This window comes from Winslowiella toletana (assembly GCF_017875465.1).
Taxonomy (GTDB): Bacteria; Pseudomonadota; Gammaproteobacteria; order Enterobacterales; family Enterobacteriaceae; genus Erwinia; species Erwinia toletana.
The window spans coordinates 173,014-227,401 of the sequence record NZ_JAGGMQ010000001.1 but is presented as its reverse complement, the minus strand read 5'-3'; the positions used below and the strand labels follow the sequence as shown (position 1 = coordinate 227,401).

Below are 54,388 nucleotides of genomic sequence, written 5' to 3'. Positions count from 1 at the left end.
GCATCAGCAGCAGCGCATTCGCTGCATCGCAAATCATTACCGTCAGTCGTTTTGAGATTGGTAAAGAGAAGTGGGCATTTGATCGTGAAGAAGTGATGCTGACATGCGGTAAAGATCATGCGCTGTTCGCCATCAATCCCAGCACGCTGGTGCAGTATCCGCTCAATGATAAAGCCAGTGAACTGGTGAAAGCGGGTGAGGCGAAAGGGCAACCCATCAGTGTGATTCAGATTGATGACCCGAAAAATCCGGGGCAGAAAATGAGTCTGGCGCCCTATATTGAGCGCGCGGATAAACTCTGCAACTGATTGATTTAAAATAACCGGCAGCGCCTGCGCCAGCATGAGCGCTGCCGGTTAACGCACTGTTCTGCTAGTCGAAACTTTTCCTACGCGAAAGGCCGCATTCGGATTTCTGCCATCACGATCACAGAGTTAACTTCTTTCTTGCAAGCCATTTACAACCTGGTGGAAATTCCATCGGTTTTGTCTACGCTTTAAAGGGCAAGGCGACATCGCCTGCATTAATGCCAACTTTTAGCGCACGGCTCCACAAGAGCCATTTCCCTGGACCGAATATAGGAATCGTATTCGGTCTTTTTTTAACTTGTTAATTTTTAACGATTTACTTATGACTATCGAAAATGTCTGAATTATGTCCGAAATTTCAATATCCGGACGTAAAACATTACGTATTCTTGGTGGTGTGAATCCAGGTTTTTTTAGTCATAGTTATGTTTTTATGTTCGAGTAATCTTTGCGCGAATTCTGCATCATTTTCCATTTTATATAGCCTGCTTTCAAGGCTTCTGTTATTATGGAAAGTTGGAAGGTTTGTCGCGAATTCAATACCCCTTAAATCCCTCGCTTCGGCAAATGCGCTCGTCAGCGCATCCGGTTTCACCGCACCGGCTATTCTTCCACCACGACGAACTGCTGAATAAATTAAATTGTCTGAGGGGTTACCACTCCGGCACATTTCAATAATTTGACTAAGTGAAAGTGATGCCACCATCAAACTTAGGTTCAATGGCAGCGCCAGCTCGTGACCCGTTTTACTTTGCGTTATGAAAAGTCTTTCGTCACTAATATCGCTGAATTTCATGAGCGTTATATCTTCGCGCCGCTGACCGGCAATCAGTTCTATATCCATTGAAAACGCCAGTCACCCACCCATATTTACCGCAGCCAGCCAGATCGACATGAACTGCTCAAGCGAAAGTCGTTCCCTCTTAACTTCTGGCGCTGGTGTTCTGGTTGGTTCAACAGTATTCCGCTCCATCCCCCATCAACGACTGTGCCCCTACTCGTTGGTGTCCAACTTTTAGGGTGCAGTTCAGTTACCGGGCGGTTTTAAAAATGAAAAAGTAATTTTAAAGTGATTATGATTAATTTTTAGTGTGATTTTTTATTTCGTGCCAACATTCAATTATAAAACCCTTTAATAATAAGAATAAATTTTCATATTGCAAGTTGCTTAATTTCATTAACACTTCTGAACATACATTGCTAGTTATAATTTTTTTCCTTGATGTTGTGTCAAGTGAAAGGACTAAAGCTAATTTATTGACGGATTTAAGCTGCTTATTAGTATAATTAGTTGTTTTTGACCATTCATCATAATGTCTGAAGTTATTTGCAGAAGATTGAATTAATTCATCAATGTTAATTCCGATTATTTTTACTTTTGTTTCGGTGATGGTTGGTTTCTTGGGGATGGAAATAAGGGTGAAAAGCAAAATAAAAATATTTCCCGCCAGAGCTGCCTCAGCTTCTAGATAAGATTCTAGAGCTTCTGCATTATCAATGCGATCATTTAATGACCAGTTTTTACTGTTGATTTTAATTTTTTGTCTTTCGGAATATTTCTCTTTCCATAAATTAAAAAGACTGATTATAGTTGGTTCTTGAAATCTCCATTTTTGAATGAATCTGTAGAGAGAATCAGTTTCAGTATCAGTTAATAGCAAATCCCCGAAATCATTTATTGCCAGATCGTCATTCTTAATGGCTAAATCAACCTTAAAATCATCTATTTCGAAGTCTTCCAGAGTTTGTTTGTAGTTTTTCATTAATGTCCTCGCAGTTAGAAGATATTATGCAATTTGGAAAGGGGCGTTTTCTGTGACATGTCACAATAGTTATACCACCAGTTTCGTCTCATGCCATCCGAAATTTACCCAACACGCCTCTTCGGTTTTAAAGCTGCATTACTGAACGGGCAGCGGGTCTTTGCATTTACCGCACTTTCGCTTACTAAGTTCCTGGCGTGTCGCCAGCGGCTTGGCGAGGTACTTACGGATCATAAGCGCCACCAGTTCGCCGCGGTCGTAGGGCTGGTGCCCTAGCCGCCGGGCTGAGCAGTCGTGGTCGAGCGTTGCCAGTTCCTACGCATCGAGCATCAGCTCCAGTTTCTTTTCACCAGCAGCGGCTTGACGGGTGCGCTGCGAGGCTTTGCGTTCGGCGGCAGTAGTTTTAGCCATTGCATGACTCCTTCAGAAATAAAATTCAGTATGTCTTGTCATCTTTGCCGGTATGCTGCCAGACCGTAGGTTTCTGATCGGTGAGTGCGATTACCTGACGGACCGGAATCTGTGTTTCGTTCCATTTGAATAAAAGGGGGCCGTGTGGCCGCAGTACTCTAAACGCCTCGCTGAAACCAGCGCGGGTATCATAGCGCCATGTTACTTGTCGAGCGCACCGTATTTCTTACGCATCTAGCCTTGTTCGCCTGACCGAACCGCAGAAGGCCGGTATCGCTTCTTTCTGCCCCTATAATATCGGGCACTGATAAGTGCTTCCTGTCCACGTTTTATAAGCGCCTGAATGCTGGCGACCGAAAAGGCGCGTGTGAGGCGACTCGCTGGTGGATGCATGACCGTAGCCGCGATTGTCGGCTGACAAAAGGGCAGGTGGAGCGGCGCGATCATGAGTCAGAGCTTACATGCTGGGGCCGGATAAATGATATGGCTAGCAAATAACTGGCGAAGCCTGATGTGGTTCCTGCGTGGTGCTGTTTGGTTATGCTGTCGATTACTACTATGACAAGGTGAGCACTGCAGAACACAGCCTTAATCTGGCGCTTGAAACCATCACTGATATGTAGACACGCCCGCGCGATGTTGCTGCGCTGGATGCTAAATACACCAGAGGACAGGCAGATGCCAAAGCTAAGCTTGATGCTCTTCAATTGTGCGTTAGTTCTGGTAAATGTGGGCTGCGCATCAACGCCACCAGTTCAAAGAATGGCCCCGTCAGTGCCAGCCCCCGACTTAATGACGCCGCTGAATGGGATTATTTCATCCTCAGAAAGCGAATTGAAATTGCAGGCAAGCAAATAGCTGGCCTTCAGCAGTACATACGGGAACAATGTGTGAAGTCATTATTACAAAAGCCGCTCACTGAGCAGCTATTAATAATAGTTACATCCTTCTACCGATTTTGCGCAAGGCTTCGTCACACATGCGCATTTTGAGCATCGAATAAATCATTATAAGTTTAAGCCTGTTTGGAGTGCCTTTACTTGTGAACAATTGATGTTCGCCACCATTAACCTGAACACCAAAATCTGAAATAGCTAAAAGGTTAGACGGATAGTTAACACCAATTAATGAAGTCAGTGAGTCTATCTCTGCGTCGGTTATTGCAAAGTTGTCAACTTGATGAGCCCTAACATTCCTAATTTTATTAAATCGCTTTATTACTTTGTAAAGATCTTCACTTAGGTCGAAATTATATGCGAGCTGGTTTTTAGCTGAGAATTCTAGAGAAAGATTCTCACCAAACCCGGCGAAGATTTTCCCATTCTCAGACGAGCATGCGCACCAAACTTCCAAATCCTTTTCCAATAGCAAATGTAACCTCAGCACAGCACCTATATCATCTTCAGTCTGGCAGGCAGCTAAAAAATTAGAGTATTGTCCTGTATGCATAGTCAAAAACTCAAAATGCGAGAAATTTACCTGCATTGACTCGTCATGATTTTCCATAAATATGATTCTCTTTAGTAAGGTGAAATATATCACTCACCGACAAAAAATAGATTATTTTTACAGAAGCCACTCATTGAACGGCTCCGATAATGATCAGTTACTGGAAGCTGTGAAGCCGCCTTCTTCGATAAAGTCTATACCGTAAGAAGTGATAATAGTGAAAGGCAGATTCACATAAAAAATTATTTTCCCTGAGGATTCTTCATCTTCAGTAATCGACGTGTCGATATATCCTCTTTCTTGGAGGTATTTAAACTGCGCTGCAACTTTCTTTAATTCAGTTTCGCCTTCTGTCGCTTTTTCCCAGGATGAGGCGGACATGTGTGAGGGGTAGTCTTCCAAAAGGCTTTTAAGAATTTTATTGCACAACGGCTTATCGATTATCATTTAATACTCCTTTTCAAAGGTTATAAAATGGCACTCGCCAACAAACAAGAAATGTTTTGTCGCGAGTACCTCATTATGTTGAATGCCACGCAAGGGGCTATCAGAGCGGGGTACAGCGATAATACCGCAAATCGCACCGTATCTGAGAACCTGTCAAAACTTGTTATCCAAAACAGAATCGCTGAACTCAAAGTACAACGCAATGAGCATGTAAACATTGATGCTGCTTATGTTCTACGCCGCTTGGTAGAGATTGATCAGATGGATGTGCTGGATATCGTGCGCGATGGCCTGTCACTCAAGTCGGTTAACGCCAACGTTAGACAGGGTCTTATACCAGCCGGTGTCGTTGTCAATTCTGGCGCGCAGGCCCAGCGCCCGCGCCGTGGCGTAAGCGGTTTCGGAGGCGTTCGCCGTAGTGTTCCAGGCAATAAAATCGGGCCAGATCACCAGCGCGGTTGCCACTTCGAGCGAGTCCAGCCCCGGCACGCCGAGAATGCGCGGTTTCACGCCGAGGTCGCTTTGCGCGCTCAGCAGCGCTTTCATGCCGGTGTAACGTCCGTTCTCGTCGGTTTTACCAATGATATTGGAGGTGGTTTCCGCTTCGCTGTTGCCTTCCGCCACGCGCACCACAACGGTAACCGGCTTTGACTGGTCAGCGATAGCCTGCAGCGAAACCGCCAGCGTGCCCATTTTACCGGCCTTGCCGATGGCGGACTGCACGTTAGTCAGCAGCACCGGCGTATCGAGCGGGAAGGTCAGCGCATCGGCATCATCCGCGGTGCAGACCATGCCGACGATAGCGGTTGAAACGGTGGAAATGGTGCGCGTGCCGTCGTTAATTTCGACGACGCGGACACCATGATGATAATCAGACATCTGATGCACTCCGTATTGAGGGTGCGCTCAGATTGTCAGCTCAGGCGGGGGCGTGCATGCGATCAGGGTTTGCTGGTCGCTGACAGGACAAAAGAACATGACTCTGTCGATAAGGCTTATTTCTTAGCCCTCTAATTACCTGAAGGAAATAATAGTCGGCCCGTTAAAGTTACTGCGCGAAATAATAATTATTCCTTATTATTTATCTACGGTTTCTTTAATGTAAATCAAATTAAAGCTGGGCTGGTATCTTCCAAATATTTAATTATTAATTTAGCCTGTGGTCTCCATGGAAAAATAAAAGGAGAAAATAATGAGGCAATTAAGCGGCGCGCCTTGGGTGCAGCAGTTTCAGGGAAGCACGTCATCGCAGACATTAAGTTACCCATTCAGAACATACGTTGAGCAATTTCTAAGCGCTTTAAAACAGGCAGGTGCAAAAGTAACAATTTCTGCAACTTTGCGACCGCCAGAAAGAGCTTACCTGATGCACTGGAGCTGGAAAATTAGCCGCCGATTGGTGCGACCGTCAGAGGTTCCAGTTATGGCCGGTGTAAATATTGAGTGGGATCACAAAAATGATGCAAAAAGTTTGCAAGCAGCTAACGCTATGGTTGCTGCATATGGCATGACTGGGCTACATGTGGCTCCAGCTTTACGCAGCCGCCATACTGAAGGAAAAGCTATCGATATGAATATTTCCTGGTCTGGCGATCTTAATATTATCGACAAAAGCAATAATTCCGTCATTATCAAATCATCGCCCAGAGATGGAATGAATACAGATCTCCATCAGGTAGGGCGAAGTTATGGAGTGATTAAATTTCACGCCGGTGCGAAGGATAAGCCGCACTGGTCGTCAGATGGAAGATAAGATGAAAAAAACGATTACCGCCCTGGCAGTTTTACTGCTAACCGCAAGTTGCTCCGCTGCGCAGCCTGAACCGACACAATCTGATGTTAAAGCCTTTCAGGATAATGCCGAGGATTGTCAGCACTTCGCTGGTGAGTGGGACAGCACTCTTCCCAAAAGTCGGCAAAAAGAGATTGAAGCATCAGTGGATAAATATTGCGGTGCTGCCCGTAAGCAACAAGAGCAGTTAAAAAAGAAATATCAGGGTAATAAGCAAGTAGAAGAGATACTGGCAGAGTATGACCTTTGAGTTTTCTTTTACCTGAATGACCGCAGGCCGCTGCAATACAATGACAGCGGTCTGCTACAGATTTCTGGACAAAATTACGCCGCCCGATACCACGCCATCAGTCTGATATAGCTGTTTACCACGCTGATTTCTTTCCCTTCGCCAAGCTGTTCAGTCTTTGCCGTCACGGTATGTTTATGCGCCGGGATTTTCATCGCGTGCTTATGGGCCGCTGCCGCCGCTGTTCTGGCTTTCTTATTTCCGAACCAGACGTCATCAAGTGAGAACCTGGACGCCGTGCCGCCTGTACCCCACTGGTCATACTCGTGATCGTGCGCGCCGCCATCCTCAGTATTGAGGGTGCCGAAATCATGGCTGGACGTGTCACCCGTCACGTTAATCTGTTCGGCAGGCAGGTTGTTTCTGGCAAGCCGGATGCTGTCGCTGCCGCCAGTTGCCATCACATCAGAGCCGTCCTGTTTGCCGAGCCGGATGGTTTTATCTTCGCCGAGATACTTCCATTCCGACCACGGCCAGCGCGCGTTAGGGTCGACATTATCCTTAAACAGCCGCACCTCGCCGACCGGGTTATCATCTTCCCAGGCGTCGCGCAGCGCACCCTTAACCGCGTCGGCAATGGCGCTTTTCATCGCGTCATCAAGGTTACCGGCAATCTCGTCGGTGTAGTCCTGCGCCTCGCTCTTAATCCGGTTTACTTCATCAATGGTCGCCAGCACCACCGCCGGATTATCAATAAACTGCACGTCTGCCGTGCTGCTGACCGCCAGCCAGATGCGGATCGCCTGATGGCGTCCGGCTCCCTGCGCCAGCTGCGGCTTGTAGGACTCCGGCATATTGGCGACGGCCAGACAGACGTCATCCTCACTGAACAGCGCCACCTCGCGCAGCCAGAAGCCGCCGACCTGTGGCGGCATAATCAGCTCCGCCTCGATAATGCTGGCACCCTGGTCTGCCACCGACAGACGATTCAGCGGCGCGCGGTAACGCTCGTTAATCAGCCCGGTCTGCTGCGGGTCGGGCACCGGCAGCACGCCGTTCGCATCGCCAACCGCCATCTGTGAAAACCCTACCGGCACGCCGGACAGGGCCGCCGCCGTCAGCCGGGCGGCTCCTGCGGCGGTCAGCACCGCGCTGAATTTTTTACCTGTCACTTTTTCACCTCAGTTCCTGCCTGTCATCAGGGTTAAACGCTGATACCGCGCTCAAGGGCGTCAACCCGCACGCTTTCATATACGGCGGCGACCTGCCGCGCGACCAGCGCCACGTCATCAAAGAATCCGACTTCACTCACCCCCCCTGAAGAGGTCAGGCCGGTAAATGACACCGTGGAGTTGATGCCGACCTGGAACGGGCGGCTCAGGTCGCGCTTCGCGATATCGGTGGCAGCGGAGACGATATCTTCCGTCAGCGTGCCGCCCTTGCCGGTATACAGCCGGTACTGGTAATTCGTGGCGTCAAACACCGCCATCCTGAAGACAAAATCACCCCGCGCCGGTCGCGCCAGCTCCGGGTCAGCGGTACTCGCCAGCGTGCCCTGGCCGCCAGCGTCGTTGGTGTAACGAAGCGCGCCATACTCCTCCGGCGAACTTGCGCGCGGCGTGCGTTCGGTGATGGCTTCACCCATCGGGCCGGGCGTGGCATACGCAGAAAAGTTATGCAGCGGGTAAAACTCGGTGGCACCGCTGACAATCATGCGAAACACGCTGTAAAACGAGTGCGTCGCCGCCGGCAGCTTGTCGAGGTTAATCCCGGCCAGCCGGTTGACCTGTACGCCGTCCGGCAGCCAGATAACGCCGGTGCCGCTGGTCTCGCCGGTCATGCCGCTGGCGGAAACGTCCGAAATGCTGGCAGGCGAGTCGCGAAAAATCATGCGCCCGTTAAAGGCGGGCAGGCTGTCAGGCCGGATAAAAATCGTCACCGCGTCAGGATTGGTAATACGTGCTTTGGTTGCGCCGAGAATAAGAGCCATTATTTCACCCACAGTGTTGACAGTTTATTGCAGTCGCCGCCCATCCACGTATCCACGTAGTGGTCGGCAGTTTCCGGCATTCTTCCGGCCACGACGTCAGGGAAGCGCCGCACGTAAAACGGCATGCCGCCCCAGCCGTGACCCATTTCTGAAATGTCCTGAGTGCCCGCGCCGCTGAGGGTACGAAACCATGCCGGATCGTTAATGCCGTGGATCACCGTTTCGGCCAGCAGGTGAATTTTGCCGCCGTCCAGCGCATACCAGTCTTCGCCGTGCAGCTGCGCTATCTCACACATCATCACCAGCGGGCCAAAGGTGAAATGGTGATAGTGCAGCGCCTTGCTGCCGCGCAGCAGCTCAACGTTAATCGTGCCGTTGACGTTGATATGGCCGAGGTCGGTCAGGAACTGCGCGGCGGCCTTGTCGTAAAATTCCTGCCTGCCGGTGGCGTTCCACAGGGACAGCAGCGCGCAGGCCGCCCACGTTTTATGATTGTTGTTGCCGTACAGTTCCATGCGTTCAGATACCGCATCGCCCAGCAGATTCAGCCAGCGCAGCAGCGCCGGACGCCAGCCAAGCGGCGTCACCTTATCCAGCTTCCAGTAGGTCAGCCCGATATTGACCGCCCGCCAGTGACGGTCGTAATCCGCAATACCCACGGCTGCGTTAGAGCCGGTCAGGGCATTAAAGCGCGCCCAGCGCAGCATCCAGTCGGCAGCCGCCCGGCCGCGCGCATAGTCGCCGTCGAACAGGAACGCGCCTGACCATGCTGCAATCTGGTCGTTAAAGTCGTTGACCGGCTTCAGCGTCTTCTCACGGATAGCCAGGTTAACCGGGTCAAACGCATTGCCGGTCGAGCCATACGGCCCGACGGTGGTCAGGTTGCGCACGGCCACCGGCGGTAACGGGTTTTCCAGCCACAGCGGATCAACCCAGCCGTCAGCGTAGAACTTCAGCCAGGGCGTGGCTTCCGGGGTGTCATCAGCCAGCGCCCATAACAGCCCGGCCTCGGCGGCGACGCGTTCATTTCCCATGCGCGCGCCACCGGCATAAACCGCGCCGTTTTCGGCCATGTACAGGGTCGACCTGCCGTTTTCATCGGTCAGGCCGCCAATGACTTTTTCACCCCTTGCTGTCTGCTGCGCTTCACCCTCCGTTACGTTGCTTCTGACGTCCGTCACGTTCTGCGAAATCTGCTGAATGGCCGCCATCCCGGCGGGGTTCGCTATCGGCTTTGCCGCGCCGCTGTCATTCAGATACAGCGTGAATGAGGTGATGCTGTCCACCCCCTGCGCCACCTGAAACACCTGCCCGGCAGGAGTTGCCGCCAGCCCGGCAATCGTGCCGTCCGGGTCTGCGCTGGTTTTAAAAAAGGTGCGCGCGCGGATGTACTCGACCGACTCCAGCATGGTTTTCAGCCACTGCGTGCGGTTGCCAAGCTGCTGCGCCTGCAGGTTGGCAATGCCGGTGCGGCCGCCCTCGATTTTGTCCATCCGGGCCACCTGATAAACCTCGTGTTCCCACTGGGTTTGCTCGTTAATTTTTCCCATCTCTTTCCCCGGAATAGTGATAGTTGTTGTCATAGTGGGTCGAACCGTCATACCGGTTGCTGCCGTCAGGCTGATAGCCCTGCGGATAGACCGTGATAATGCTGCCGTCGCACAGCGAGGCGGCGTGATAAACCGCCCCCGTCATGCCCGCCGAAAGCGTCAGCTGCGCGATATGGCGGCTCGCCGGTCTGGCATCGCCAATCAGCCGCTCAAGCTCGCTGACCATTTCCTCCGTAATGCCGACGTCCATCAGGTCGATGGTCAGGCGGAACGTTCCGGCGGGGTCGGCAACCTGCCACCACTCCGCCAGCGTCATGGTGTAGCCCATGTTTTCAATCACGCGGCGGATGGCGGCAACGGTACCTTTGCGCCGGTGGATATAAAACGCATCCTTAACTGTCCTGCGCTTCTCCGCCTCAGACCATTTCTCATCCCAGCGGTCAACGGAAAACGCCCAGGCGAGATAGGGCAGAAACTTCACCGGGCATGCGTCCGGGTTCCACAAATCACGCAGGGGCACGCTTAAATCACTGATACCGGCGCAGGCTGCAGCCGCGCGCCGCTCCAGCTGTGTAGAACCTGGCGGCAGCAGGCTAGTCATCCGAACCGCCGATGCTGATGTGCCAGGCGGTGCAGTTGGCCGCCTGGGTTTTATCCAGCACCACATCGTCAGGTGGTGATGCCAGCTCAACGCGCTGAACCCCCTCGGCATGCAGCGCCGCATAGATGGCCGACCGGCGGATATCGCGACCAAGGCGGCGCTGTTCGTTGATATAACTGGTCAGGCGCAGTTCAGCGGCGGCGCGGATTGGCTCGACCGCCGGGCCGGGATAGACATAGAGCACGGCATCAATCTGATAATCGACAATTTGCGCCGACTGCACCGTGACGCGGTCGGCCACCGGCCTTACGGTTTCATCGTTCAGGGCTGCGCTGACGGCGGCCAGCAGCTCAGCTGATGCGGTGCCGTCGCCGGTGCGTGACAGCACGCTGACGGTCACCTCTGCCGGGGCAGGACTGATAACCGAGGCGTCGGCCACGTTGCCGTCGGCACTGAGGGCGTGAAACTCATAGGCGCCGGCTGGCCCGGCCACGCTCATCCCTTCGAAGGCGGCAGGAATACGCTGGCGCAGGTCGGCGTTGCTTTCCATCACGGCGGCGACCGGCGGTACGGCCTCATCATCGGCAGGGGTGATCACCAGCCGTTGCACATTGTTATTCGCCGCCAGCTGATCCAGATCGCCGTTCATCGCATAGGCCACCATCACCGCCTGCGCCGCTTCGTTAACACGCTGGCGCAGAATGACCTCACGATAGGCGTTTTCTTCCAGCAGCTTAACGATGGGTTCAGATTCCAGCGTCAGAGTGCGGGCGATGGCGTCCTGCTGCGACGCAGGGTAAAGCGATATCAGCGTGGCTTTGCGTTCGGCCAGCAGGGTTTCATAGTCCAGCGCTTCAACCACGCTCGGCGCGGGTAGCTGGCTCAGGTCGATGGTTGCCATAGTGTCAGCTCACGGGAATGGTCAGGGAAAAGCCTGCGCCTGAGTCAGCGCGGTTGCCGGTGATTTCGACAACCATGCTGCCGTCAGCGGCAGATTCATAAGCGATAGCCGTCAGCTGTACGCGCGGCTCCCACTGCAGGATCGCCATATAGCAGGCCGACATAATCTGCAGCTGCAGGGCGGCGTTCTGCGGCTGGTCAATCAGGGCGGACAGCAGCGAGCCATAGGTGCGGCGCATAACGCGCGTGCCTACCGGCGTCATCAGAATGTCGCTGACCGACTGGCGGATATGGTCGATATCCGCAATCTGCCTGCCGCTGTCGCGGTTCATGCCGAGGAATTTTTCATTGCTCATTGAGGGCCATCCGATTGACTGTCGCCGCGTTCAATACCGCCGTGCTGATGGGTATGAGCGACAACGCCGTTTGAGGTAAAGCTGCCGCCGCTGTGGCTGATATCACCGCGCATGCTCCCGCCGCCGGTCAGCTCAAAGCTGGCCGCTTTCAGTTTCTGCGTGCATTCAACCAGCGGCGTATCGAGGGTGATTTTTTCGCTGGCATTCACCAGCACCACTTTAGTTGTAACGCTGACGGAATCTGTCGCCTCGATAGTGGCGGTTTTTATGCCGGTAGCGGTTAGCGCGCCGGTTGCCGGTTCGTACTCGATCACCGCACCATCGGGAAAGGTAAAGTGAACCGCATCGGCAGAGGCTGACGGGGCCGGGAAGTCATCAGAGAAAATGCCGGTCAGCACAAAGGCGGAATCAAGCTCACCGCCGAGCGACAGGATAAGCACCTGTTCATCAATGGAAGGCGCGCGCCATGAGCGCACATTGCCCGCGCTGCCGGTAAGCCAGTGCAGCCAGTCGGTGGTGTTAGCGCCGGTCAGTACGCGGCAAAGCCCGTTATCCAGATCGAGGTCTGTCACGGTTCCGATGCGGATTAGGTTGCGCAGCAGGCGCTGGGTTTCGCTGAGGTTTTCTGATGTTTTCATATTTGAATGATGCTATGTTGAACTACCTCTTAACAACTAAGCTCTGCTTTGTGGCTGTCGACACAACAACTTAAAATTTTAATATGTAGAAGGCTTAAAATCCTTGGGTGGTTATTGCTGACGTAAAAAATCAATATTAAAATGAATCAGGAGTAATAATGGATATGCTCACGTTTAAACAAGCCTTGGAAAAATCATCTGGACATGCGAGGCGTGCTTTATTAGGCAACGGGTTTAGTATAGCTTGTAGGCCGCAAATCTTTCTCTATGGAAAACTTTTTGAACAAGCCGATTTTTCAAAGCTATCACCATCTGCAAAAAAAGTTTTCGAAAATTTGAAAACTGAAGACTTTGAAAAAGTAATTAGTACATTGCAAGACTCATGCTTGGCGTTAACGGCTTACACTGGAGATAATGATGAGTTAATCCGCTCCATGGATAGTGATGCATTAGCCTTGAGGGAGCTATTAGTGCAAACCTTAGCTTTGAGCCACCCAGCCCATCCGGGAGAACTAGATGAGTCTGAGTACCAGCACTGCAAATCTTTTTTGGAAAACTTTGACCGCATATATACATTAAATTATGACCTCTTGCTTTATTGGGTTTGTATGCATTGTGCTGAAGGGGAAGAACCATCATGTGATGATGGGTTTAGAAAAGCATATCAAAATTATGATGCGCCTTATGTAACGTGGGAACCAACTAATGCTCATAAGCAAAGTATGTTTTTCCTGCACGGAGCATTGCATCTTTTTGATGCAGGATATGAGTTGAGAAAATATACTTGGGTTAACACAAATGTAAAATTAATAGACCAAATAAGAACAGCTATAAGCAACAATCTCTTTCCAGTTTTTGTGTCAGAGGGTAAGAGTAAAGAAAAAATTGAAAGAATTCGACATAATGACTACTTGGCAAAAGCTTATCGTAGTTTTGTTGAAATAGGTGGCGCCCTTTTTATATATGGCCATTCATTGGCGGAAAATGATGAGCATTTTTTAAAGAAAATAGAACAAGGAAAAATAAGGCAGCTTTATGTTGGTATTTATGGTGATGCAGATTCGGAATTAAATGCAAAAATAATAACTAGAGCTAATCTAATGGCTATTAATAGGAAGAAAGGCACTTTGGAAGTATTCTTCTATGATGCTAAAAGTGCAAATGTCTGGTCCTCATAAGCTTTTGGCCAGCTCTTAATTAGAGCTGGCTAATTTCTGAATAATTATTTCCTGTACTTTTTGAATATCATTTTCATTAAAGCCCAGCAACGGCCTCGCCTCATACTGCACATCCTCCGCACCACGCACCGGACGATCACGCAGTCCATAATGATGCACCCGCGCCATACGCTGCACCCTCCCTGCAAATTCCACAGTGGCATCGTTCGCGGTGCCTTTGGCTTTCATATATTTCGCCGTGCGCAGTTTGGCGAACATTTCACGCCTGATACGGCCTTTCTTTTTACGGATGGGCTGAGTCTTACGCGGCTTAAACGGCGTACCGTCCGGCGCCTGCTGACGTTTAATATTCTGCTGCTGGCTGACGCGTAGTTTACGCGCGACAGCCGTCGCTATCTGCTTGCGTGCCTGCGGTGACAGGTTATTAATCAGTGCCGACAGCCGGTCGATAAAAGGTTGCAGCTCGCTCATAGCTGCAACCCGCTGACCAGTTCACCGCCAGCATACATCTGCGTGGGACGTGCAGCGCCTTCCGGCAGCGGCGGCTCGCCAACATGGTTAACGTGCAGCGCGCCGTCGATATCTTTAACGATCACACGTTCCGTCAGTTGCAGCTCAATACTGATATCACTCAGTGCATCACTAATCACATCAGCCTGAAACACAAAGCCGGTGCGGCGTTTCTCTTCGGTCGCCATAATATCGGGCTGGTTCTCTCGCAGCCAGGCCAGCACCGGCACCATCAGCAAATCGACGTCACCGGCGTAATCGGTGATCACCAGATTCAGCCGGTACTGGTATTCAAACGATAGCGACGGTGCCAGCGTGGAGACAATGCGCCCGTTATCGATAAATACATTCAGGCTGTCAGGGCTGCGCGCCAGCATCGATACGCTGTCTGTTAACGCCCTGCGGAGTTGTGCCGGTTTTAGCATCGTGTTGTTCCTGGCATGTTTTGATGGTTTCAACCTGCAGGCCGCACATCAGCAGCGCGGTTTCGAGCTGGCGATTATCGGCGCGCAGATCAGCCTCGGTTTTCAGGTCGTTGCCCGGTATCGGGCAGCTTGTCACTCTCGGACAGCCAACGTAAATAATCTGCGGCGCTGGCGAAGGCCGGACGCCGGTGCAGCCTGATAACAGCATCAGGCAGAGGAGTACGGCTCCACTTTTGCAGTGCTTCATCGGAATCAGTCACCTTCTGATCGTTAAACTGACGGGTCAGCGTCAGCGCGCTGGCCTTACCCAAATCGGTGCGCAGGGCCAGCTCGTTTTGTTCGCGGTCACCGGCCTCACTCTGCAGGCGGCTGATGGCGTTATCCCGGCTCTCGATACCCGCTGAAAGCGTACCGATAACCCGCCGGGCGGCAGCAAGTTCGCCGTCCAGATGCGACGCGCGCCAGCCGGTAAAGGCCAGCGCCGCAATCAGCAGCCCCGTCAGTGACAGCAGCAGCCGGTTCATGCTGCCGCCTTCAGGCAGTACGCCATCTCGGTGGCGCGCCGGTTAACCAGCCCGGCGATAATCACCCCCTTCACATATACCCAGCGGCTGAGCTGACCACAGGCTTCCGGCCACTGCTGCCGGTTGATAAATGTCGCCAGCGTGGAACTGCAGGCGGCGGTAATGCCGACGTTGAAAGCGAAGGAAACCACCACGTCGTAAACCCCCTGCGGCATCGCGACCGGCATACAGAGATCAATCGCACGCTCGACGCGCATCACGTCATACACCAGGTTAACCGCCGCCGTGCGCTCACCGATCACGCTGGCCGCCGTCACACCTGCGGTATGGCCGATGCCGTTAGTCCAGACGCCCGCGCTGCACTGGTACGGCGACGTGCGACAGCCTTCGAGGTTGGCAATCAGCGCAAGCCCGGCCTCAGAGGTTTTCAGGGGCTTGAACTGCGGCAGCAGCACGGCGATTGCCAGCACTGCCGCCACCGAGCAGCGTTTAGCGAAGGAACTCATCGGCCACCTCGTCAGGCATCTGCTGCTGTTTCAGCAGCCGGTAGGTTTTGCGGCGGTAATGCCAGTTAATAAAAAAGTTCGCCACGTTAATGACCAGCGTCACCAGCGCAACCACGGTGCCGGTCATAAAGGCAATGTCCTGCACCGAATGCCTGCTGGCCCACATCATAAGCAGGCCGATCAGATAGCTGATAATGGAGCTGTTTTTTTCCATGGCTCAGTCCCACAGTTGAAGGGTGTCGCGGGTGGAGGACTCCGGCAGGTCGGGCAGCTCTACCGGGTAGCCGTGGGGCAGTACCGGCCCCTGTGCGGCGAGGCCGGTGTTTGCTGCGTAGACCATTTCGACCACCTGCTGCGTGCGCCCGTAATGGCGAAAACAGATGTCGTCTACCGTGTCGCCCTGCTGCGCATAGACCTGCATCAGAGCAGCCCGATAATGCAGGGGCGCTGACCGGCGATTTTCGCAATCATAAAGCGGGCATCGCGCCAGTATTCGTCGGCGCTGGATTCGATCTCGCTGGCCGTCCGCGTGCCGCTGGCATCATAGCCGCGATAGCGCTCAACGATAGTCGCGGCGGTCAGCGCGCTGACGGCGGCGAAATAGTGCGACAGTTTAATGCTCACGCCGTCGATGGTTTCCGCCGGTACGTCAGCCAGCGTTTTAAACCCGGCCAGCATCTGGCGTTCGCGGTAGTCATACAGCTCGGCGTTGACCTCTGACATTGCCGTTTTGATTGCCAGACGCAGGCGCACGGCGGTCACCGTTCCTTCATAGCGCAGGCTGTCGCGCAGGGTCTGCAGGTCAACGTCCGGCCAGAAAAAGGTGTTAGTGATCGGCGGCTCGGCAGTGTCTGCCGGTCGCGGTGCGGGAATAACAACCGTGCTCATAGTGACCTCTGAATAGGTGGGCGGTGGACGGCGGCATTGATACCGTAAAACGGATCGCAACAGCCGTGCCGCCCGGCGCGGGGCGCGTTCGTTAGCGGCTGGCGAGAGCCTGCTTTTTCATGGCATTCGCCAGCCGTTCAATGTCCTTTTTGACGCCGCAGCGGCCATCGAGCTGCAGCGCACGTTTCAGGTGTTCCATCGCATCCAAAGCCCTGCCCGCATCACGAAGGGTATAACCGGTAATTTTGTGCAGCTTTGCGCGCACCATATCCGGCATATCTTCGGATTTCGTCAGCTCCAGCGTTGCCAGCAGCGGGTCGATAGCGACCGGCTCCTTTGCCGTCCATGCCCGCGTAGCCGCTTCGGCAACGTCTTCGGCGAGCAGATAGGCGGTGCTGTTGCGCTTGTAAGTATCAGGTGGCACCAGGCCGAACTGCAGCGCATAACGGGCAATTTCCAGCGCGCCAGGAATATCACCGGCATCAAGACGCCAGATCATTACCGTCATCAGGATGGCATCCTGTGCGCCTTTGCCGCTTTCCAGCACGCCCGACACCCACGGCAGATAAGCGGGCAGCAGCTGGCGTTTCAGCTCAGCTTTACGCTCAATCGAACGCACCTTTTTCAGCTGCCGTTTATCTTCGTTGAGCTTCATCAGCATCAGCTCATAACCGTTGGCATGGCGCAGCGGGTTATCCCGCTGTTGTGCGGCTTCGACCGCCTGCTGGCGCATCATGTGACGTTGGGCAGGGCTTAACATGCGTTACTCTCCGGCTTCCGGTGTGTCACCGGTTACAGTGGTGGCGCCATCTTTCTTTTCTTCCGGCACATCTGACAGTTCGATGTTTTCCACCATGCAACCCGCCGCGTAGTCCTCGATCACATAGTCCTCGTTAATCGATTCGTAGTTCTCGATGCGGTCGCGCTTCGCCACTTCATCCAGCAGGCGGCGATGGGTGCCTTCCTGCCAGTAAATCGACAGGTTATCGAGGCGGGTGATCAGCAGGGCGTTTTTCGGGAAGTAGGGCACGCGTACCGCAGGCAGGTTACCGATGCGCTTCTGGCTGACAATCATGTCGGCGGCCAGCGTCTCAGTGTTCGCCTGGCTCTGGTTAATCAGCGGGAAATACTTGTCGGCCAGTAGCTGGCGACCGCAGATAACTACCAGTTCAGGGTCTTCCTGAAACCACGGCTCAATCATGGTGTTGGTTGCGTCCATTACCAGCGCGTCAAGGTTGGCGTAGTCGCCGCCGGTGCCGATGCGGATGATTTCAGACTCGGTGCTGCCATCCTCGGCCAGCACCTTGCTCATCACGCGGGCCGGTGCATTTTTGCGGTACTTCTGCAGCCAGCCGGTCGCGACATCCTGCAGTAACGGATTAGCGGCACGGTTAGAAGTCTTCGCACGGGCCAGACCGTTAAAGCCGACCATAATCCGATCCAGCGCCTGGCGCTTAACGATGGCGTCACGCAGACGGGCCTGAAAATCTTCATAGCGCGCCCACAGGTCGAGAGTGTTGTAGCGGATATGGAAATCGTAGTTAACCTGCGCACACTCATAGCCTTCAGCATCCAGCGCGGCAAAGTCGGCGGTTTCACGCTCGTCGCCACCGGCGGTGTCGGTGGTGCTGGCAATCGAGCCGGTCACGCCGACGCCGATTTTCTCACCCTTCATTTCCGATACCGGCACGATATTGATGCGGGTCAGAAAGTCCGAAGACTCCTGCACGCGGGTCATCAGCGTCTGGCTGACCGATGGCTCAACGGTGAATTTTTTGTTCATATCGCCGGTATCAACGTTGTTCAGCTCGGCGACGCGGGTCAGGAAAGCATTAAATTTAAAACGGGTGTTCGGGCGCATTGGTGTTCCTGTTATCAGTTTTTTTGGTTTGGTTACGCAGGCAAAGCCCGATCAGCAGTCGGTCTGTACCGCCGTTTTGCTTTCGCCACCGTTCGCCAGCGGGCGGCGGCTGAAACTGCCGTCGGTGGTTTCCAGCTTCTGCGTCAGCGTCTGCACGGTGGTGCGGTCGTTGCCGGTTTCCTGTTCCAGTGCGGCAAGACGGTCATTCAGGGCGTCAAACTTCTGCGCGGTGGTATCAAAGTTGGTCTGTACCTGTTCGGCGACCACGGTCACCGCCGCATTAACGTCGGTAAAACGCTCGTCATCGGTTTTCTTTTTCACGGAGAACAGTTCCTTAACGCGTGCCAGTACCGACGGCGCCGGGTCGGCGATATCGTCAAAGCTCAGTTCGGTTTCGGTAGCGACAGAGAACAGGTTCTCAGGGGCTTTTTTACGGCTGGCCAGCGGGCTGTGTTCAGCCTGGGCGCTGAAGGCCAGCATTTCAGTGCCAAGGCTGGCCGGGTCATCGGTAACGGCCAGACCGACCAGATAGGCTTTGCCGGTGTTGGCAAAGTTGGTGCCGATTTCAACGGAGGTGTAGATTTTCTGTTTTTTGCCGGTCATGGCGATCAGGTCGTCAGTCGGGCTGATTTGCGCAAACAGCGCCAGCTTGCCGCTAAGCGCCGAGTCATCATCAATCTTCTCAGCCTTCAGCGCGGTCACATCGCCGAGGCGGCGGAAATCACCGTCGGGAAACAGGCCGCGAAAGTGTTCAAGATTGACGCGGCAGCCGTAAACGCGCGGGTCAAAGGAGTCAGCCATCTGCTGAATATCGGCGTCGCTGATGTTGCGGCCATCACAGGTATCACCGGCGACAGCGACGCGGAAAAACTTCGATAATTTAGGCATTCGTGATCGGTTCCGTTTGGGGTTGATTCGGTTCAGGGCCAGTTTCGCCACCTTTACAACTCCTCTCAATGAATGCCGGTCTGGTGAATCGCTGCACAACAGAGAGTGCAGGCGCGGCATCAGTGGCACCGGTAGCCTTATCGCCATGAACATGACACCGACAACCATCATCAGCGACCCACGGCGACAGGCGGCACTGCTTTACTGGCAGGGCTGGTCGGTGCGCCAGATTGCGGACTCGCTCAGCATCAAAACGCCGACCGTACAGAGCTGGAAACTGCGCGACGCGTGGGACAGCGTCGCGCCCATCAGTCGTGTGGAATTCAGCATGGAAGCGCGGTTAATTCAGCTGATAACCAAAGAGGTGAAAAGTGGAGGGGATTACAAGGAGATTGACCTGTTAGGCCGCCAGATTGAACGCATCGCCCGCGTCAACCGCTATAAGGACAGCGGCAATGAGGCCGATCTCAATCCCAACGTGCGTAACCGCAATAAGGGCGAGCGCGCGCCGGTGATTAAAAATGTCTTCAGTGATGAGGCCATCGAAAAGCTGACCGGCCTGTTTATGGATAACTGCTTTGAATATCAGCTCGGCTGGCATCGGGCAGGGCTGGCGTACCGCATCCGCAATATCCTCAAGTCGCGCCAGATTGGCGCCACCTTTTACTTTGCCCGTGAGGCGCTCATTGATGCGCTGACCACCGGGCGTAACCAGATTTTCCTGTCGGCCAGTAAGGCGCAGGCGCACGTGTTTAAAAACTACATTATCGACTTTGCCCGCCAGGTGGATGTTGACCTGAAAGGCGATCCGATTGTGCTGCCGAACGGCGCGCGCCTGATATTCCTCGGCACCAACGTCCGCACCGCGCAGAGCTATACCGGCAATCTCTATCTTGATGAATATTTCTGGATACCCAAGTTTCAGGAGCTGCGCAAAGTCGCCAGCGGCATGTCGCTGCACAAGAAATGGCGCACCACCTACTTTTCAACGCCGTCGAGCCTCTCGCACAGCGCGTACCCGTTCTGGTCTGGCGACTTGTTTAACCGCGGACGCCGCAACAAAAATGACCGCATTGAGCTGGATTTAAGTCACAGCCATCTGGCCGACGGTGCGCTGTGTGGTGATGGTCAGTGGCGCCAGATTGTCACCGTGGATGATGCGCTGGCGGGCGGCTGTAACCTGTTCGATATCAATCAGCTGGCGCTTGAATACAGCCCGTCGGAGTACCAGAACCTGCTGATGTGTGAATTCGTTGACGATGAAGCCAGCGTGTTCCCGTTCGCCGAACTGCAGACCTGCATGATCGACAGCCTGGAAGAGTGGGAAGACTTCAACCCGTATGCGCTGCGGCCGTTCGATTATCGCCCGGTATGGATTGGCTATGACCCGTCCCACACCGGCGACAGCGCGGGCTGTGCGGTTATCGCGCCGCCGCTGGTTGCCGGTGGCAAGTTCCGTGTGCTGGAGCGCCATCAGTGGCGCGGCATGGATTTCGCCGCGCAGGCGCAGTCGATTAAAGAGCTGACCGAAAAATATCAGACCGAATATATCGGCGTGGATGCGACCGGCATCGGCCAGGGCGTTTTCCAGCTGGTACGCCAGTTTTTCCCGGCGGCGCGCGAAATCCGTTACTCGCCGGAAGTGAAAACCGCGATGGTGCTGAAGGCAAAAGACACCATCGGCAGCGGGCGCCTCGAATACGACGCCGGTCACACCGATATCACGCAGTCGTTTATGGCGATCCGCAAAACCATGACCGCCAGCGGTAACCGTTCCACCTATGAAGCCAGCCGCAGCGAGGACGCCAGCCACGCCGACGTCGCCTGGGCGATTATGCACGCCTTACTTAACGAACCGCTTACCGCCGCCGCCGGTGGTATGAGTCCAAACTTTGTGGAGTTTTATTAATGAGCAAGCGCAAGGGCCGCAAGGCATTCGCCACTAAATCAGAACCGCTGCAGCAGCCAGCGGCGTCCGCGCAGGCGTTCAGCTTTGGCGATGCGACACCGGTACTTGATAAGCGTGAAATACTGGATTACGCCGAGTGCATACATAACGGGCGCTGGTATGAGCCGCCGGTCAGTTTTGACGGGCTGGCGCGCAGCCTGCGCTCGGCGGTGCATCACAGTTCGCCGATTTACGTTAAGCGCAATATTCTGGCGTCGACTTTCGTCCCGCATCCGCTGCTGAGTCAGCAGGAATTCAGCAAGTTTGCGCTGGATTATCTGGTATTTGGTAATGCGTTTCTGGAGCTGCGCAAGAATGCGTTAGGTGAACCAATGCGGCTGGAGTGCGTGCCGGCGAAATATACCCGGCGCGGTGTAGAGGAGGGCGTTTACTGGTTTGTACAGAACTGGAAAGAGGCGCATCGCTTTGAGCCGGGTAGTGTTTTCCATCTGGTTGAGCCGGATATTAACCAGGAGCTGTATGGCCTGCCGGAATATCTCAGCGCGCTTAACTCCGCTTGGCTGAATGAGGCGGCGACGCTGTTCCGCCGCAAGTATTACCAGAACGGCGCCCATGCCGGTTACATCCTGTATATGACCGATGCGGCGCAGAGCAGTACCGATATCGACCGCATGCGTGAAGCGATGCGCGATACAAAAGGGCTGGGTAACTTCCGCAACCTGTTTATGTATGCGCCGAACGGTAAGCCGGATGGCATCAAGATTGTGCCGCTGAGCGAAGTGGCGACTAAAGATGATTTCTTTAATATCAAGAAGGCGAGCCGGGATGATCTGCTAAGTGCGCATAGGGTGCCGCCGCAGATGATGGGGATTATTCCTGATAATTCGGGCGGGTTTGGTGATGCGGTGAAGGCTTCGCAGGTATTTGTACGTAATGAGTTAACGCCCTTGCAGGAACGAATTAAAGAGATAAACGCTTGGATTAGACATGAAGTAGTTAGATTTGAAACGTACCAATTTGATTCTTAAAATTCCTTACGGACTGGCCACCAGTTCGCACTATGATGGCCTGTTTTATTTAAGAACCATAAAACCCTTTTTTTACTTCTATGAGTTTTTCAACTAAAATATCTACTTTAGTTGAAGGGTTTTCGTTACCATCTTGCTCGGCTAATTTTCTAACTTTAATGCTATTATTGATTGCATCTTGTAGTTTATCATGTAATAAGGCGAACATTCCTTTTTTATTCTTTTGGTAATCATGAATATGGCTTTTAAGCTCCTTCTGCATTTGCATTCCGGCACTATTTTTTTTATCACCCACAAATGATTTTCTTGAATTTGTGAAATGTAAAAAAAACCAATATTCAAAACAAGGAACTGAATTTATTACATGAAACTTCCCAGCAGGTTTCAATTGCCTGACCTGCTCGATGGCTGTGTTATAATCGGCATGTGAATCTTTATCAAAAACACAATATACTAAATCATATGGTGAGCTTTTTTTGCTTTCTTTTCGATCGACTTCTCTTGCATGTTCAACCACACTTTTCGGGCTTGAGCCACAGTCTCCAGTGATAAATACTGAATCTGTAGATGTTAACTTGTAATGAGCGATTATTTCATCAAAATATTCGGGTTCAGTTTTTTCTCCCTCGCATACTATAAGTATTTTTTCCATAGCTTTACGGCTCGCATTTTTCCTTTTTAAATCGGATGCTTTTCGAGCCTTCATCTTATTGAATAGTTTGTCTGATGCCATTACATCTTCTCCAGCTTCTTAATAATGGGTAATGCACCATATCTCCCTTCAAGATAAGCTGTTTCTAAATTTTCTCTTCCTTTTCTTGGGCTAAAGTCCGATAACGGAAAGAGCTTGGTGGTGTTGTCAGTGTCTTTTTCAACAAACCAGACCTGATCTCTTCTGAATACATCTTGACTTAGAATACTAGTCTCATGTGTAGTGAAAATAAGCTGAGCGTTATTTTTGTTAGTTAAAGGGTTGTTAAATAAATTAACAATAAATTCCACTAGTTTAGGATGCAAGTTATCATTTAACTCATCAATGATGATTACATTGCCTTCTTTCAGTGAATGATTTAAAGGCCCTGCGAAATTAAAAATTTTTCTTGTCCCTTCAGATTCTTCATCTAAGTCGAAAGCAACAAGATTGCCATCGGCCCCTTTATGCAATGTTTTAACGATGTAGCTATCTTTGCCCTGCCACTGCTTAGTAATAAGGTCTTTGAACTCCTGAGGCATATCATCAGGAAGACTATTTGGGTTAAATTTTTCTTTTTTAACTTGAATGTCATCAATCCCGACATCAGCAGCCTTTAGAAAACGTAGGATCTCTTCGCTTCCATCTTTAAAGCATTGTCGTGACGTGTAATCATCATTCCATCCGGCAAGTTCAGTATATTTTAATTTATAGTAAAACCAATTATATACTGGAGATAGCTGCTTGCTATTTAATTGCACAGCAGTGGAAAGAAATAATGCATTACTTCTTGTGGCTTTTACCCATGTCTGTTTTTCTCCAACTAAAGAGTTTCCTAATTCCCACTCATATTCATTTTTTTCGTTATCCCACATCCTAGTAAACCAGCGCTGCAATCTGCCTTTAGGAAAAGCGAACAGCCACTCTGCTAAAATTTTCTCATCAGTAGTTGAAAATCCATATTGGTACCTAACCCCTTCAAAAGAAAAGATAATTTCGAACTCTGATGGCGAATTTGTAAATTTAGAGTCTAGCATGAAAGGAGTGACCGGAATTTTATCCGGGGTATTAGTCATTGTTGCAGAATGCACAATGATATCAGCCATAGTTGTAATGGCTCTTACAAGATTTGATTTTCCCGCCGCATTAGGCCCATAAATAGCTGCACTTCTAACAATATCAACCTTGCCTGAGTCATCTAAAGGCATCACATTGTCATTATTATCTCTTGATTTTTGCGCAACCATGCTTAATGTTTGGCGCTCTGAGATCGATCTATAGTTTTCTACTGAGAATTCGATCAACATTTTTATGCTCCTAAGCTCTAAATCTCACCTAAAATTGCTTTTTTAGGATTTAAACGTTTAATTTTGACGATTTTTGTCAAAAAACGCACCTAAACTTCCTTGTGGAGTCAGTTTACACCATAAATCTTGCTTGCATATAGATTTTGATATACTGCTACTAAACAAACTCTTTCTAATCCCCGCGCGCAATGCTTTCCCCGCCACGCCTGCCCGCTTTATGCATCGCTTTTCATGCAGTTGCATGCCTTGCCCCAAGCCGCGCCTGTACTAGCTCTCACCGGGGCAGGGGATCCATTTTGGATCATGCGATCTAATGCGTGAAAATGCGTTTTACAGACAGCAAAAAGCCGCCTGATTTGGCGGCTGGGTTATGTCTCGTTTATGGCAGGTACAACCTTGCAGATTAGCTACTCAGCCTGGTAAAAAATTGCATCCTGCAGTCTGGAGGTATCAATCTCGCGAGCAAGGTCACCAACCAAAGACATAGCCAGCTTCAGTTCATCAGGTTTGCACTGTGCGATAAGCGCTACATCCGCTATGAACTGTATACGTGCGATTGTTTCATTCAATTTATCCAACTCCATCAGTCTCTTATCTCCTGCATAATTCATATTACTGTATGTATAAACAGTATCATGGCGTTAAGGAAGCGTAAAGATTCGTATCAATAAGATTAGTCCGAGTGCCTGTTTTTCATACGGTTAGCTTTATCAGTAACCTTTTTAGCCAGTAGTCGGAAGTTCTTAAGAGGATTTTCTGATGCTCTGGCCGCTTGATACAGATTACCCGCCGGACCGCTAAAATATGGTTGGCCGTTCACCGTCACTTTGCCACCGCCCATCATTCTGGTTATCTCTGATTCAGTCAGCACGATATCGGATATGTCTTTGACCATTTCACGCAGCTTAAGCCTCGCATCGCTGTTACCTGGGTGGGTGAGTGGCGGTTCGCCCGACTTAACTGTGTCTTTACTGCGGATCCGTGCCAGTATTCGGCGCCGTTCTGCCCGGCTCGGCGGTTTATTGAAGTCAATTTCCTGCGGCTCAGTTTGCTGCCCCGTACAGTTATTGACAGAACTCCGAGAGGACGCAGACGCGTCCTTCAGGTCAACGGCCAAATCAACAGCGCGTTTTGCGACAATCTTCCACTGCTTGAGACGGGTCAGAATTGGCGTATCTGCGCCAACGGCTGTTGCATAAACACCCTGAATCTTGAATGTTTCTTCGGTGTACTCATTAAGTTGCGCAGCGGGCTGATACCAGGTGCGTACTGCAAGCTCGTCACGACGCACAAACGGGCCGCCCTGCGCGTTAACATATGCAGCCCAGTCACCGATATCAGCGGCATCATGTGCTGCTGCAAACTCAACGCTAAGCCCCTGAGCGGTTTCGCTGTCAGCCATACGGCGCAGTTCACGATAAACTGTTACCGGCGCACCGCCGACAAACTGAAACTGACGAATGCGCCAGCGTGCCGCCCATGCTGACACTGCGCCCGCAGTTTCTTTAATCGGTTTGTTGGTTTCATCGTCCAGCTCGCCATCAAGTGCATAGCCGTCGATATTTTTGGAAATGTACTTCGCCACATAACCGGTAGCGCTGCCTTTATCCGGGTCAATGGCTTCAGCGTGAAAGCGCGCTTTCTTTGCCTTATCTGATTTCAACTCTGCGGCATCCTCATTGTATGCATAACTGCGGATGATCGCGGTCACGCGCGCGGCATCTTCAGGACGCATAAACATCAGCATATGCCAGTGAGGTGTCCCGTCGTGGTGTGGTTCGGCAACACGAATACCGAAAATGCGCAATTCTTCACGATGCAGTTTGGCGCGTATCTTCTGCCAGACACCGCAAAGATATGCCTGTGTTGCCGCAGGGCTGGCGCCATTCCACTTTCGGTTATGGTAGCCGGATTTGGTCGTCGCATGATATTTCGAGGGAGTGGTGAGGGTATAGAACTGGCCGACGTAACCGAGCTGGTTGCAGATGTTTTCAAAGCCGCGAATACGCGTCATCAGCTCACAGCGGCGGATCGCCGGATTGGCAATGCTGCCATCAAACTTATCAATCAGACTGATGCGGTTGCCGTCCTCATCTTCCAGCTCCATACCTTTCAGAAACTCGCGCGTGCGTCGCTTCTGTTCGCGCCATTCATATACGGCCATGTTGCTGGCATAGGGAGTATGCTTTTTGCTGACGTTAGCCAGAGCAATATGTAAATGCTCACGCCATTCAGCGGCAATACGGCGTAAAAGGTTTTTCCACCAACGTTCGGCTTTCATTTTGTGGATCGCCGGCGCGGCATCGTCTTCACTAAAAAAGCGCGTGGTTACTTTGTCCCAGGCAGGTGCAGCCTGACCTAAGACGCGGGTGATTTTGGCTGCAGTACGATACAGGCACCATAGTGCGCGATACTCCGATACTTCGCCGATCTCGCTGTTAACCTGAATCAATTCACTGGTAATAAAGTTGCTGATATCACCGGCGAGCAAATCAATATCACTGCGCGACATATCAGGCAGGCGGTTAAAGCGGCGCATCAGGATAACTAACTGCACATCATGTATAGCTGATGAGGCGCGGGGAACATCAGGCAGCAGCTCCTCAGTAGAAGGGGATGCTGTAATTTGCAGGCGGTATTTATCTGCCACCAGTTCAAGACGCGGCAATGCCCGCCCGAAGAAAGACTTCGTCAGATAGGCATTGCCTCGCAGAACACCATGACTTTTTTTAAGTTCATTGACGCGACGATTAACATTTTGACGGACAAGTGAAGGCTGGCGCGCAAGATGTGCCTCAGCCGCAATCAGTTGATCGCGGCGATGGATTTCTTTATAGGTGAGGTAAGGGCTGGCAATGGCCGCCCGTGGCTTGTTCCACGGGTAGGCATATTCAATTATCACTGACGCTTACCGAAATGAGCGCTTTTAAGCTCCTGGATGGTTTGGCAGTGAATGCAGGTCATCACACCTGGCAGTGCTTTACGACGCGCTTCAGGGATCGGGGCATCACAGACTTCGCAGAATGTCGCGCTGACACCAACAGAACGGTGGATAGTGTTAGCCAGGCAACGCGCCAGATTCTCAGCCTCGCGCTGCTGGGCGATATCGATTGAGTCAGCCATCAGTGAAACTCCAGCGCTTCATGCTCAAATCGCTGCGCTTCCTGACGTAACAGTTCAGCCGCATCCGCGCCGCTCATTTCGGTACGGGTGATAAAAATGGCCAGCGCTTCCATACGGATTGATACGGCCAGTGCTTTGTTTTTACGCTCGTCGTTGCGGGCGGCATTCAGCAGTGTCTCAGTGTTAAAGTCAGCACCAATTACCATCTGTTTTACTTCTACGTTACGCATAGATATTTCCTTGTTTCAGGCATAAGAATGCCCGGCGAGTTGACGCCATTGTGTTTGGGTTAAGTCAGTTATTCAGACAGAAAACAGTCTGAGATTGAGAATCGACGCGGCAGCAGTTCGCCCCAGCGCGACATTTTGTTCATGGCCTTAATAATCAGTTCGCGGTGATATTTGTCGAAGTATTCGAACGGCTTGCCGATTTCATCCTGCTTAAAAGCGGCAGGCTGTTCGCGGTTAGCCAGTGTCAGTACGCAGAACTTAAAATCATCGCTCTGGCGGTTGAAATAGCGCAGGGCAGGGTTTTCATTGTTCTTACGCATCTGGCGCCAGCGCTGCTGAAACTCTTCAAACGTCATTGATTCAACCTGATCGGTACGGGCATGAATCAAACGAATATGACTGAAAGGCGCTTTGCTGGTAGCCGGTGCTGCTTGTGCGAGGCGGGCCATATTATTCCCCCAACAGAATGCGAAAAGGTTTAAATCGGCTCGGCCTGTTGGTCGACAAGCCACGTAAAAGCGCTTTCTGGTCATTGCATGGGTGCCAGCGTTTACCGTCTTCACCCATGATCCAGCCATGACCGTATGACGGTGACGGACTCTGGCGCTTTAACAGCGGTGCAATTGAAAACGTCATCGTCACCTCAGCTCAAACCAATAGATGCGCCAAGACCGCTGACAGCATTGAGAGTGGAGGACATCGCCGGGTTACTGTGGATCCGCGTATGAACTGCCATTGCTGCCAGCGTCAGGCAGCGAATACCTGAATTGACGCTATCGACGAAAGCGTTTTTACGTGACTGAGTCATACGCTCGGAAGAAACTGCACCGGCAGCGACCTGGCCTACTGCGGCGGTAGCGTTCAACACATAGGAAGCCAGTTTCTCTGAGGCCAGTTCATTAACCGGTACAGAGGGCAGGCAGTTAAGTTGTGCCAGCAGCCCGTCAATCAGCGCAGCATCTTCAGATGCATCGGTTAACAGCAGAATCTCAGTGACCGTTAACTGGTGTGGCTGTTCCGGGTTCAGCTTGTTACGCAGTACCTGCGCTTTCATATCGATGTTGCATGCCAGCTCTTTCAGGTTGTGCTTTTGCGCAAACTGACGGCAGGCATTATCGAGATGAGGGTGTTTAGAAACCTGAAAATCAAACATGATTCGGATCCTCAAAACTTGCAAAATCAAATTAGCGTTTGATATAGCGGCAGTTGATTGCGTGTTGCAGGTTTTTCTCACGCCATGCGGCAACATTGACCAGCGCGTTACCGTGTTTTTCCATCACGTCTGTACGAGTCTGGCCGGTCTTTTTACACTCAATGGTGCGGGTAACTGTGCTGGTTGGGGTAGGGGCGAGAAGGACAACGCCGTTAGCAATCCACTTTTCTAACACCGACTTACTGATACCGTTGGCGGTAGCGAAGTCCTCTTTAGACATGGTTGCAGAGGTGTTGATCGCCAGTGCTTTCTCTACTGCGGCGTTAACAGCAGTGCTGAGCGCGGGCATCAAAACTGATGCGATGTTCGCGATCAGTTCTGGCGTCTGAAGCAGGTCAAATGCATTTTGACTGTTTGCATTTTCAGTATGCATAAAGCAGTATCTCCTTTGGGTCGTTTTGTTCTACGGTGTTTCATGTGGTGTGATGATACTGTAGATCGTAAAAACGATTAGGTAAATAATTATTTATCACCTAATGGTGTTTTTATGATTGAAGATAAGGGCGGAAGCGTCCAGATTCTCGAAAGATTGATGTCATCGTATGGCGTGAATACGCAGAAAGACTTGGCTGCGGCTCTGGATATCCCAGCAAATAACATCAGTGGTTGGACGCAGCGCGACAGTGTTCCAGGCAATGCCATCATCAAATGCGCATTAGATACCGGTGCTGATTTACAGTGGCTGGTAACTGGTGAACTTGCAAAAGCAAGTTTTGAAGGTATGCCTGACTCCCATAAAGGTGAAGTCCTCTATAACGAGATCATTTCAAACGGTGGCAAGCCAGTATTGCGCCGCATCATGGACGCCTACGGATTCACCCTGCAAAAACAACTCTGTGAGCTGCTGGGGATTTCATCCGGCACCGTCAGTACATGGGTACGTAGAAATTACTTTCCAGGTGATGTGGTGGTGACGTGTGCGCTCGATACCGGTGTTCCTCTTCAGTGGCTGGCAACAGGGAAAGGGGCGCAGCAAAGTGACAGTTCGGAAGCAAGTAAGGCAGGGGCAATTCCACGCAAAAATCTGACAGCAGGTGTTTTGCATGATGCTGGCAATTGGGTCACCGATTTAAGCTATATCCCCCATACGCTTATTGAGCCGGTTTTTGTCTTCAGTAACACATGTTCGTGGATTGTAGATACAGGTGTGACTGAAATCAGTAATGGTCGCTGGCTTCTTGGCATCGATAATAAATACGATGTTTATGATATTGCGCTTTTACCGGGGCGAAAAATTAGCGTGACGAGTAAAGCTTCTAACTTCACTTGTGGTGCTGATGAGGTAAATACTGCCGGGAAGGTAGTTTTAACGATGGATTATAATTTTTAAAAGGATTGGGCATGGGAACCATTTTAGCGCTGTTGGGTTTGATTCTGGGCGCATGGGCTGTACGCAGTATTTGTTTAAAGCAACAAAGTTCTGGTAAGAAGGTCGGCAAATCCATTTTCGCAGGTTGGTATTTTCTTACGGCTGGCGGGATGGGAGCAACAGAAGAAGATAAGATTCTTGTCGCAATCGTTATGATGCTGGTTGGGGTTGCTGTCGTACTGTATTCAAATCGTGCTTATAAAGCGCCAAAGAACAGCAACGACGAGATCCTGCGCGAGCATGCTGCAGCTCTAAAGGATTTTGATTTAACGCAGAATAAAGATGAACGAGACACCTATCGCACTGAAAATTTTGCTAAAGGTAAAGATGCCAGCGGTTTAACAAAAGTCGCCTTCTACTATGTAAACGGCAGCGGTGAAAGCAGTTTTCGCGATGTTGACGTTAAGAAATTCGATGGTCATTACATTGAGGGGTATTGTCACCTTTCAAGTAAGTTCAAAACTTTCAGAATTGACCGTGTTGAAGGGGATGTGATCCTGCGCGATACCGGTGAGGCGATGGACGCATATCATTGGGCGGCTGAGATGGAAGTTATTTAATTTAAATTGGAAGAATTTACTCCGATTCTTAAAAGAAGACTTTTATGAAAAATGATAAAAAACCATTTTCTTTTATTGACGGCATATTAAATGATGATAGTGGGGCAGTTTTAGTCAAATATGCCATTGTAATAGCTGTTATATTATGGCTATTATTCGTTGTAAATTTAATTAGCCTTTATTTTGGGTGGGGTGCCAATTTAGGCCCGTTTGGGGATTTTATTGGTGGTGTTGCTAATCCATTACTTACATTCCTGACTTTTATATGCCTCATAAAAAATATCCTCATGCAACGGGATGAATTGTTGCTGACCAGAAAAGAATATGCTGAGACAAAAAGAGTATTGAAGATACAAAGCGTGGAAAGTACATTTTATAATGGTGTCAGTCTTCATCATGAGATTGTAAACAATTTAAAGATTGACTTAAATCTCCTAGGTTCTGAATATGAGTTGATGACAGGGAGGGAAAAGGTTTCCATCGGAGAGCATGAGTTTTTTGGTCGAGACTGTTTTAGGGGGTTAATTAAGCTATTGGCTAGTGATTGTCCGGATCAGGAAACTCTTATTGAAAGATATAAAAAAATAAACAATAACAAAAATGAATGGTTTGGCCATTACTTTAGAAACTTCTATAGAATAATGAAGATAGTAGATGGTCTGCCAGAAAATTATGTATCAGAAGTGGAAAAAAAACAGTATTGTCATACATTAAGAGCCCAGCTCTCATCTAATGAATTAATTATCCTTTTGCTTAATTGTTATCATGGTGTATGCGATTCTGGGGAATTCCGTGATCTTTTAAGTAGGTATCAAATGTTGGAGCATTTACCTATCAAAAGATTAGAAGACAAGTATAAAGCAACTGTGTCTGATTTATTCGAGGTGGATTACTCATTTTTTAGCTATTTTATTGTTTCAGATGAATAAATTGAAAAAAACAGAAAGGCACTTAGTTTAAGGAAGGTTCCTGGTGGTGCATTTGGGAAAAACCATCATGTTTATTTCCCCAAAAGTTTGCGAAAAAAAGGTCTTGCAGGTAGCTCTCATCAAGAGTTGTAGCCATTTTGTCGCCATGCATTAGTTTAACTAACTGATTTTAAAGACCGGAAAACGTATTCGGTCTTTTTTTGTTCTAGAAATTCGCAGACTCGTTTGCAGCTTCTTAAATTGCTCGAAATTTCAATCTTTGGTTTAAGCATTCCGGCTTCTGTTCACTGAAATAAATCCTCGTTATTCCATTCGCGGTCTGATTATATTTGTATTATTGGTAAGTGAGCTAAGTGAAAGATTTTTAACGATAATACTGTTTAAGAAACAGGATTACTCATTGCCCATGCTTAATGTAAACTTCATTCCAGAGAACTTTACTGAGGGAACAGTAATGAGTTTCAGCCTGCCAGGTTTTGACCTGTTTTACCTTTCACGCGATAACCTTGAACCTGAACGCTTTGAGCTTATAGCCCGGCCTTCCGACACCTGGCGTCATATTAGCGAAGAGTATGAATTTGATGATCACTATCGTGATCATTATTACGTTCAGGGGTTAAGGCCGAAACTTAGTTATCAGCCGAGATAGCAGCCTGACAGACGCTGGGGAACGGAAAACGACACAGAACGTAATCTCAGATACCTGGTAGAGTGTGGCAATGTGGTTATGCTTGATCGCAAAAATTTGCCAGGTCAGCTGTTTTACATTGATGATAAAGGCGAACTGATTTGCCGGGATATATTCGCCTTCAGGTTTAGCGGATGGGAAACTATTCTCCGCGAATACCGAAAATCTGTGGCCTGCCGTGATTACCGGCAGCGTGGCGCTAAACCTCGGGCAACAGAGGTAATCCTATTCGGTTTCAGTCAGGTGAAAGCGTCAGACACGTTTGCTCAGGAAGTGAAGAAACCGCAAACCTACGACATGATAAACAGTAAAATGGCGGGGCGACTGCTGGCTGCTGGTGGTATTTATAACCAGAACCCGGAAATGTTTGCGGACACTGCACGTAAGTTGGGTGGTGAAGCTGCACAAGGGTTTGATCAGGTGCTAAATGAGCAGACGTCTGGGACAATTTTCACCGCTTCTGCCATCATTTTCGGTACCAAAGGTGCGGCAGGGTTTGGAAAATACAGGCCTGCAAGGTCACTTCCACGCGATAAATTTGGTAATCCTCAACCTGATACAGATATTCCCCACACGCAGTTAGGAACAAAGTCCGGGCGTCGTGGCGACTACACTCAGGCCAGAGAGTGGGGGTATGATTCGCAGAACAGTCTTGTGCCCAGGCGAGATATTGATTTTACCGATCATGGCAGGCCTGGAAATCATCCGAACCCTCATCAGCATGATTATATTGCCAACCCGATCGGGGGCGCGTTACAACATGGGCCAGCAAAAAAATTGGAAATGCCAAAATGAAAAAAGAAAGTGGATATATGTTCGAAAGTAATGGTGTAAAAGTGACGTTATCTGAATTGCTGAACAGGATTCCATCTAATAGTTGGGATTGGCGGTTATACGAATTCGAAGGGTGCGGGATAGCGCCTTATGATATGTCGATGCCTGATTTTGAAGATCGGGTTGCATCAGAAAAATACGGTTTTGGTTTTACATGGGATGAACTGAGAGAATTTAGCCAATCACTTCACGACGTAAAATCGTGCGTTTTGGCCGCCGTAAAGCAACCTGTTGATTATGATTCACTGGAAGCTGAAAGTAATGACATGATTATGTGTTTAAGCATTTACGATAGTACCGAGTGGGAACTCAAAGAGTTCGATTGAAATCATCTATAGATCCCAATGAATTATCTGATAATAGATAAAATGCACAAAACCATCCCCACATTGATAGTGCTAATGTTAACCCTTAGTTGCAGCTGGTCGCAGGCAAAGGTAATACAACCCGATATCAAAGCCTTCCAGGAAAATGCTGAACTTGTCAGCACCTTAGTGGCGAATGGGATAGCTCACTTTCACTCCGCCGGCAAAAGGAAATAGAAGCTGAGATCGATAAATACTGTAGTGCTGCCCGGCAGCAACAGAAGCGATTAAAGCAAAAGTATCAGGGCAATCAGCAGGTAGAAAAGACAGTTGCTGAGTATGATCTTTGAGCCGCCCGTCGTAAACCTAATCCCTTAAAAAAGCGCACGGAACCCGCTCTTCTCCGTCATGCCATACTGTGGCAGTGAAGCCAATTCAGACGCCAGCTAACAAACCAGTCACCATCATTTCATCCTTACCTCCCAATTTTAGTGCCAGTCACAATCAGACCCAACCCGCGTCTATGGCGATTATCTGAAAATTAGCATCAATTTTAGTTAGTTTGCGAACCATACAATCCTGCTATTAGCGCAACTTACAGAAGCTTTACACTACTTTTCTCAATTTTTCACAATGCCATACCGCCTGAGTATCGATTGCTTTTTGAATCTATATCAATAAGATTCAGCAAAGAGATTTTGAGTTTTATTTTCTTCACTTTTTTTTCATTCACTCTTTTCTGTCTTAAATAATGGTCTTGCCCAGGGCTAAATGAAGTGATTTATATCGCTTTTTAGTCCGGGGTTGTTGTGCTAGTTTCAAAAAATAAAATTTATAATTTATTTATTTCATGGAGCGAAATTATTACTTTTTCTTTTAAAAACAATTCCAATCAAATCTTACAGGTGACATATGAGAGATCTCTGGGTGGACTATGCAAAGGGCATCGGTATTGCTCTGGTGGTGTTTGGTCATGTTAATCGAGGGTTATACAGTTCCGGGGTTTATCTTTCCGAAGGCGCTTACACGTTAGTTGATAGCATTATTTATAGTTTTCATATGCCATTGTTCTTTTTTCTGGCTGGATTGTTTTTTCTGCAATCTATTGAGAGAAAGGGTAAAAAAGAGTTTATTGTCAGTAAAGCAGATACCATCGTCTATCCCTATGTGGTCTGGTCATTAATTCAGGGAGGGATTGAAGTTGTACTGTCAAACTACACCAACAGTAAAACCAGCCTTGGTGAGGTGCTGGCATTTCTGATCTATCCCCGCGCCCAGTTCTGGTTCCTCTATGCGCTGTTTATGATTTTTGCGGTTGCGGCTGTACTCTGGCATCGAAAATATTTTAACCAATACCTGCCTTATCTGCTGATATTGTCGCTGGTGATGAATGTCTGGCAGGAAGAATTGACCAATAATTTCCATCTGGATTTTATCACTAATTATTTGTTCTTCTTTATGCTTGGCATTCTTTTTTATAAAGTATCAGGGAAAATTACCGCCAACGCGAATGAAGTGGTTTTTGGCGGGGTTGCGATACTGTTTATATTATCTCAGTATCTTTTTCACTGGGGGCTGGGATATACCTATACTCATACCGGCATGTTAAGCGTACTGCTGGCAGTTATATCGATAGGTTTTATTGTGATGCTGGCATCAATGCTGTCAAAAATGGATTTAAAACTCTTCCGTATCCTCGGTGAGCTCAGCATGTATATTTATTTAATGCATATTCTGGCAGGGAGTGGCATGAGGATTGTGCTGAATAAAGTGTTGCATACTAACAGCTGGACTGCCCATGTACTGTTCGGCACTCTGGCTGGAATTATTGTACCGGTTATTGCTGTTTATGTGCTGAAACGCTGGAGAGCCGATTTCCTGTTCAGCAGACCGCGGCTAAGTATCAAGAAAAAATCTTATATCTGAGCCGATAACCGTTCCAGTCTGGCTGGTACTGAAAATGCTCCCGGTGTCAGTAGCGCCGGGAGTAAGCCAGTTTTTATTGTGCAGCAGCAACCACGCTATCGCGCAGTTGCAGGAATTGCTGTTCCACCGTATCGACGGTGATATCACCGACATCCTTCGATTCTGCGGCAATCACACGATTTGGCACCTGCCATGGACCCCAGAACCAGGCGTCACTGTTACCAAATAATGCCACCACCGGTTTCCCGACGCCAACGGCGATATGCAATGCTCCGCCATCGCTGGTCACCATCTGATCACATAACGACACTGACGCCATTAATTCACGCAAGGTGCTGGTTATTACCGGTGTCATCGCCAGATCTTTGCAGTGCTCGATTATATACTGTGCTTTTTCGTCATCGCCGGGATGCTGCTGATTATCAGCGCTGCCAGGCGACCAGAACAGCAGAAAGTGACACTTATGCTGACTTGCCAGACGATGCGCCAGCTCAATAAATTTATCTGCCTGCCAGCGCTGCAACGGCTTACGCGCGCTGATTTGTAAACCGTACAACGGCACGCCAGCCGGCGGCGCTACTTTCTGTCTGGCTGCGGCCAGTTCCTGATCGGAAACATAGAGTTCAAGCGGTCCAGGCAGCTGATCAATATTCATCGCCTGTGCAAACCGGTTCAGCCGTTCAACGATGTGGGTTGGTTCGTGAGGGGGCGGAATCAGCTCGGTGATTGCTGGCAGGCCATTCTCGCCGATAGCAAGGATACGTCTGGCCCCGGAGAATTTGGCCCATTGCAGCGATCGCTTATCCCGCGGTCCACCCGCAATAATGACCAGGTCATACGCCTTAGATCGAAGATCAAACATCGTCTTAAAACGCCGAAAAATCACGCTGGCAGCCGACTGACCCGGCTTGCGATGGTGTAACTTGCTGTAAGTATGCACTTTACCCACATGCGGGTTGTGTTCGAGAACTGGCTGGTTATATGTGTTAACCAGCAGATCAATTTTACAGTCCAGCGCTTTGGCCAGCGTGGCGATAAGCGGAGTGGTGAGGATCAGATCACCGATATTGTCGCGGCGGATAAGCAGGATTTTCATTGGACTTAAGGTCTCGAAAACAGATGCCCGTATTTCTAACATATTACGGCGGCAATTAACGCACTATTTTGCTAAAACTTAACGAAACAGGGCCGCTGGATGAGCGGCGCGAGACATGGCGGGAGGGGGAGATTGTGATTTTGTTGATTATCATTTTGTGATTTAAATCACATATACATAATCCATGCGACGGCCACCAGCAGCCAGAAGATGGCGCAACAGATAAACACCAGACTCCATGCGGCTCGTTTTGTAAGCATTACATTCTCCCTAATTTTTAGTCGATATTTTCATCCGCAGCGCAGCGGGCCAACGCTGAGCTAACTGCGGCCTTTCTATGGATAACGGCTGAAAAGCGCCGAACTTAAGGGTTTTCGTAAAAAAACCGCAAAAAAAGATGATGCGGGTCTCACTGGCCTGAGGATAACGACAAAAAATGGGCTGGAATCGGGTCTGATCAATGCTTTAGGTATAAACAATAGTTATTTACAGGTCTGAATAGACTCTTCCCGCTTATCTCTGTTTGTTAAATTATTCTGATAATGAGTATGGCAGGCATCATTCACTGTCGCCATAGGGTGTCATTTCAAATTATTACCTGTCCATTAACACACTGGAGGATTATTATGCTGATTATTCAATCAGTAATCAGGAGATAGCGTAATGTTAAGGGAGATGCAGCCAGCGGATTATGCGGTCTGGCAACAACTTTTCATCGATGAATATGCCGCGGATCTTTGCGCCAATTCAGGCTACAGCGAGCTGTCAGCTCGCCAGCGCGCGCAGCAAACCCTCGATAATTATCTGGCGCAGGGACTGGAAACTGCACAGCAGGTATTGCTGTGTATCGAAGCACAGCAGCAGGTAGTCGGTTATTTGTGGTTTCAGCGTGATGAGCAGAGTGCGTATATTCTGGATTTTCTGGTGCTTGCCGCTTTCCGTGGAGCAGGGTATGGCAGGCAGGCGTTGCGTGATCTTGAGGTGTTGCTGCGACAGCAGGGGGTAGCGGAAATCCGTTTACGTGTAGCGGCGGATAACAGCCGCGCGAAGGCGCTGTATGAAGCCTGTCAGTTCCAGGTAACCGGCTATAATATGAGTCGAATGCTGACTAAATAATTAGCCAACAATAATGAAATGTACCAGGCGGGCTAATACTTCGAGCAACAACAGGCTACCGGTAAATATGAGGACTAATGTCAGAATAAACTGTTTACGATCATCCATTATTACAGAAACCTTCTGCTGTATACCTGCGGTTGCTATACTTTAAGCGTATTCACTTAAACAGAGCATCAATATCGCAGATATTGCTGTATGGGTTGTTGTCATGATGTATCAATATCTTAATGGTGAAGAGTGGCGACATATTTATATAGTTGGTGATCTGCACGGCTGCCGGGCGCTGTTAGATCAACAATTGATCGCTTGCCACTTCGACACCGCGCAGGATTTGCTGATTTCTGTCGGCGATATTATCGATCGCGGTCCGGACAGCCTGGCATGCCTGGCTTTATTAAATGAGCCATGGTTTCGTTGTGTGCTGGGGAATCATGAGGCGATGGCGCTGGCGGCGATTACTGCTGGTGAACGCGACTTATGGGAAATGAACGGTGGTGACTGGTTCTACCGGCTGAGTGGCGCTGCGCTGGTGAGTGCGCGTCATGCCCTGAGCCAGTGTCGCGATTTACCGCTAATCCTGCATCTGACGCTGGAAGAGCGCATTGCGGTGGTGGCCCATGCTGACTACCCCGCAGCGCATTACGCCTGGGGGCAGCAGGTTGATTTCGATAAGGTGGTCTGGTCCCGTGAGCGCATTACTCAGTTGCAGCGCGGCAGAGGGGCGGCGATCAACGGCGCCGACGATTTTTACTTTGGTCATACGCCGCTGAAAAATCCGCTTCACGCCTGGAATCAGCACTTTATTGATACCGGCGCGGTGTTTGGTAATCGTCTGACTTTACTCCAGTTGCAATAGCCCTAGGCCTTAAACAGTTTGCCATCACGTACCAGATCGCGCGGGTAGTTGTTCTTCAGCCGGTTACTGACTTTCTTTGCCAGCCCAATCGGTTGCTGCTGCCAGGTGACAATCACTTCATCGCGCGGTAATTCAGCTTCAGGATAGATATCGCGACCGCGATACCACTCTTCGGCTTCATCCTCGGTCAGCCCGACACTGTTAGCCGGGGTTGCACGCGCCAGCGCGACGGTAGCTTCATGCTGCCAGCGATAGCCTTTTGGGAAAGTTTCCGCCAGCTTCAGCCCGATGCGCGAGAAACGCACGCGGCCCAGCAGCGGCTCAATTTCGGTCGGGAACAGCCACAATTCTTTATCGCGTTGCCACAGCGCCAGCGAGCTGTCCCAGTGCAGTCCGGATTTATTGGCTGCCGCTATCACTTCTTCACTTAGCTTACGGCTGAGTGGCGAGAAGGGCAGTTTACCCACTTTGTAGCCAGGTCTGGCCATTGCCGGCACCGAACCGGTCTTGCGCAGACGGGCAACAAAGAATCCTTCACTGTCGAACAGTTGTGGAAAGACGTGCAGATAACCTTCCGCGGTCAGCGCCTGATCGGCACCCTCAAACAAACCGTTAAGCGGCAGGACTTCAACGGCGTCAGGATAGCGATCCAGCAACCATGCCACTACCTGCTGATTCTCCGTCCGGTTTAGCGTGCAGGTGGAGTAAATCAACGTGCCGCCTGGCTTCAGGGCATGGAAGGCGCTGTCAATCAGGTCGCACTGGGTGGCGGCAATCTGTTGTGTGCTCTCGGGTGACCAGTTACGTAGCGCATCGGCGTCTTTACGGATCACCCCTTCGCCGGAACAGGGGGCATCAAGCAGAATCGCATCGAAACACTCCGGTAACGCCGGGCCAAAGACCCGGCCATCGAAGTGGGTCATCGCGGTATTGCTGACGCCGCAGCGGCTGAGATTAGCATGCAGCACTTTGACGCGGCTGGCGGAATATTCGTTAGCCAGAATCGCGCCCTGATTGCCCATGCGCGCAGCCATCTGGGTAGTCTTGGAACCGGGCGCGGCGGCGACATCCATGACCCGTTGCGGTTGCGGTACGGCGTCGAACAGTGCGCTGACCGGCAGCATCGAACTGGCTTCCTGGATATAAAACAGGCCGCTGAGATGCTCGGCGGTGCTGCCGAGCGGCAGCGTATCGGCATCGTCACGCGTGATCCAGAATCCCTCTTCACACCACGGAATCGGCGTCAGCGCCCAGTTATAGGGCGCCACTTGCCGGAGAAAATCCGCCACGCTGATCTTAAGCGTATTAACCCGCAGGCTGCGGCGCAGCGGCTGCTGGCTGATAGCAATAAAGGCATCGAAGGCAGCGCTGTCTGGCAGGATATCGCGCATGACAGAGAGAAAGGATTCAGGAAAATAGACGCGGGAAGAGTGAGCCACTGAAGGGTTCCGTTACAAAAAGTGAAGGCGGGAGTTTAGCACACGAAAAAGCTGCGGGCGACGCGCGCCGCCCGCAAGCAGGGTTAGCGTGGGATCGCGGTTCCCCATGTACGCCACTCTTTCGGCTCTTCATCCAGCAGCAGGAAGTGCTTGTTGGAGGTCGCCTGTGGCGCCAGCGGCACCGTCGGCGGGGTGGCAAACTGAATACCACCGCGGATAAACTGCTGGAAAGTGCCGGTTTTCACCACGCCACCAATCAGGCCAAACTCGAGGTTGTAGCCGGAAGCCAGCCAGAACACCGAGTTATTACGCACCAGATGCTGATATTTTTTGCTGATACGCAGCGTGACCTGCACGCGGTCCGCCATACTGCCCAGCGAGGTGCCGGTCACGGTGCCGACTTCAATACCGCGGAACAGCACCGGTGTGCCGACGGTCAGCGATCCTCCTTCCGGGGTATCGACCACCACGCTCAGGCCATCAAGGTAGCGCGAATCGGTAATGGTAGATTCCTGCAACTCGAAGCGGCGTCCGGCGCGGCCTTGACCCGGGTCAACATTGATATACGGCTGCAACAGGCTTTCCAGATGATTGACGCCGGTGGCGGAGATTTCCGGTGATACCACCGAGAAACGGCTGTCTGCGCGGGCAAAATCGTTAACATATTCCGGATACAGCACTGCTTTAGCAATCACCTGGTTTTTATCGGCGCTTAGCGCCAGGGATTCAACCTGGCCGACATTAATGCCGAGATAACGAATTGGCATCCCTGCTGACAGTTTGCTGGCGTCAAAAGTATGCAGTGCAATCTGGCTGCCGACCGCACGCGCGGCGGTTTCGGAGGCGTAGAGCACGCGCTTCTGATCGCGGCTGATACCGGCGCTGGCGCCACTCAGGTTATCAAAGCTGATTGCCCCTTTTAAGGCCCGATTTAGCGGCGATGCCTGTACCGTCAGTCCGCTGCCATTCAGCTGCACCCGCGCGCCGCCTTCCGCCCAGAACACGCTATTTTCGCTGAGCAGCTTGCGGTATTCCGGCTTGATATGCACCGCAACATCAAATTCATTGGCTTTGGGGATCACATCGACAATCTCGCCGACCTGGAATTTGCGGTACAGCACCACTGAACCGGCCTGAATATCCGGCAGGCTGTTGGCGGTCAGCATGATGGTCGTCGGTGGTCGATCGCTGGTAATGCCTTCCTCGGCTTTTTCGCTATCGGCGTACAACGGATAGCTGGTTTTCACTGCGCCTTTGTTGCCCGGCTCCAGTCGAATGCCGCCATCCACCCATTCGCGGGCGCTGGCGCCCAGCACCTGCATGCCGTCGATACCGAGCTTCACATTCAGGCGGCTGTTGATAATAAATTTGCTGTCGCCATGCACCAGCTGCCGATATTCCGGTGCGATAGCCACTTCAAAGTTAACCCCTTTAGTGTCCAGCTTGCGGCCGATAACCTGGCCAATTTTCATGCCATGCAGCACCACAGGCTGGCCGCCATCAATACCGTAGCTCTCCGGCGCGCTTAGTTTTACCGTCAGTACATCCGGCTGCTGTAACAGCGACTGATTGCTTTCCAGCACCTGGAAGTGGTCCTGCGGCTCCCCCTCACCCGGAATCAGCTCCAGCGTGTTGCCAGTCAGCAGGCTGCTGAGGCTGGTGTCGGTCAGGCTGACCTTCGGACTGCGCATTTCAATCCGCGTGCCCTGACGCATCAGGCCGACGACGGAAGGATCGACTGTCAGCTCACCGCTGACTTTACCACCCGGTTGCAGGGTCATGGCGGTCAGGGTGCCGACTTCCAGCCCCTGATACATCAGCGGCGTGGTGCCTTGCTTCAGGTTTTTGCCATTCGGTAAATCCAGCGCAATCACCACACCGCGCTGGCTGTGCGCCAGGTCGGGGTAGAGCGTGTAGTTATCTTCGGACGCCGCCTGTTCGGAGCCGCCGGGAGAGTCAAAAGCGATGGCGCCATTGACCAGCGCTGCCAGGCTTTCCAGCTGCACTTTGGCGCCGCTAAGACCCACATCGGCTTTCATTCCGGAGACGTTCCAGAAACGGCTCTGTTTTTTCACCAGATTGGTAAAGCGGCGCTCAATCAGCACATCGACCGTCACACCCTGGTTATTCGGGTTAATACTGTAGTCATAAACGCGACCCACCGGAATTTTGCGGTAATAGACCAGCGAACCGGTATTCAGCGCGCCGAGATCCGGGGTTTGCAGATGGATCAGCATCTCGCCGGTATTAACGCGGTATTTTGGCTGGGTATCCAGCGCGGCGAAGTTCTCACGCGGTTCGCCTTTACCTGGCATCATGCCGATATAGTTACCGCCGACCAGCGCATCCAGGCCGGAGACGCCAGCCAGTGACGCTTTTGGCGTGACCAGCCAGAACTGCGTATCCTGGCGCAGCGCATCTTTCATATCGCTTTTGATGCTGGCCTTGATCTTAATGGTGCGCAGATCGTCAGTCATACTGATGCCCTGCACCAGACCCACCTCGACTCCCTGATAGCGAATCGGCGTTCTGCCCGGCACAATGCCGTCCGCCGAAACGAAATCAATGGTGATGGTGGTACCACGCTCCTGATAGTTAGTCCAGAGCAGCCAGCAGGCAATAAGCAGCGCGATTAATGGCAGAAGCCAGAAGGGCGATATGCGGCGCTTAGTCCTGACCTGGGCTTTAGTCGGTATAATCGGCGTTTCCTGTTGCATGAGCATCCCAAAGTAAACGGCTATCCAGCCACTCAACGGCAAGGATAGTAAGAACAACCGCCGAGCCAAAATAGAAGGCTGCCGGTCCCATAGTAAAAGCTAACAGTTGATCGCGATTAACCAGTGACATGGTTAACGCAATCACAAACAGATCGAGCATTGACCAGCGCCCGACCCAGGTGACGACACGTAATAAGCGGATGCGGGTCTTCAGACCTTGCTGACACTTAAAATGAATGCTGAGCAGCAAGGTCAGCAGCACAATCACTTTGGTAAAAGGCACCAGAATACTGGCGATAAATACCACCGCCGCCACCGGAATATTGCCGGCAGCCAGCGAAAGAATACCGGAAAAGATTGTGTCTTCCTGACGTGAACCATTGAGATAAATAATCGATATCGGCAGCAGATTGGCGGGCAGCAGCAGCACAATCGAGGCAATCAGCGCCGCCCAGGATTTCTGCAGGCTGTGGCGGCGACGTAAACGCAGCGGCGTATGGCAGCGCGGACAGCGGCCGCGTTCATCGGCGGAACCGGTATGATGGCAGTTAAGGCAGACCTGTAAAGCGGGATCGGCGACCAGCGCCTGCGGTTGTGGATAGAAGCGTTGCCACAGCTGCTCGACATTCAGGTGAATCAGCGTCACCAGACTGAGCAGGGTTAACGCCAGATAGGCCACCAGTCCTGCGCCCAGTTGCAAATCGGCATAATCCTGCACCTTAATGCAGGCGACTGCGATCCCCACCAGATAGATATCCAGCATCACCCACTCTTTCAGGCGATCCAGCATCAGCAGCACCGGACGCAGATTCATGCCAAGGCGCTGACCAAAAAACAGATAAATAATTGAGACAACCAGCGTCACCGGCGCGCCAATGGTGCAGAACGCCACCATCGACGCGCTGATGACATTGCCCTGTTCCGCCATTTGCAGGATGCCACCGGCCAGACTGGCGCTGATATTGGTGCCCAGCAGACGGATATCCACCAGCGACTGGCCAAAGGCAAACGGCATCAGCAGGATCATCGTGATGGCCATCGCCGTTAAGCGGGTCATTGACCAGTCACGACCGTTAAGAATTTTTGCATTACAGCGCGGACAGTGTGCCGTCTGAGAGGATTTCACATCTGGTAAGGAAAAAAGGGTATCGCATTGCGGACAACGCTGATAACGTTCTTGGGGCAGAGCATGGCTGATGGCGAGTATTTTCATATTATTATGATGATGCGTTGCCCATGTAATGCAAATAATAAGCAGAAAAGGTTATCAATCACGGCCCGTTTTATGGCGTGGCAATAATAAATTGTTCTGCAAACAGGTCCACAAGATCCTAAGGTTATCTGAACTAACAGCATGATTCATCTTGTTGGCCTGGGCAAATAATGCTTATTTTACGAGTGATGCGCTAAAATGGTGTCGCTCAATAGTTTTTACAATGGTTAATAAATGAACAAACAAGAGTTTTATGCGGACCTGAACCGTGATTTGCGCGCCTTAATTGCCGGTGAAAGCAGTTTTCTTGCTGTCATGGGCAATTGTAGCGCGCTTTTGTATGAACGTCTTGATGGCGTTAACTGGGCAGGGTTTTATTTGCTCACGGAAGAGAACACGCTGGTACTGGGCCCTTTTCAGGGCAAAATCGCCTGCGTGCGCATTCCTGTCGGGAAGGGCGTATGTGGCACGGCCGTCGCGGATAATCAGGTACAGCGTGTTGACGATGTGCATGCATTTCCGGGGCATATCGCCTGCGATGCCGCCAGTAATGCTGAAATTGTGCTGCCGCTGGTGGTAAATGGCGAAGTTATCGGCGTGCTTGATATCGACAGCACGGTTTATAACCGTTTCGATAGCATCGACGAAATTGGCCTGAAAACCCTTACTGACGGGCTGTGCGAGGTCCTTGCGGACACTGATGTGGAAAAATTTATTCACATGAAACGCACCTAAAGCGCTGGATCACGTAGCAATTGCCGACTGGCTCATTATAATGTCGCCTGTTCATGCCTGCGCTGGTTGGCAAACCCGTTGTAATCAGGAAATTTCATGGAAAATCAACCTAAGTTGAATAGCAGTAAAGAAGTCATCGCCTTTTTGGCAGAGCGGTTCCCACAATGCTTTAGCGCCGAAGGCGAAGCACGCCCGCTCAAAATCGGTATCTTTCAGGATTTAGTCGATCGCGTGCAAGGCGAAATGGGTCTGAGCAAAACTCAGCTTCGTTCAGCATTGCGCCTGTACACCTCCAGCTGGCGTTACCTTTACGGTATCAAAGCTGGCGCAGCACGTGTCGATTTGGATGGTAATGCCTGTGGTGTTCTTGATGAACAGCACGTAGAGCATGCGCGTAAACAGCTTGAAGAAGCGAAAGCGCGTGTTCAGGCACAGCGCGAGGCGCAGCAGGCGAAAAGACGTGAAGCCGGTGAAGAGGCCGCACCACGTCGTCCGCGTAAACCTGCGCCACGTAAACCCGCAGCAGAAGGGGAGCAGCCACGTAAGGCGCGCCCGAAGGCGCCACGCCCTGCTCAGGAGCGTGCAGCATCTGCACCAGCAGCTGAAAGCCAACCGCGCACTCAACCCGTTACCGATACCTCAGCACTGCAAGTCGGCCAGAACATTAAAGTCAAAGCAGGTCAAAGTGCTATGGACGCCACTATTTTGGAAATTTCCAAAGATGGCGTTCGTGTGCAACTGGTTTCCGGCCTGGCAATGATCGTACGCGCAGAACATTTGCAGTTCTGAAACGGAGGCCAACCAGGGCATGAACAACATTTTTAGAACGACTATTATTGCGGGCCTGCTTTTTGCAGGCCATGCATTCGCCGCCGAGAACATTACGCGCGCCGATCAGATTCCACAGCTCCATCAGGAACCGCAACACGCCACCGTCAGTGAGCGTGTGACGTCACGGTTCACCCGTTCTCATTATCGTCAGTTCGATCTGGATAAAGACTTTTCCGGCAAAATTTTTGACCGCTATCTGAATATGCTGGACTACAGCCATAACGTGCTGCTGGCCTCAGATGTGACGCAATATGCCGATAAGAAAACCATCCTTGGTGAAGAATTTAAATCCGGCCAGTTGCCGGTGTTTTACGATTTATACAATCTGGCGCAGAAGCGCCGGTTTGAGCGCTATCAGTACGCTCTGACGGTACTGAACCGCCCAATGAACTTTAGCGGTAACGACACTATCGATCTCGATCGTGGCAAAGCGCCATGGCCGAAAAGCGTTGCCGAGCTCAATGCGTTATGGGATGCCAAAGTCAAATATGACGAGCTGAGTCTGAAGCTCACGGGCAAAGATGAGAAAGAGATCCGCGAGATCCTGACCAAACGCTATCAGTTTGCGATTCGCCGTCTGGCGCAGAGCAACAGTGAAGATGTCTTCCAGCTGGCGATGAATGCTTTCGCCCATGAGATTGATCCACACACCAACTATCTCTCGCCGCGCAATACCGAACAGTTTAATACTGAAATGAGCCTGTCTCTGGAAGGTATCGGTGCCGTGTTGCAGATGGATGACGACTATACCGTGATCAATTCGATGGTGGCCGGTGGCCCGGCGGCGAAAAGCAAATCGATTACTGTTGGTGACCGCATTGTCGGTGTTGGCCAGCCCAATAAGCCTATGGTGGATGTGATTGGCTGGCGTCTTGACGACGTGGTCGCGCAGATTAAAGGTCCGAAAGGCAGCAAAGTACGCCTGGAGATCTTACCGGCTGGCAAGGGTACGAAAACCCGCATTATCACCCTGACGCGTGAGAAGATCCGTCTGGAAGATCGCGCGGTGAAAATGTCGGTGAAAGAGGTTGGCAAAGAGAAAGTGGGCGTGCTCGACATTCCCGGTTTCTACGTTGGCCTGACCGATGATGTGAAAGCGCAACTGCAAAAACTGCAGAAGCAGAATGTTAACAGCATTGTTATTGACCTGCGTACCAACGGCGGCGGCGCGCTGACTGAAGCGGTATCGCTTTCCGGCCTGTTTATTCCGAGTGGCCCGGTGGTACAGGTGCGTGATAACAACGGCAAAGTGCGTCAGGACAGCGACAACGACGGCATTGTTTACTACAAAGGTCCGTTAGTGGTGCTGGTCGATCGCTTCAGTGCTTCAGCTTCCGAGATCTTTGCGGCGGCGATGCAGGACTATGGTCGTGCGCTGGTGGTGGGTGAGCCTACCTTCGGTAAAGGCACCGTTCAGCAGTATCGTTCGCTGAACCGCATCTACGACCAGATGCTGCGTCCGGAGTGGCCAGCGCTCGGCTCCGTGCAGTACACCATCCAGAAGTTCTATCGCATTAACGGCGGCAGCACGCAGCGTAAAGGTGTAACGCCGGACTTGCTGATGCCAACCGGTGTGGAAGCGGTGGAAACCGGCGAGAAGTTTGAAGATAACGCCCTGCCGTGGGATAGCATCAATGCGGCCACTTATGTGAAGACCGGCGATATCAAACCGCTGGAACCGCAGCTGCTGAAAGCGCATCAGGCGCGTATCGACAACGATCCTGAGTTCCAGTACATCATCAAAGACATCGCGCGTTTTAACGCGATGAAAGAGAAGCGCAACAACGTGTCGCTCAATCTCGCTCAGCGCGAGAAAGAGAACCACGAAGAAGATGCGCTTCGTCTTGAGCGGGTCAACGCGCGTCTGAAACTGGAAGGTAAAAAGCCGCTGGCGAAGATCGAAGATCTGCCGAAAGACTATAAAGAGCCGGATCCTTATCTCGATGAGACGGTGAAGGTCGCCAACGATTTGGCGAAGCTCGAAAGCGGGCAGCCGGCAGCCAATAGCGCCGTCAGCAAGTAAGTAAAAAGGCACTGCCCAGGCAGTGCCTTTTTCTTGGGGCGGTACTCTCCGCCAGCCGGGCTGAATCCACTTTGCTTATCCCGCCGCGCGCTAAATGCGACAAAATGTAAAGTTATGTCTTTTTAGGCACTTAAACGTTAAGGTCGCTTGAAATGCTGCTGGTTACCCATACGATGTATATCCGAATACCGGTACTTATGTTAACTGAGGAAGATTAAATTCTATGATGCGTATTGCTCTTTTCCTGCTAACCAACCTTGGCGTAATGTTGGTTTTCGGGCTGATTCTCAGCCTGACAGGGATCCAGTCAAGCAGTGTTCAGGGCCTGATGATTATGGCAGGCCTGTTTGGCTTCGGCGGTGCGTTTGTTTCACTGCTGATGTCGAAATGGATGGCGCTGCGCTCGGTGGGTGGAGAAGTGATTGAACAGCCGCGCAATGAGACGGAGCGCTGGCTGATGGAAACTGTGGGCCGTCAGGCTCAGCAGGCGGGCATTGCGATGCCGCAGGTTGCTATCTACCACGCACCGGACATTAACGCCTTTGCCACTGGCGCACGTCGTGACGCCTCGCTGGTTGCGGTTTCCACCGGCCTGTTGCAGAACATGAGCCGCGATGAAGCCGAAGCGGTGCTGGCGCATGAAGTCAGCCATATCGCCAGCGGCGATATGGTGACCATGACGCTGATTCAGGGTGTCGTGAACACCTTCGTTATCTTTATCTCGCGTATTATCGCGCAGGTGGCTTCAGGTTTCCTGTCAGGCAACCGTGATGGCGAAGGCGAGAGCAACGGTAACCCGATGGTTTACTTTGCTCTGTCGATGGTGCTGGAGCTGGTGTTTGGTATTCTTGCCAGCATCATCACCATGTGGTTCTCGCGTCACCGCGAATTCCACGCGGATGCTGGCGCTGCACGGCTGGTGGGTCGTGAGAAGATGATTGCCGCATTGCAGCGTCTGAAGACCAGCTACGAGCCGCAGGAAGCCAGCAGCATGATGGCATTCTGCATCAATGGCAAAAACAAATCGTTCAGCGAGATGTTTATGTCGCATCCGCCGCTGGATAAACGTATTGAAGCACTGCGTAGCGGTGAATATCTGAAGTAATCGCCGGGGGCGATTACTGTTGTAGGGGAGCCGTTTTCGGCTCCCTTTTTTATCGGCTCCCTTTTTTATTGGCGCCGGGCTGGGTCATACGCGTCATACTGACTACCGCGGCCACGCTGGAGAAGCAACCAGCCATAATCAGCGCAGCATGAGTACCGTGGCTGCCGAACAGATTAAACATCAGCGCCACCAGCGCTGCGCCGCTGGTTTGCCCCAGCAGGCGCGCAGTCCCCAGCATACCGCTGGCGCCACCACTGCGATTGCGTGGCGCGGAGGAGATGATGGTGTGATTGTTAGGTGACTGGAACAGGCCAAAACCGGCGCCGCACAACATCATGCGCCAGATAATATCGACGTCGCCCGGCGACGACGGCAGCAACGCCAGCGCAAACAGTCCGGCGGCAAACATCGCCAGTCCGATACCGCCTAACAACCCGGCGTGATAGCGTTCAATCAGCCTGCCGGCAATCGGCGCCATGACCATGGTCGCCAGCGGCCATGGTGTTAATAACAGTCCGGTCGCCACTTCATCACGCCCCAGCACGGTTTGTAAGTAAAACGGCAGCGAAACCATCGCCAGCATCTGCGCGCAGAATGAGCAAACCGAGGTGCAGATCGACAGCGAGAAAATCGGAATGCGCAGCAGATCGACCGGCAATAACGGAAAGGTTAACCGCAGCTGACGGCGAATAAACAGATAACCCACCAGCAGCAGCGCCGCCACTTCCGCCAGAATAATTTCCCAGCGCTGACCCTGCGCCGCGCCACTCAGCGCCGATATCAGCAGGCCAAAGGTCAGGGCGTTCATTATCGCGCTGAGGATGTCGAAACGTTGTCCCTGGGCTTTCTGCTGGTTATCTGGCAGGAAACGCAGTGCCAGGCAGAACGCTGCAATGGCAACCGGCACGTTAATAAAGAATAACCACTGCCACGAAGCCACCGACAGCACCGCGGCAGCCACCGTCGGACCCGCCGCGGTGGAGACGGCGACAATCAATGAGTTGATCCCCATACCGCGTCCCAGATGGCGTTGCGGATAGATAATCCGTATCAGCGCAGTGTTAACGCTCATCAGCGCCGCGCCGCCAAAGCCCTGCAATACTCGGGCAAAGGTCAGCATCTCCAGCGAACCGGAAAGGGCGCAAAACAGCGAAGTGCAACCGAACAGCACTAAACCACACTGATAAACCCGGCGATAGCCAAGGATATCGCCAAGAAACGAGAGCGACAGCAGCGAAATAATAATCGCCAGCTGGTAGGCATTTACAATCCAGATCGATTGCGCCGGACTGGCATGCAGGTCGCGGGCAATGGTCGGCAGCGCGACATTGGCAATTGCGCCATCCAGTACCGCCACGGTGATCCCTAAGGCAATAGCAAGGATTGCCCCGTAGCGTTGCGGAAGCGGTAAGCCATCGGTTTGAGCGGTTGGTGACATAGCAGGCGAGTAATCATAAGTGTGAATATGACCATGCTAATGATTGTTGCGCATTAATGCACTGAATTTAGCCGCTTAATTCTGTGCAAATGTATCAGCAAAAAGTGGTCTGCCGGATTGCGATAATAGTGCTGGCGCACGTATACTGGAAATGGTGTTCCATTTTTTGTAAAACAATTTCAGAAAGGTTGTGATTTATGGCCAATGCAGATCTTGATAAACAGCCCGACTCTGTCTCTTCGGTGCTAAAAGTGTTTGGTATTTTGCAGGCGCTGGGCGAAGATCGCGAGCACGGCATTACCGAATTGTCGCAGCGTGTAATGATGTCCAAAAGTACCGTTTACCGTTTTCTGCAGACCATGAAATCCCTGGGCTACGTTTCCCAGGAAGGTGAGTCAGAAAAATATGCGCTGACGTTGAAATTGTTTGAGCTGGGCGCCAAGGCCCTGCAGAACGTTGATCTGATCCGCAGCGCGGATATTCAGATGCGCGAACTGTCGCGCCTGACTAAAGAGACCATTCACCTTGGCGCGCTGGAAGAAGAGAGCATCGTCTATATCCATAAGATCGATTCGATGTACAACCTGCGTATGTACTCGCGCATTGGCCGCCGCAATCCACTGCACAGTACTGCCATCGGCAAAGTGCTGCTGGCGTGGCGCGAGCCGACGGAAGTGCAGGAGATCCTGCAGCATGTTGAGTTTACACGCAGCACATCGCGTACCGTCGGCAGCGCCGAAGAGCTGTTGCCAGTGCTGGATAAGGTTAAAGCGCAGGGTTTTGGTGAGGACAATGAAGAGCAGGAAGAGGGCTTACGTTGTATTGCCGTACCGGTGTTTGACCGTTTTGGCGTAGTGATTGCCGGACTCAGTATTTCGTTTCCAACCATTCGCTTCTCGGAAGAGAGTAAAGGCGACTACGTTGCTATGCTGCACCGTGCGGCGCGTGAACTGTCATCGCAAATGGGGTTCCACGACTATCCGTTCTGATACCCTTTAAACGGGGGGTGGGATTTTATGCCCGCCACCCGCTGATTTTTGTGTCGCTTAGTTATCGACCACTTCACTGCTTTTCTTCAGAATCGGACAATCCGTTACGCCAACAATGCCACTGTCGGTGTGCAGATACTGCGCCGAAACCACGCCGCGTGCGGTCAGATACTGACACTGTAAACCCAGTCCGGCAGCATTTTTGCTGCTGCCCGTCAGTACGCCATAGCCAGTCAGTAACATTCCAAGCCAGATAATCGCCAGTACGGCAACAATACGTATCACAATTTTCATTTTTGTCTCCTTGTAAGACGACTTCCCCGGTGTGACGTCGTGTCTGAGGATAGCAGAATGCCGATTAGCAAGCTTGTCGTCGATCAGACGATGCCGAAAGGGGCGCTGTTAAGGGATCAATTTGTGTGAGCTATCTATCAATTCACGCCTGAGCAGGTAAAATTGGCAGGTTGCGTCGCGCACTTTGCTGCGACCACTGATAGTAGCGCAAGACTGAGGCATGTATGAATGAGATGGCAAATGGCGCAATGGGTTTAGCGTCAATGGGATTTATTGCTGCGCTGGTGATCGTTGGCCTGATCGCATGGTTTTTTGTCAATCGCGCCAGCGTGCGCGCCAGTGAGCAGATTCGTCTGCTTGAAGCGCTGCTGGACGAACAGAAAAAGCAAAATGCGATGCTGCGTCGTCTGACCGACGCGGTCAGCGGTGGCGAGAAGAGCAAGGCGGCGGCTGAAAATGAAGATGACAAAGATTTTACCCGTCTGATCCCCGAGCGCTAAACCTGGCAGCGGGCAATAAAGGAGATTCACCGATGGTCTGGAAAAACCCCTGGTATGACCCTGCGAAAGCCCACCACACGCCAGAAGGCTTCCGCAACCCGGAAGCCGATTTACGCCAGCAGGGTGATTTAAGACGCTGGCAGAAGGAGCGTAAAGCGCAGGGATTGCCGTTTCCGCCAGCAGGTGGCTATCAGGCGTTTATTGCGCAATGGTGGCAGCCTGCCGATCTCTCCGGCAGTGAGGATGCTATCTGGTGGCTGGGTCATGCCTGTCTGATGCTGCGCATCAATCAGCGCTATACGTTAATCGATCCGGCGCTGTCACAACGTGCGTCGCCGCTGCGTTTTTATGGCCCGGCGCGTAAGACGCCAGCACCTCTGGATATCAATGCTTTACCCGCGCTGGATACAGTGCTGATCTCACATAACCACTATGACCATCTTGATCGCCCGACTATCAGGAAGATTCTCCGTCGTTTCCCGGCGGTGCAGTTTGTGGTGCCGCTTGGCCTGAAGCCGTGGTTCGAAAAGCAGGGCGCCAGACATGTGATTCAGCTTGACTGGTGGGAAGCCGCATCGCTGACGGATATGAAAATCCATGCGGTGCCTGCCCGCCACTGGAGCATGCGTTCGTTAAAAGATCGTAACCGTTCACTTTGGTGTGGCTGGACAATTAGTGCGGGAAATCTGAGTTTTTGGTTTACCGGCGACAGCGGTTATACAGAAAATTTGCTGGATATTCCGCGACGGCTGGGGCCGTTTAATGTAGCCGCGTTGCCGGTGGGCGCCTATGCACCAAAATGGTTCATGCACGGACAACACATGGACCCACAACAGGCGGTTTCTTTGCATCGCGATTTGGGCTGTCCGCTGTCGATTCCGATCCACTGGGGGGTGTTTGAACTGGCGGATGAGTCGCTGGACGCGCCGCCAGCGGAACTGGCGCAATCAATGCAGGCGGCCGGGCTTGAAGCGCGGCGTTTTCAGGCGTGGAGAATAGGCGCCAGAAAGTTAATTAATAATATCGACCAGGAATAATCCTAAAGGAAAAGATAAAAACTGATACGGTTCGCAAAGAATATTTTTTTATAACGATAAGTTCAAATGGATCGAATAAAAACGTAATCTGATGCCCCTGCATTTAATTGGGGCAAGGGCCAATATAGTCTCCTGATTTTGGTGCAATTTAATGATTAATGTGTACCACCCCGCATTTAGTGTACAAGTTAGCACCACAACCATTTAACAATAGTTGTATTGCGCTCAGTCAAAAAAATGACCTTTCTTTTGCAATATTTATGCAATAATTATGCTGATTAGTAATGAGTTAGCCTGACGTCGGGTTAGACGTAGCCTGTTCTTTAGGTTAAAGTAATCCTGATGTTAGAGGGATGCTGAATGGGCCTGTGCTGCCATAGTTGTATGTAACCGTTAGCCGAAAGTCTGCATATATGTGCAAAGTGTGCCATTAGTCGTTTCAATAATGTGCGACACGTCTATCACTGTTTAAAAATGGCTTGCCATTAATTAACGGATATGTGATAACGCTTTCTGGGCAAAACGAGGTACAGTTCTGTTTATGTGTGGCATTTTCAGTAAAGAAGTTCTGAGTAAAAACGTTGACGTTGAATACCGCTTCCTTGCCGAACCTTAAATTAGTGCCTCATTCAGTAATGTCTCTGGTTTCTCAGTAAGTAAGCCTCCGGGCGAATAAAACACTCTAAGGAATTTGCAAAATGGCAAAGATTAAAGGTCAGGTTAAGTGGTTCAACGAGTCTAAAGGTTTTGGTTTCATTACTCCTGCTGATGGCAGCAAAGATGTGTTCGTACACTTCTCTGCAATTCAGGGCAATGGCTTCAAGACTCTGGCTGAAGGCCAGAACGTTGAGTTCGAAATTCAGGACGGCCAGAAAGGCCCAGCTGCAGTTAACGTAACTGCAATCTGATTTTGATCTCAGCCACAGCGTTATGTCGCGATACATAACGCCGCTGAATCTGAATAGTTAAAGCCCCGTCACGCTGTGACGGGGCTTTTTCTTTGTTCGCGGCGGCGGCGTAAGACAAAATTGTTGATGGATTCCTGACGCGTCACGCGCATGAAAGGTGTAAACTGCCGCCCTGAATTTTTGCCGGAGAGCCTGCATGCCGTACCTTTGTCCACTTTGTCAGCAGCCGCTGGCCCTTATCGAGCGCAGCTGGCGCTGCAACAATCAGCATCAGTTTGATTGCGCCAAAGAGGGTTACGTCAATCTGCTGCCGGTACAGCATAAACGCTCTAAACAGCCGGGTGACAGCGCTGAGATGATGCAGGCGCGCCGTCAGTTTCTTGATGCCGGACATTATCAGCCACTGCAACAGCGGGTGGCTGAATTGCTGGATAACGTGCTGCCGCAGCAGCGCATCCGGCTGCTGGATATCGGGTGTGGCGAGGGCTACTATACTGAGGCCGTTAATCAGCGCCTGTCGCGGCGCGCGGAGACGCAAGTGCACGGTCTCGACGTAGCGAAGGTGGCTATCCGCTATGCCGCTAAACGCTACCCGCAAATTGCATTCTGCGTGGCATCCAGCCATCGTTTGCCATTCGCCGATGCGTCGATGGATGCGGTGTTGCGTATCTACGCTCCGTGCAAAGCCGCTGAGCTGGCGCGCGTAATCCGCCAGGGTGGCTATCTGCTCACCGTCGCGCCGGGGCCACGCCATTTACTGCA

At 51.3% G+C, this 54,388-nt stretch carries 61 protein-coding genes and 7 pseudogenes (2 of these 68 running past the window's edge); 27 read left to right on the top strand and 41 right to left on the bottom strand.

The window, feature by feature from the left end; all coding sequences use genetic code 11:
• A protein-coding gene (locus tag J2125_RS01115) for a YebY family protein (RefSeq protein WP_017802858.1) crosses the window boundary here: on the top strand, window positions 1-308 show its 3' portion. Its footprint begins 34 nt before the window's first position; the window shows 308 of its 342 coding nt (coding positions 35-342); its start codon lies beyond the left edge, outside the window; its stop codon occupies window positions 306-308.
• Between the two features lie 379 nt (window positions 309-687).
• Here the strand turns inward: J2125_RS01115 and J2125_RS01110 are convergent, their stop codons facing one another.
• The 4 genes and pseudogenes from J2125_RS01110 to J2125_RS24890 form a co-directional block, all read right to left on the bottom strand.
• Window positions 688-1,152, bottom strand: coding sequence for a tyrosine-type recombinase/integrase (locus J2125_RS01110; RefSeq protein ID WP_017802857.1), 465 nt, complete (start codon window positions 1,150-1,152; stop codon window positions 688-690).
• 235 nt (window positions 1,153-1,387) lie between these two features.
• A complete protein-coding gene (locus J2125_RS01105; protein WP_017802856.1) occupies window positions 1,388-2,071 on the bottom strand; it encodes a hypothetical protein in 684 nt (227 codons plus the stop codon).
• Window positions 2,072-2,140: 69 nt separating this feature from the next.
• Window positions 2,141-2,482 (bottom strand): annotated as a pseudogene (locus J2125_RS01100) (hypothetical protein).
• 25 nt (window positions 2,483-2,507) lie between these two features.
• Window positions 2,508-2,716, bottom strand: a pseudogene (locus tag J2125_RS24890) (SAM-dependent methyltransferase); the annotation flags it as partial.
• 8 nt (window positions 2,717-2,724) lie between these two features.
• Between J2125_RS24890 and J2125_RS01095 the strand changes: the two are divergent.
• Together J2125_RS01095 and J2125_RS01090 are read left to right on the top strand one after the other, a co-directional pair.
• Window positions 2,725-2,980 (top strand): annotated as a pseudogene (locus tag J2125_RS01095) (glycoside hydrolase family protein); the annotation flags it as partial.
• A 149-nt stretch (window positions 2,981-3,129) separates the two neighbouring features.
• Window positions 3,130-3,474, top strand: a complete 345-nt coding sequence (locus tag J2125_RS01090) for a lysis protein (RefSeq protein ID WP_241764038.1) — start codon at window positions 3,130-3,132, stop codon at window positions 3,472-3,474.
• On the opposite strand, the gene J2125_RS01085 is transcribed toward J2125_RS01090, so the two are convergent.
• The gene (locus J2125_RS01085; protein WP_017802855.1) at window positions 3,422-3,988 is read right to left on the bottom strand and encodes a hypothetical protein; all 567 of its coding nucleotides are present in this window, start codon (window positions 3,986-3,988) and stop codon (window positions 3,422-3,424) included. The genes J2125_RS01090 and J2125_RS01085 overlap by 53 nt on opposite strands.
• Window positions 3,989-4,084: 96 nt before the next feature.
• A complete protein-coding gene (locus tag J2125_RS01080; RefSeq protein WP_017802854.1) occupies window positions 4,085-4,378 on the bottom strand; it encodes a hypothetical protein in 294 nt (97 codons plus the stop codon).
• Window positions 4,379-4,405: 27 nt separating this feature from the next.
• Here J2125_RS01080 and J2125_RS24885 point away from each other — a divergent pair.
• Window positions 4,406-4,690 (top strand): annotated as a pseudogene (locus J2125_RS24885) (terminase small subunit); the annotation flags it as partial.
• On the opposite strand, the pseudogene J2125_RS24880 reads toward J2125_RS24885, so the two are convergent.
• A pseudogene (locus J2125_RS24880) lies at window positions 4,685-5,257 on the bottom strand (phage tail sheath protein); the annotation flags it as partial. The pseudogenes J2125_RS24885 and J2125_RS24880 overlap by 6 nt on opposite strands.
• Before the next feature lie 313 nt (window positions 5,258-5,570).
• On the opposite strand from J2125_RS24880, the gene J2125_RS01065 reads away from it, so the two are divergent.
• Together J2125_RS01065 and J2125_RS01060 are read left to right on the top strand one after the other, a co-directional pair.
• Window positions 5,571-6,131 (top strand): hypothetical protein, encoded by a 561-nt coding sequence (locus tag J2125_RS01065; protein ID WP_017802852.1) that lies wholly within the window; start codon window positions 5,571-5,573, stop codon window positions 6,129-6,131.
• A 1-nt stretch (window position 6,132) separates the two neighbouring features.
• Window positions 6,133-6,420: a hypothetical protein gene (locus J2125_RS01060; protein WP_241764035.1), complete on the top strand. Its 288-nt coding sequence runs from the start codon at window positions 6,133-6,135 to the stop codon at window positions 6,418-6,420.
• A gap of 74 nt (window positions 6,421-6,494) precedes the next feature.
• Here the strand turns inward: J2125_RS01060 and J2125_RS01055 are convergent, their stop codons facing one another.
• The 7 genes from J2125_RS01055 to J2125_RS01025 are packed head-to-tail and all read right to left on the bottom strand — an operon-like array spanning window position 6,495 to window position 12,434.
• The gene (locus tag J2125_RS01055) at window positions 6,495-7,571 is read right to left on the bottom strand and encodes a phage tail protein (protein WP_017802850.1); all 1,077 of its coding nucleotides are present in this window, start codon (window positions 7,569-7,571) and stop codon (window positions 6,495-6,497) included.
• Between the two features lie 32 nt (window positions 7,572-7,603).
• Window positions 7,604-8,389 (bottom strand): hypothetical protein, encoded by a 786-nt coding sequence (locus J2125_RS01050; RefSeq protein WP_017802849.1) that lies wholly within the window; start codon window positions 8,387-8,389, stop codon window positions 7,604-7,606.
• Entirely contained in the window at window positions 8,389-9,972 is a 1,584-nt protein-coding gene (locus tag J2125_RS01045) for an alginate lyase family protein (RefSeq protein WP_157819474.1), read from the bottom strand. Before J2125_RS01045 ends, J2125_RS01050 begins: the two co-directional genes overlap by 1 nt.
• Window positions 9,926-10,540, bottom strand: coding sequence for a phage tail protein I (locus J2125_RS01040; protein WP_017802847.1), 615 nt, complete (start codon window positions 10,538-10,540; stop codon window positions 9,926-9,928). Before J2125_RS01040 ends, J2125_RS01045 begins: the two co-directional genes overlap by 47 nt.
• Window positions 10,533-11,441: a baseplate assembly protein gene (locus tag J2125_RS01035; protein WP_017802846.1), complete on the bottom strand. Its 909-nt coding sequence runs from the start codon at window positions 11,439-11,441 to the stop codon at window positions 10,533-10,535. Before J2125_RS01035 ends, J2125_RS01040 begins: the two co-directional genes overlap by 8 nt.
• A 4-nt stretch (window positions 11,442-11,445) precedes the next feature.
• Complete coding sequence (locus J2125_RS01030; RefSeq protein ID WP_017802845.1) at window positions 11,446-11,796, bottom strand: GPW/gp25 family protein; 351 nt, start codon at window positions 11,794-11,796, stop codon at window positions 11,446-11,448.
• Complete coding sequence (locus J2125_RS01025) at window positions 11,793-12,434, bottom strand: phage baseplate assembly protein V (RefSeq protein WP_017802844.1); 642 nt, start codon at window positions 12,432-12,434, stop codon at window positions 11,793-11,795. Before J2125_RS01025 ends, J2125_RS01030 begins: the two co-directional genes overlap by 4 nt.
• A gap of 158 nt (window positions 12,435-12,592) precedes the next feature.
• On the opposite strand from J2125_RS01025, the gene J2125_RS01020 reads away from it, so the two are divergent.
• Window positions 12,593-13,612 carry a DUF4917 family protein gene (locus J2125_RS01020; RefSeq protein ID WP_017802843.1) on the top strand — a complete coding sequence of 340 codons (1,020 nt, stop codon included), beginning with the start codon at window positions 12,593-12,595 and terminating at the stop codon, window positions 13,610-13,612.
• 15 nt (window positions 13,613-13,627) lie between these two features.
• Here the strand turns inward: J2125_RS01020 and J2125_RS01015 are convergent, their stop codons facing one another.
• The 11 genes from J2125_RS01015 to J2125_RS00970 all read right to left on the bottom strand — a co-directional run bounded on the left by J2125_RS01015 (window position 13,628) and on the right by J2125_RS00970 (window position 19,214).
• Window positions 13,628-14,083, bottom strand: a complete 456-nt coding sequence (locus tag J2125_RS01015) for a phage virion morphogenesis protein (protein WP_017802842.1) — start codon at window positions 14,081-14,083, stop codon at window positions 13,628-13,630.
• A complete protein-coding gene (locus J2125_RS01010; protein ID WP_017802841.1) occupies window positions 14,080-14,547 on the bottom strand; it encodes a phage tail protein in 468 nt (155 codons plus the stop codon). The genes J2125_RS01015 and J2125_RS01010 overlap by 4 nt, the downstream gene beginning before the upstream one ends.
• Entirely contained in the window at window positions 14,480-14,755 is a 276-nt protein-coding gene (gene lysC / locus J2125_RS24875) for an Rz1-like lysis system protein LysC (protein WP_241764034.1), read from the bottom strand. Before lysC ends, J2125_RS01010 begins: the two co-directional genes overlap by 68 nt.
• A complete protein-coding gene (lysB, locus tag J2125_RS01005; protein ID WP_026111938.1) occupies window positions 14,637-15,071 on the bottom strand; it encodes an Rz-like lysis system protein LysB in 435 nt (144 codons plus the stop codon). The genes lysC and lysB overlap by 119 nt, the downstream gene beginning before the upstream one ends.
• Window positions 15,068-15,577: a lysozyme gene (locus J2125_RS01000; RefSeq protein WP_209499430.1), complete on the bottom strand. Its 510-nt coding sequence runs from the start codon at window positions 15,575-15,577 to the stop codon at window positions 15,068-15,070. The genes lysB and J2125_RS01000 overlap by 4 nt, the downstream gene beginning before the upstream one ends.
• A complete protein-coding gene (locus J2125_RS00995) occupies window positions 15,561-15,791 on the bottom strand; it encodes a phage holin family protein (RefSeq protein ID WP_017802838.1) in 231 nt (76 codons plus the stop codon). Before J2125_RS00995 ends, J2125_RS01000 begins: the two co-directional genes overlap by 17 nt.
• Before the next feature lie 3 nt (window positions 15,792-15,794).
• Window positions 15,795-15,998: a tail protein X gene (locus J2125_RS00990; protein ID WP_017802837.1), complete on the bottom strand. Its 204-nt coding sequence runs from the start codon at window positions 15,996-15,998 to the stop codon at window positions 15,795-15,797.
• Window positions 15,998-16,465 carry a head completion/stabilization protein gene (locus tag J2125_RS00985; protein ID WP_017802836.1) on the bottom strand — a complete coding sequence of 156 codons (468 nt, stop codon included), beginning with the start codon at window positions 16,463-16,465 and terminating at the stop codon, window positions 15,998-16,000. Before J2125_RS00985 ends, J2125_RS00990 begins: the two co-directional genes overlap by 1 nt.
• A gap of 91 nt (window positions 16,466-16,556) precedes the next feature.
• Window positions 16,557-17,225 (bottom strand): phage terminase small subunit, encoded by a 669-nt coding sequence (locus J2125_RS00980; RefSeq protein WP_017802835.1) that lies wholly within the window; start codon window positions 17,223-17,225, stop codon window positions 16,557-16,559.
• Between the two features lie 3 nt (window positions 17,226-17,228).
• Window positions 17,229-18,326 (bottom strand): phage major capsid protein, P2 family, encoded by a 1,098-nt coding sequence (locus tag J2125_RS00975; protein ID WP_209499429.1) that lies wholly within the window; start codon window positions 18,324-18,326, stop codon window positions 17,229-17,231.
• A gap of 51 nt (window positions 18,327-18,377) precedes the next feature.
• Entirely contained in the window at window positions 18,378-19,214 is an 837-nt protein-coding gene (locus J2125_RS00970; RefSeq protein WP_017802834.1) for a GPO family capsid scaffolding protein, read from the bottom strand.
• Between the two features lie 145 nt (window positions 19,215-19,359).
• Between J2125_RS00970 and J2125_RS00965 the strand changes: the two genes are divergently transcribed.
• Window positions 19,360-21,123: a terminase ATPase subunit family protein gene (locus tag J2125_RS00965; protein ID WP_017802833.1), complete on the top strand. Its 1,764-nt coding sequence runs from the start codon at window positions 19,360-19,362 to the stop codon at window positions 21,121-21,123.
• Window positions 21,123-22,151 (top strand): phage portal protein, encoded by a 1,029-nt coding sequence (locus tag J2125_RS00960; RefSeq protein ID WP_017802832.1) that lies wholly within the window; start codon window positions 21,123-21,125, stop codon window positions 22,149-22,151. Before J2125_RS00965 ends, J2125_RS00960 begins: the two co-directional genes overlap by 1 nt.
• Before the next feature lie 49 nt (window positions 22,152-22,200).
• On the opposite strand, the gene J2125_RS00955 is transcribed toward J2125_RS00960, so the two are convergent.
• The 10 genes from J2125_RS00955 to J2125_RS00910 form a co-directional block, all read right to left on the bottom strand.
• Window positions 22,201-22,884 (bottom strand): RloB family protein, encoded by a 684-nt coding sequence (locus J2125_RS00955; protein WP_017802831.1) that lies wholly within the window; start codon window positions 22,882-22,884, stop codon window positions 22,201-22,203.
• Window positions 22,884-24,149: an AAA family ATPase gene (locus J2125_RS00950; protein WP_017802830.1), complete on the bottom strand. Its 1,266-nt coding sequence runs from the start codon at window positions 24,147-24,149 to the stop codon at window positions 22,884-22,886. Before J2125_RS00950 ends, J2125_RS00955 begins: the two co-directional genes overlap by 1 nt.
• A 407-nt stretch (window positions 24,150-24,556) precedes the next feature.
• Window positions 24,557-24,733, bottom strand: coding sequence for a hypothetical protein (locus J2125_RS00945; protein ID WP_017802829.1), 177 nt, complete (start codon window positions 24,731-24,733; stop codon window positions 24,557-24,559).
• 89 nt (window positions 24,734-24,822) lie between these two features.
• Window positions 24,823-27,051 carry a replication endonuclease gene (locus J2125_RS00940; RefSeq protein WP_017802828.1) on the bottom strand — a complete coding sequence of 743 codons (2,229 nt, stop codon included), beginning with the start codon at window positions 27,049-27,051 and terminating at the stop codon, window positions 24,823-24,825.
• A complete protein-coding gene (locus tag J2125_RS00935; RefSeq protein WP_017802827.1) occupies window positions 27,048-27,272 on the bottom strand; it encodes a TraR/DksA family transcriptional regulator in 225 nt (74 codons plus the stop codon). The genes J2125_RS00940 and J2125_RS00935 overlap by 4 nt, the downstream gene beginning before the upstream one ends.
• Window positions 27,272-27,502, bottom strand: a complete 231-nt coding sequence (locus J2125_RS00930; RefSeq protein WP_017802826.1) for a DUF2732 family protein — start codon at window positions 27,500-27,502, stop codon at window positions 27,272-27,274. The genes J2125_RS00935 and J2125_RS00930 overlap by 1 nt, the downstream gene beginning before the upstream one ends.
• A gap of 68 nt (window positions 27,503-27,570) precedes the next feature.
• Entirely contained in the window at window positions 27,571-27,951 is a 381-nt protein-coding gene (locus J2125_RS00925; RefSeq protein ID WP_017802825.1) for a hypothetical protein, read from the bottom strand.
• Between the two features lies 1 nt (window position 27,952).
• Window positions 27,953-28,138 carry a phage filamentation protein Fil family protein gene (locus J2125_RS00920; RefSeq protein WP_071590545.1) on the bottom strand — a complete coding sequence of 62 codons (186 nt, stop codon included), beginning with the start codon at window positions 28,136-28,138 and terminating at the stop codon, window positions 27,953-27,955.
• 7 nt (window positions 28,139-28,145) lie between these two features.
• A complete protein-coding gene (locus tag J2125_RS00915) occupies window positions 28,146-28,655 on the bottom strand; it encodes a phage regulatory CII family protein (protein WP_017802824.1) in 510 nt (169 codons plus the stop codon).
• A gap of 31 nt (window positions 28,656-28,686) precedes the next feature.
• A complete protein-coding gene (locus tag J2125_RS00910; protein ID WP_017802823.1) occupies window positions 28,687-29,088 on the bottom strand; it encodes a hypothetical protein in 402 nt (133 codons plus the stop codon).
• 114 nt (window positions 29,089-29,202) lie between these two features.
• On the opposite strand from J2125_RS00910, the gene J2125_RS00905 reads away from it, so the two are divergent.
• The 6 genes and pseudogenes from J2125_RS00905 (at window position 29,203) to J2125_RS00875 (ending at window position 35,326) form a co-directional block, all read left to right on the top strand.
• Entirely contained in the window at window positions 29,203-30,045 is an 843-nt protein-coding gene (locus J2125_RS00905) for a phage repressor protein CI (RefSeq protein ID WP_017802822.1), read from the top strand.
• A gap of 11 nt (window positions 30,046-30,056) precedes the next feature.
• Window positions 30,057-30,644 carry a hypothetical protein gene (locus J2125_RS24870; RefSeq protein WP_017802821.1) on the top strand — a complete coding sequence of 196 codons (588 nt, stop codon included), beginning with the start codon at window positions 30,057-30,059 and terminating at the stop codon, window positions 30,642-30,644.
• Between the two features lie 44 nt (window positions 30,645-30,688).
• Window positions 30,689-31,573 carry a putative phage abortive infection protein gene (locus tag J2125_RS00895; protein WP_209499428.1) on the top strand — a complete coding sequence of 295 codons (885 nt, stop codon included), beginning with the start codon at window positions 30,689-30,691 and terminating at the stop codon, window positions 31,571-31,573.
• 406 nt (window positions 31,574-31,979) lie between these two features.
• A pseudogene (locus tag J2125_RS00885) lies at window positions 31,980-33,056 on the top strand (DUF8093 domain-containing protein).
• A complete protein-coding gene (locus tag J2125_RS00880; protein ID WP_017799779.1) occupies window positions 33,053-33,421 on the top strand; it encodes a hypothetical protein in 369 nt (122 codons plus the stop codon). The pseudogene J2125_RS00885 and the gene J2125_RS00880 overlap by 4 nt, the downstream one beginning before the upstream one ends.
• A gap of 891 nt (window positions 33,422-34,312) precedes the next feature.
• Entirely contained in the window at window positions 34,313-35,326 is a 1,014-nt protein-coding gene (locus J2125_RS00875; protein WP_017799781.1) for an acyltransferase family protein, read from the top strand.
• Window positions 35,327-35,399: 73 nt separating this feature from the next.
• On the opposite strand, the gene J2125_RS00870 is transcribed toward J2125_RS00875, so the two are convergent.
• On the bottom strand, window positions 35,400-36,422 hold the full coding sequence (locus tag J2125_RS00870) for a glycosyltransferase family 9 protein (protein ID WP_017799782.1): 1,023 nt from the start codon (window positions 36,420-36,422) through the stop codon (window positions 35,400-35,402).
• A gap of 663 nt (window positions 36,423-37,085) precedes the next feature.
• Here J2125_RS00870 and J2125_RS00865 point away from each other — a divergent pair.
• A complete protein-coding gene (locus J2125_RS00865) occupies window positions 37,086-37,538 on the top strand; it encodes a GNAT family N-acetyltransferase (RefSeq protein ID WP_083865615.1) in 453 nt (150 codons plus the stop codon).
• Between the two features lie 211 nt (window positions 37,539-37,749).
• Window positions 37,750-38,397: a metallophosphoesterase gene (locus tag J2125_RS00860; RefSeq protein ID WP_017799785.1), complete on the top strand. Its 648-nt coding sequence runs from the start codon at window positions 37,750-37,752 to the stop codon at window positions 38,395-38,397.
• A 2-nt stretch (window positions 38,398-38,399) separates the two neighbouring features.
• Here the strand turns inward: J2125_RS00860 and rsmF are convergent, their stop codons facing one another.
• The 3 genes from rsmF to yebS form a co-directional block, all read right to left on the bottom strand.
• Window positions 38,400-39,836 carry a 16S rRNA (cytosine(1407)-C(5))-methyltransferase RsmF gene (gene rsmF / locus J2125_RS00855; protein ID WP_026111523.1) on the bottom strand — a complete coding sequence of 479 codons (1,437 nt, stop codon included), beginning with the start codon at window positions 39,834-39,836 and terminating at the stop codon, window positions 38,400-38,402.
• A gap of 83 nt (window positions 39,837-39,919) precedes the next feature.
• Window positions 39,920-42,553: a PqiB family protein gene (locus J2125_RS00850; RefSeq protein WP_017799787.1), complete on the bottom strand. Its 2,634-nt coding sequence runs from the start codon at window positions 42,551-42,553 to the stop codon at window positions 39,920-39,922.
• Complete coding sequence (gene yebS / locus J2125_RS00845; protein WP_026111524.1) at window positions 42,522-43,766, bottom strand: membrane integrity lipid transport subunit YebS; 1,245 nt, start codon at window positions 43,764-43,766, stop codon at window positions 42,522-42,524. Before yebS ends, J2125_RS00850 begins: the two co-directional genes overlap by 32 nt.
• 234 nt (window positions 43,767-44,000) lie before the next feature.
• Between yebS and J2125_RS00840 the strand changes: the two genes are divergently transcribed.
• From J2125_RS00840 to htpX, 4 genes are all read left to right on the top strand, one after another.
• Window positions 44,001-44,501 carry a GAF domain-containing protein gene (locus J2125_RS00840; protein WP_017799789.1) on the top strand — a complete coding sequence of 167 codons (501 nt, stop codon included), beginning with the start codon at window positions 44,001-44,003 and terminating at the stop codon, window positions 44,499-44,501.
• Window positions 44,502-44,597: 96 nt separating this feature from the next.
• Complete coding sequence (proQ, locus tag J2125_RS00835) at window positions 44,598-45,290, top strand: RNA chaperone ProQ (RefSeq protein ID WP_017799790.1); 693 nt, start codon at window positions 44,598-44,600, stop codon at window positions 45,288-45,290.
• A gap of 19 nt (window positions 45,291-45,309) precedes the next feature.
• Window positions 45,310-47,355, top strand: coding sequence for a carboxy terminal-processing peptidase (gene prc / locus J2125_RS00830; RefSeq protein WP_017799791.1), 2,046 nt, complete (start codon window positions 45,310-45,312; stop codon window positions 47,353-47,355).
• 223 nt (window positions 47,356-47,578) lie between these two features.
• Entirely contained in the window at window positions 47,579-48,460 is an 882-nt protein-coding gene (gene htpX, locus J2125_RS00825; protein ID WP_017799792.1) for a protease HtpX, read from the top strand.
• Window positions 48,461-48,509: 49 nt separating this feature from the next.
• Here htpX and J2125_RS00820 read toward each other — a convergent pair whose 3' ends face one another.
• On the bottom strand, window positions 48,510-49,898 hold the full coding sequence (locus J2125_RS00820; RefSeq protein ID WP_017799793.1) for an MFS transporter: 1,389 nt from the start codon (window positions 49,896-49,898) through the stop codon (window positions 48,510-48,512).
• Window positions 49,899-50,095: 197 nt separating this feature from the next.
• Between J2125_RS00820 and kdgR the strand changes: the two genes are divergently transcribed.
• The gene (kdgR, locus tag J2125_RS00815) at window positions 50,096-50,887 is read left to right on the top strand and encodes a DNA-binding transcriptional regulator KdgR (RefSeq protein ID WP_017799794.1); all 792 of its coding nucleotides are present in this window, start codon (window positions 50,096-50,098) and stop codon (window positions 50,885-50,887) included.
• 57 nt (window positions 50,888-50,944) lie between these two features.
• On the opposite strand, the gene J2125_RS00810 is transcribed toward kdgR, so the two are convergent.
• Window positions 50,945-51,181 (bottom strand): YobH family protein, encoded by a 237-nt coding sequence (locus tag J2125_RS00810; protein WP_017799795.1) that lies wholly within the window; start codon window positions 51,179-51,181, stop codon window positions 50,945-50,947.
• Window positions 51,182-51,405: 224 nt separating this feature from the next.
• Here J2125_RS00810 and J2125_RS00805 point away from each other — a divergent pair, with 224 nt between their 5' ends.
• The 5 genes and pseudogenes from J2125_RS00805 to rlmA form a co-directional block, all read left to right on the top strand.
• Complete coding sequence (locus tag J2125_RS00805) at window positions 51,406-51,681, top strand: YebO family protein (protein WP_017799796.1); 276 nt, start codon at window positions 51,406-51,408, stop codon at window positions 51,679-51,681.
• A gap of 32 nt (window positions 51,682-51,713) precedes the next feature.
• A complete protein-coding gene (locus J2125_RS00800) occupies window positions 51,714-52,718 on the top strand; it encodes an MBL fold metallo-hydrolase (RefSeq protein WP_017799797.1) in 1,005 nt (334 codons plus the stop codon).
• A 541-nt stretch (window positions 52,719-53,259) separates the two neighbouring features.
• Window positions 53,260-53,404: pseudogene (locus J2125_RS24865) on the top strand (DUF2627 domain-containing protein).
• 12 nt (window positions 53,405-53,416) lie between these two features.
• The gene (gene cspE, locus J2125_RS00790) at window positions 53,417-53,626 is read left to right on the top strand and encodes a transcription antiterminator/RNA stability regulator CspE (RefSeq protein WP_001062678.1); all 210 of its coding nucleotides are present in this window, start codon (window positions 53,417-53,419) and stop codon (window positions 53,624-53,626) included.
• 196 nt (window positions 53,627-53,822) lie between these two features.
• A protein-coding gene (gene rlmA, locus J2125_RS00785; protein ID WP_017799798.1) for a 23S rRNA (guanine(745)-N(1))-methyltransferase crosses the window boundary here: on the top strand, window positions 53,823-54,388 show its 5' portion. 250 nt of this gene lie beyond the right edge of the window; 566 of the gene's 816 nt are visible here — the first part of the coding sequence; its start codon is at window positions 53,823-53,825; its stop codon lies off the right edge, out of view.

What these genes read in the sequence shown, in the direction of transcription:
- J2125_RS00930 (WP_017802826.1), bottom strand. Translation starts at nt 27,502, where the DNA reads ATGCGTAACGTAGAAGTAAAACAGATGGTAATTGGTGCTGACTTTAAC.
- J2125_RS00980 (WP_017802835.1), bottom strand. Translation starts at nt 17,225, where the DNA reads ATGTTAAGCCCTGCCCAACGTCACATGATGCGCCAGCAGGCGGTCGAA.
- lysB (WP_026111938.1), bottom strand. Translation starts at nt 15,071, where the DNA reads ATGAACCGGCTGCTGCTGTCACTGACGGGGCTGCTGATTGCGGCGCTG.
- J2125_RS01105 (WP_017802856.1), bottom strand. Translation starts at nt 2,071, where the DNA reads ATGAAAAACTACAAACAAACTCTGGAAGACTTCGAAATAGATGATTTT.
- J2125_RS00950 (WP_017802830.1), bottom strand. Translation starts at nt 24,149, where the DNA reads ATGTTGATCGAATTCTCAGTAGAAAACTATAGATCGATCTCAGAGCGC.
- J2125_RS00895 (WP_209499428.1), top strand. Translation starts at nt 30,689, where the DNA reads ATGAAAAATGATAAAAAACCATTTTCTTTTATTGACGGCATATTAAAT.
- J2125_RS01050 (WP_017802849.1), bottom strand. Translation starts at nt 8,389, where the DNA reads ATGGCTCTTATTCTCGGCGCAACCAAAGCACGTATTACCAATCCTGAC.
- J2125_RS01065 (WP_017802852.1), top strand. Translation starts at nt 5,571, where the DNA reads ATGAGGCAATTAAGCGGCGCGCCTTGGGTGCAGCAGTTTCAGGGAAGC.
- J2125_RS00870 (WP_017799782.1), bottom strand. Translation starts at nt 36,422, where the DNA reads ATGAAAATCCTGCTTATCCGCCGCGACAATATCGGTGATCTGATCCTC.
- J2125_RS00935 (WP_017802827.1), bottom strand. Translation starts at nt 27,272, where the DNA reads ATGGCTGACTCAATCGATATCGCCCAGCAGCGCGAGGCTGAGAATCTG.
- J2125_RS00925 (WP_017802825.1), bottom strand. Translation starts at nt 27,951, where the DNA reads ATGGCCCGCCTCGCACAAGCAGCACCGGCTACCAGCAAAGCGCCTTTC.
- J2125_RS00810 (WP_017799795.1), bottom strand. Translation starts at nt 51,181, where the DNA reads ATGAAAATTGTGATACGTATTGTTGCCGTACTGGCGATTATCTGGCTT.
- J2125_RS00985 (WP_017802836.1), bottom strand. Translation starts at nt 16,465, where the DNA reads ATGAGCACGGTTGTTATTCCCGCACCGCGACCGGCAGACACTGCCGAG.
- J2125_RS24870 (WP_017802821.1), top strand. Translation starts at nt 30,057, where the DNA reads ATGGGAACCATTTTAGCGCTGTTGGGTTTGATTCTGGGCGCATGGGCT.
- J2125_RS00805 (WP_017799796.1), top strand. Translation starts at nt 51,406, where the DNA reads ATGAATGAGATGGCAAATGGCGCAATGGGTTTAGCGTCAATGGGATTT.
- yebS (WP_026111524.1), bottom strand. Translation starts at nt 43,766, where the DNA reads ATGAAAATACTCGCCATCAGCCATGCTCTGCCCCAAGAACGTTATCAG.
- J2125_RS01025 (WP_017802844.1), bottom strand. Translation starts at nt 12,434, where the DNA reads ATGAAAACATCAGAAAACCTCAGCGAAACCCAGCGCCTGCTGCGCAAC.
- prc (WP_017799791.1), top strand. Translation starts at nt 45,310, where the DNA reads ATGAACAACATTTTTAGAACGACTATTATTGCGGGCCTGCTTTTTGCA.
- J2125_RS00975 (WP_209499429.1), bottom strand. Translation starts at nt 18,326, where the DNA reads ATGCGCCCGAACACCCGTTTTAAATTTAATGCTTTCCTGACCCGCGTC.
- J2125_RS01030 (WP_017802845.1), bottom strand. Translation starts at nt 11,796, where the DNA reads ATGAGCAATGAAAAATTCCTCGGCATGAACCGCGACAGCGGCAGGCAG.
- J2125_RS00840 (WP_017799789.1), top strand. Translation starts at nt 44,001, where the DNA reads ATGAACAAACAAGAGTTTTATGCGGACCTGAACCGTGATTTGCGCGCC.
- J2125_RS00865 (WP_083865615.1), top strand. Translation starts at nt 37,086, where the DNA reads ATGTTAAGGGAGATGCAGCCAGCGGATTATGCGGTCTGGCAACAACTT.
- J2125_RS00960 (WP_017802832.1), top strand. Translation starts at nt 21,123, where the DNA reads ATGAGCAAGCGCAAGGGCCGCAAGGCATTCGCCACTAAATCAGAACCG.
- J2125_RS00920 (WP_071590545.1), bottom strand. Translation starts at nt 28,138, where the DNA reads ATGACGTTTTCAATTGCACCGCTGTTAAAGCGCCAGAGTCCGTCACCG.
- J2125_RS00820 (WP_017799793.1), bottom strand. Translation starts at nt 49,898, where the DNA reads ATGTCACCAACCGCTCAAACCGATGGCTTACCGCTTCCGCAACGCTAC.
- cspE (WP_001062678.1), top strand. Translation starts at nt 53,417, where the DNA reads ATGGCAAAGATTAAAGGTCAGGTTAAGTGGTTCAACGAGTCTAAAGGT.
- J2125_RS00995 (WP_017802838.1), bottom strand. Translation starts at nt 15,791, where the DNA reads ATGGAAAAAAACAGCTCCATTATCAGCTATCTGATCGGCCTGCTTATG.
- J2125_RS00970 (WP_017802834.1), bottom strand. Translation starts at nt 19,214, where the DNA reads ATGCCTAAATTATCGAAGTTTTTCCGCGTCGCTGTCGCCGGTGATACC.
- htpX (WP_017799792.1), top strand. Translation starts at nt 47,579, where the DNA reads ATGATGCGTATTGCTCTTTTCCTGCTAACCAACCTTGGCGTAATGTTG.
- J2125_RS00915 (WP_017802824.1), bottom strand. Translation starts at nt 28,655, where the DNA reads ATGTTTGATTTTCAGGTTTCTAAACACCCTCATCTCGATAATGCCTGC.
- J2125_RS01010 (WP_017802841.1), bottom strand. Translation starts at nt 14,547, where the DNA reads ATGCTAAAACCGGCACAACTCCGCAGGGCGTTAACAGACAGCGTATCG.
- J2125_RS01060 (WP_241764035.1), top strand. Translation starts at nt 6,133, where the DNA reads ATGAAAAAAACGATTACCGCCCTGGCAGTTTTACTGCTAACCGCAAGT.
- J2125_RS01085 (WP_017802855.1), bottom strand. Translation starts at nt 3,988, where the DNA reads ATGGAAAATCATGACGAGTCAATGCAGGTAAATTTCTCGCATTTTGAG.
- J2125_RS00800 (WP_017799797.1), top strand. Translation starts at nt 51,714, where the DNA reads ATGGTCTGGAAAAACCCCTGGTATGACCCTGCGAAAGCCCACCACACG.
- J2125_RS00965 (WP_017802833.1), top strand. Translation starts at nt 19,360, where the DNA reads ATGAACATGACACCGACAACCATCATCAGCGACCCACGGCGACAGGCG.
- J2125_RS00910 (WP_017802823.1), bottom strand. Translation starts at nt 29,088, where the DNA reads ATGCATACTGAAAATGCAAACAGTCAAAATGCATTTGACCTGCTTCAG.
- lysC (WP_241764034.1), bottom strand. Translation starts at nt 14,755, where the DNA reads ATGCTGTTATCAGGCTGCACCGGCGTCCGGCCTTCGCCAGCGCCGCAG.
- J2125_RS01040 (WP_017802847.1), bottom strand. Translation starts at nt 10,540, where the DNA reads ATGACTAGCCTGCTGCCGCCAGGTTCTACACAGCTGGAGCGGCGCGCG.
- J2125_RS01000 (WP_209499430.1), bottom strand. Translation starts at nt 15,577, where the DNA reads ATGAGTTCCTTCGCTAAACGCTGCTCGGTGGCGGCAGTGCTGGCAATC.
- J2125_RS00905 (WP_017802822.1), top strand. Translation starts at nt 29,203, where the DNA reads ATGATTGAAGATAAGGGCGGAAGCGTCCAGATTCTCGAAAGATTGATG.
- J2125_RS01110 (WP_017802857.1), bottom strand. Translation starts at nt 1,152, where the DNA reads ATGGATATAGAACTGATTGCCGGTCAGCGGCGCGAAGATATAACGCTC.
- J2125_RS01035 (WP_017802846.1), bottom strand. Translation starts at nt 11,441, where the DNA reads ATGGCAACCATCGACCTGAGCCAGCTACCCGCGCCGAGCGTGGTTGAA.
- J2125_RS00990 (WP_017802837.1), bottom strand. Translation starts at nt 15,998, where the DNA reads ATGCAGGTCTATGCGCAGCAGGGCGACACGGTAGACGACATCTGTTTT.
- J2125_RS00875 (WP_017799781.1), top strand. Translation starts at nt 34,313, where the DNA reads ATGAGAGATCTCTGGGTGGACTATGCAAAGGGCATCGGTATTGCTCTG.
- J2125_RS01015 (WP_017802842.1), bottom strand. Translation starts at nt 14,083, where the DNA reads ATGAGCGAGCTGCAACCTTTTATCGACCGGCTGTCGGCACTGATTAAT.
- J2125_RS00850 (WP_017799787.1), bottom strand. Translation starts at nt 42,553, where the DNA reads ATGCAACAGGAAACGCCGATTATACCGACTAAAGCCCAGGTCAGGACT.
- J2125_RS00880 (WP_017799779.1), top strand. Translation starts at nt 33,053, where the DNA reads ATGAAAAAAGAAAGTGGATATATGTTCGAAAGTAATGGTGTAAAAGTG.
- J2125_RS01045 (WP_157819474.1), bottom strand. Translation starts at nt 9,972, where the DNA reads ATGACAACAACTATCACTATTCCGGGGAAAGAGATGGGAAAAATTAAC.
- J2125_RS00955 (WP_017802831.1), bottom strand. Translation starts at nt 22,884, where the DNA reads ATGGCATCAGACAAACTATTCAATAAGATGAAGGCTCGAAAAGCATCC.
- proQ (WP_017799790.1), top strand. Translation starts at nt 44,598, where the DNA reads ATGGAAAATCAACCTAAGTTGAATAGCAGTAAAGAAGTCATCGCCTTT.
- J2125_RS00945 (WP_017802829.1), bottom strand. Translation starts at nt 24,733, where the DNA reads ATGGAGTTGGATAAATTGAATGAAACAATCGCACGTATACAGTTCATA.
- J2125_RS00860 (WP_017799785.1), top strand. Translation starts at nt 37,750, where the DNA reads ATGATGTATCAATATCTTAATGGTGAAGAGTGGCGACATATTTATATA.
- J2125_RS01080 (WP_017802854.1), bottom strand. Translation starts at nt 4,378, where the DNA reads ATGATAATCGATAAGCCGTTGTGCAATAAAATTCTTAAAAGCCTTTTG.
- kdgR (WP_017799794.1), top strand. Translation starts at nt 50,096, where the DNA reads ATGGCCAATGCAGATCTTGATAAACAGCCCGACTCTGTCTCTTCGGTG.
- J2125_RS01020 (WP_017802843.1), top strand. Translation starts at nt 12,593, where the DNA reads ATGGATATGCTCACGTTTAAACAAGCCTTGGAAAAATCATCTGGACAT.